We start from the raw sequence: 54,238 nt of genomic DNA, 5'->3' as shown, positions 1-54,238 counted from the left end.
GGCGAGCTCGGTCACGTCAGGCTCCTGTGACATCGGGTCGTGACGACCACTGAATGAAACGATTCAGGACGCGAAGCTATGGGCCCCCCGAAGGGGTGTCAACCCCTCCGGCCAAGACGCTTTCCCGTGACCCTTGCGTGACCTTGCGGCATCGAAACTTTTTCGACCGGAACCCATTGACGTGACATGCGCGACCCGCCTAACGTCCCGGCAACCCAGTTGAAACCTTTCACGACGCCGGGAGGGCCGACCCGCCGGCGTCGTCGAGGAGCCCTCATGACCCACCCGTCCACCACGGGTCCGGCCCCGGTTCTCGCGCTGAAGGACGTCTCCAAGTCCTTCGGCGCGGTCCGCGCACTGCGGGACGTCTCCCTGGAGCTGTTCCCCGGGGAGGTGCACGCACTCGCCGGTGAGAACGGTGCCGGCAAGTCCACCCTCATCAAGACGCTCGCCGGCGTGCACCGCCCGGACGCCGGCCAGGTGCTGCTCGACGGTGCGCCCGTCGCCTTCCACGGACCCGGCGACGCCCGCGACGCCGGCATCGCCGTGATCTACCAGGAGCCCACGCTCTTCCCCGACCTGTCGATCGCCGAGAACATCTACATGGGCCGCCAGCCGCGCCGCGCCCTCGGCCGGATCGACCACAAGGCCACCCACAACGCGACCGCCGCCCTCATGAAGCGCCTCGGGGTCGAACTCGACCCCGACCGGCCGGCCCGCGGACTGTCCATCGCCGACCAGCAGATCGTGGAGATCGCCAAGGCCCTCTCCTTCGACGCTCGGGTCCTGATCATGGACGAGCCGACGGCCGCCCTCACCGGCAGCGAGGTCGCCCGCCTCTTCGGCGTCGTGCGCACCCTGCGCGACCAGGGCGCAGCCGTGCTGTTCATCTCCCACCGGCTGGAGGAGATCTTCGAGATCTGCCGGCGGGTCACCACCCTGCGCGACGGCGCCTGGATCGCCAGCGAGCCGCTGGAGGGCATGACCGAGGACGACCTCGTGCGCCGCATGGTCGGCCGCGAACTCGACGAGCTCTACCCCAAGCAGGACGTGAAGCCCGGCGAGGTCGCCCTGAGCGTGCGCCGGCTGACCCGCGAGGGAGTGTTCACCGACGTCTCCTTCGAGGTCCGGCACGGCGAGATCGTCGGCCTGGCCGGACTCGTCGGCGCCGGGCGCACCGAGGTCGCCCGGGCGGTCTTCGGCATCGACCGCTGGGACGCCGGAGAGGTGTCGGTCCAGGGCAAGGCACTGGTCAACGGCGCGCCCTCCACCGCCATGGCCGCCGGTCTCGCCCTGGTCCCCGAGGACCGCCGCGCCCAAGGCCTGGTGATGGACATGTCCATCGAGCGGAACATCGGCCTCACCGGGCTGCGGACGACCGTCAGGGCCGGTCTCGTGGACCGCGGCGCCGAGCGCAGCCGCTCCCTCGACTGGGCCGTCAGGCTCCAGGTCAAGTACGCCCGGATCGCCGACACGGTCAACACGCTCTCCGGCGGCAACCAGCAGAAGGTCGTGCTCGCCAAGTGGCTGGCCACCGGCCCGAAGGTGCTCATCGTCGACGAGCCGACGCGGGGCATCGACGTCGGCACCAAGGCCGAGGTGCACCGGCTGCTGTCACAGCTGGCCGCCGACGGCGTGGCCGTCCTGATGATCTCCTCCGACCTGCCCGAGATCCTCGGCATGGCGGACCGCGTGCTGGTGATGCACGAGGGCCGCCTCACCGCCGAGATCCCCCGCTCCGACGCCACCGAGGAAACCGTGATGGCCGCAGCCACCGGGAGGGCCGCCGCATGACGGTCGTCACCCCGCAAGAGGCCCCCGTGGCCGACGTGCCCAAGTCGAGCGGCACCCGGCTGGTCGACCGCGTCTTCAAGATGCGCGAACTCGCCATCCTGCTCGTCTTCCTGGCGATGATCGGCGTCACCCAGGCCGGCAACAGCGAGTTCCTGTCCGAGCAGGGCATCAAGGACCTGCTGCTGAACGCGACGATCCTGGTCCTGGTCGCCACCGGCCAGTCCCTGGTCGTCATCACCCGCAACGTCGACCTGTCCGTCGGATCCACGCTCGGCATCAGCGCGTTCGCCGCCGGCACGTATCTCCAGGGCGGCGGCGATTCCGTCGTGGCGATCGCGCTGGCCGTGTTGCTCGGCCTCGGCTTCGGACTGCTCAACGGACTGCTCGTCAGCCTCGGTCAGGTGCCCGCGCTCGTCGTCACCCTGGGCACGCTGTACATCATCCGCGGCGTCGACTCCATCTGGGTCGGCTCCCGCCAGATCACGGCGGCCGATCTGCCCGGCGGATTCGTCGACTTCGGCTCCGGCGGCATCGCGGCGGTGCCGTACCTGGCACTGATCGCGCTCGCGGTGCTCATCGCCACCGCCTCCTACCTCAAGCACTTCGCCGGCGGCCGCGAGCTGTACGCGCTCGGCTCCAACCCGGAGGCCGCCCGCCTCGCCGGCATCCCCGTCCGGACACGGATCCTCGCCGCGTACACCTTCTGCGGCGCCCTCGCCGGGCTCGCCGGCGCGATGTACCTCGCCCGGTTCGGCAACGTCGACTCCGGCACCGGCACCGGCTACGAACTGACCGTCGTCAGCGCGGTCGTGGTCGGTGGCGTCGTCTTCACCGGCGGCTCCGGCAGCGTCTACGGCGCGGCCCTCGGGGCGCTGCTGCTGACCTCCATCAACAGCGTGCTGCCCGCACTCGGCGTCAGCTCCGTCTGGGTGCTCGCGATCAACGGCATCCTGCTCATCCTCGCGATCGCGGTCGACCGGGTCGTCGCGCTGCGCGTGGCCTCCGCCCTGAAGAAGAGGAACGCCCGCCATGGCTGACATCTCCCCGAGCCGAGCGGTCCGCTGGTCCGGCCTGAAGAGGTGGGATTCCGCCGTCGGCGCCCTGCTCGTCGTGGTCCTGCTGTTCTCCTTCGGATTCGTCGACGGGTTCGGCAACGCGCTCAACCTGTCGTTCCTCATCGGCAACACGCTGCCGATCGCACTGATCGCCCTGCCGATGACCCTGCTGGTCGTCTCCGGCGAGATCGACCTGTCGGTCGCCTCCACCGCGGGGCTGTCCGGCGCGGTCATGGGCGCCCTGTGGAACCAGGGCATGACCATCGAGACGATCATCCCGGTCTGCCTGCTGCTGGGTGTCGTGTGCGGGCTGGTCAACGGCCTGCTGGTGACCAGACTGGGGCTGCCGTCCCTCGCCGTCACCATCGGCACCCTCGCCGCCTACCGGGGCATCGCGCAGATCGTGCTCGGCTCCGACGCGGTGACCGATTTCCCGACCCAGTACCTGGACTTCGCGGCCGGGCGCATCGGCGACACCTTCATCCCCTACGCCCTGCTGCCGTTCCTCGTCCTGCTCGCCATCGCCGTGGTCTCCCTGCACGCCACGCCGTTCGGGCGGTCGCTGTTCGCGATCGGCGCGAGCCAGGAGGCCGCCCGTTTCGCCGGCATCCGGGTCAAGCGGCAGAAGGTGATCCTGTTCACGCTGACCGGTCTGATGGCCTCACTGACCGGCATCTTCTGGGCCCTGCACTACGCCAGCGCCCGTTACGACAACGCCACCGGCCTCGAACTGTCCGTCGTGGCCGCCGTTCTGCTCGGCGGCATCGACTTCGACGGCGGCAAGGGCACGCTGGGCGGCGCGATCGCCGGGGTGTTCCTCCTCGGCGCGCTCCAGAACGTGATGAGCCTCCAGGACGTATCCGCCCAGTCCCAGATCGTCGTCACCGGCGTCCTGCTCGTCCTGTCGGTGCTCGGCCCCCGGGTCGTACGGCAGATCTCCACGGCGAGGGCGGGCCGCAGAGCCGCCTCGACTCCCACCTCGTAACCCAGCCCTCCTCATAAAGGATCATCGACATGCGCAAGTCCACCCTCCGCCGCTCCTGCGCGGCCCTCGCCACCGCCACCTCACTCGCGCTCGCGCTCACCGCCTGCGGCGGCACCACCAAGAAGGACGTCGCGAACGAGGGCGCCTCGGCCGCCACCGCCGGCAAGGCCGACCCGAACGCCGCCACCAAGAAGGGGCTCACGGTCGGGTTCCTGCCCAAGCAGGTCAACAACCCGTACTTCACCAGCGCCGACAAGGGCGGCGAGAAGGCGCTGAAGGAGCTCGGCTCCCGCTACAAGGAGGTCGGGCCCTCCAGCGCGACCGACACCGCCGGGCAGGTCTCCTACGTCAACACGCTCACCCAGCAGCAGGTCGACGCGATGGCCGTGTCCGCGCAGGACCCGGGCGCCCTGTGCACGGCGCTCAAGCAGGCCATGAAGAACGACATCAAGGTCGTCACCTACGACTCCGACACCACGCCCGACTGCCGCAACGCCTTCGTCTCGCAGGCCTCCGCCGAGGACCTGGGCCGTACCGAGGTGCAGCTGCTCGCCAAGCAGATCGGCTACAAGGGCGAGATCGCGATCCTGTCCGCCGCGCAGACCGCGACGAACCAGAACACCTGGATCGACTTCATGAAGGACGAGCTCAAGAAGCCCGAGTACAAGAACATGAAGCTGGTGAAGACGGCGTACGGCAACGACGACGCCCAGCAGTCCTTCCAGCAGACCCAGGGCCTGCTCCAGGAGTACCCGGACCTGAAGGGGATCATCTCGCCGACCACCGTCGGCATCAAGGCCGCGGCCCAGTACCTGTCGGGCTCCAAGTACAAGGGCAAGGTCAAGCTGACCGGCCTCGGCACCCCCAACGACATGCGCAAGTACGTCAAGAACGGCACCGTCGAGGCGTTCGAGCTGTGGGACCCGGCGAAGCTCGGCGAGCTGGCCGCCCGCACCGCCGTCGCCCTGTCCTCCGGGCAGATCACCGGCAAGGAGGGCGAGACCTTCAAGGCCGGCTCCATGGGCGAGTACACCATCGGCAAGGACGGGGTGATCAGCCTCGGCAAGCCGACCGTGTTCGACGCCAAGAACATCGACCAGTTCGACTTCTAGTTCAGGAGCGGTACTTCATGCAGCGCGTCTGTTTCCTGCTCAAGGTCCGCCAGGACCGGCTCGCCGAGTACCGCGAACGCCATGCCGCCGTGTGGCCGGAGATGCTCGAAGCGCTCTCGGCCACCGGCTGGCACAACTACTCGCTCTTCCTGCGCGAGGACGGACTGCTCGTCGGCTACCTCGAGACCGAGGACTTCGCGGCCGCCCAGGCCGCCATGGAAGCCACCGACGTCAACGCCCGCTGGCAGACGGAGATGGCGCCGTTCTTCGAGTCGCTGGACGGCGCCCGGCCCGACGAGGCCATGAAACCGCTCACCGAAGTTTTCCACCTTGCGTGAATCCACCCTGTTAGGTCTTGCCCGACAAAGGAGTCCACCCGAGATGAAGAGACGTACGCTGCTGGCCGGAGCGGTCCTCAGTGCCGTGGCGGGTCCCGCCCTCGGCTCCGGCATCGCCCGGGCCGCCGACCCCGGCCCGTCCGTCACCCGGACCGGCACCACCACGCTCGACAGCCAGGCCATCTTCTTCGTGTCCTACGACGGGCTGGTCAACAACAACGCGTTCCAGAAGAACGGCCTGCTGACCTACAAGGGCTACCAGTACGCCGTCTGGTACACCGCCGACCGCAACGCCGTCGTCGGCCGCCGCGCCCTCGGCGCGAGCACCTGGTCCACCGTGAAGGTCGGTCACACCCTTCGCTACAACGACTCGCACAACGTCATCTCCATGGGCGTCTCCAAGGTCGACGGCCGGCTGCACCTCAACATGGACTCCCACAGCGACGGCTTCACCTACGTCAAGTCCGTCGCCGGGCTCATGGACAACCCCGCGGGCCTGAGCTGGACCGCGAGCCGCTTCGGCGCGCCCCAGTCCACACTGGACGGTCTGGCGCTCACCTCGCAGTTCACCTACCCGCAGTTCGTCTCCACGCCTGAGGGCAGGCTCCAGCTGAGCTACCGCGTCGCCGTCTCCGGCAACGGCCGCAACGCCCTCGCCGAGTACGACGGCACCAAGTGGACCAACCTCGGCGAATGGTCCGCCTCCACCGGCACGTACACCAGCGAGCACGGTTCCTCGACGGCCCGCAACATGTACCTGCACGGCATCGACTACGACCGCAACGGCCGGCTGCACTCCTTCTTCACCTGGCGCGAGCAGAACGGCGCCGTCATGTGCAGCAGCGGCGGCATCACCAACCACGACACCGGCTACGTCTACTCCGACGACCGGGGCCGTACCTGGCGCAACAACGCCGGCGCCGTCGTGGGTGTCACCGGAGGCTCCGACAAGGTGTCCGTGACCGACGCGGGCCTGGTGGTCGACCCGCTCAACCCGGACCACTCCCTGATGAACCAGGAGAGCCAGTTCACCGACTCCGCGGGGCGGCCGCACGCGATCATCTCCTACGTCCCGGGCCGTTTCGGCCAGTGCACCACGAACTACGTGGCCAACCGCACCGCCAACGGCCGTGCCTTCCACGTCCGCAAGAACGCCTCGGGCACCTGGCAGAAGACCGAGATACCGGTCCCGTTGAACTCCAGCCAGCGCACCAAGCTGATCCTGGACAAGTACGACAACGCGTATGCGATCTTCCCCTTCGGCCGGATCGCCGCCGCCTCCGCCGCCTCCGGATACACCGACTGGAAGATCCTGTTCGACGGCAGCGGCCTCAACGCCTTCGGCGAGGTCGTCATCGACGAGACGCGGGTCGCGCAGGACGGGGTGCTGTCCGTCATGTACCAGGAGAAGTCCAGCGGTACGACGCCCTCGGCGCTGCACGTGACCGACTTCCGTCTGCCCGCCTGACCGCATCCGGTTCCCGGGGCGGCGTGCCGGTAGTGTGAAGCCGCCCCGGCCGCCGCCCCCCTCGTCTCCCTCTGGAGGTCCCTGCTCGATGGCCCAGTCGGTGGGTATCAAGGACGTCGCCCGCGTCGCCGGAGTCTCCGTCGGCACGGTCTCGAACGTGATCAACCGCCCGGACACGGTCGCGACCGAGACCCGGGCCCGGGTGCTGTCCGCGATAGACCGGCTCGGCTACGTCCGCAGCGAGTCGGCGCGCCAGCTGCGCGCCGGCCGCAGCCGCATCATGGGGCTGCTCGTCCTCGACATGGGCAACCCCTTCTTCGTCGACGTGGCGCGCGGGGCCGAGCGCGCCGCCCGCGAGGCCGGACTCGGCGTGATGGTCTGCAACAGCGCCCAGAGCCCGGGCGAGGAGGCCGAGTACCTGTCGCTCTTCGCCGAGCAGCGGGTGCGCGGCGTGCTGCTCACCCCCGCCGACGCGACCGGCCGCAACATCGAGGCGTTCCGCCGGCACGGCATCCCGTTCGTCCTGGTCGACCGGGTCGCCGAGGGCACCACCGAGTGCTCGGTCTCCGTCGACGACGTGGCGGGCGGCGCCCTCGCGGTACGCCACCTCGTCGACGCCGGGCACCGTTCCCTCGCCTACGTCAGCGGCCCGCCCGGCCTGAACCAGGTTCGTGACCGGCGCACCGGCGCCCTCGACGCGCTCGCCGAGGCCGGGCTCGGCCCCGACGCGCTGCGCGAACTGCCCACCGAGCGGCTGGACGTCGCCGCGGGCCGCGACGCCGGGGCCCGGCTGCTCGGCCTCTCCGACCGGCCCACCGCCGTGTTCTGCGCCAACGACCTGCTCGCCCTCGGCGTCCTGCAGGCCATGTACGCGGCCGGTGTCGGCGTCCCCGACGACCTGGCCATCGTCGGCTACGACGACATCGAGTTCGCGGCCGCCGCCGCCGTCCCCCTCACCTCGGTACGACAGCCCGCGGTCACGATGGGCGCCATGGCCGCCGACCTGCTCCTGGAGGAGACGGAGGAGGAGGGTGCGGCGCGGCCGCACGAGCACCGGCGGGTCGTCCTCCAGCCCGAGCTGGTGGTGCGCCGCTCCAGTCTGTCCGCGCGCTGAGCCTGAACCGCCGTTCAGCGGGATTTCATGATCCGAAGGACCTCCCCCCGCACGTTCACTGTGATGAACTGGGACGCGGCCAGTAAATCCTTCCGTCCCGGGAGCCCTGTTGTCCCTCAGCTACCGCCAGCCCGGAGTCGTCCTCACCGACCGCCGCTTCACCGTCCCCCTGGACCACGACCGGCCCGAGGGCGAGACGATCGAGCTGTACGCCCGCGAGGTCGTCGCGAGCGGCAAGACGCACCAGGACCTGCCGTGGCTGCTCTACCTCCAGGGCGGCCCCGGATTCGGCGCGGACCGGTCCGTCGGCCGGCCGGGCTGGCTGGGCAGGGCCCTGAAGGAGTACCGCGTGCTGCTCCTCGACCAGCGCGGCACCGGCCACAGCACGCCCGCCAACCGGCAGACGCTCCCGCTGCGCGGCGGCCCCGCCGAGCAGGCCGGCTACCTCACGCACTTTCGCGCCGACGCGATCGTCCGCGACTGCGAGGTCATCCGCGCGCAGGTCACGGGCGGCAAGCCCTGGACCGTCCTCGGGCAGAGCTTCGGCGGCTTCTGCGTCACCAGCTACCTCTCCCTCGCGCCCGAGGGCCTGGCCACCGCCGTGATCACCGGCGGTCTGCCCTCCCTCGACGCCCACGCCGACGACGTCTACCGGGCCGCCTTCCCGCGCATCGAACGCAAGGTCGCCGCCCACTACGCCCGTTACCCGCAGGACGCCGAGCGTGCCCGCCGCATCGCCGACCACCTGCTGACACACAACGTGGTCCTGCCGAGCGGCTACCGGCTGACCGTCGAGGCCTTCCAGTCCCTCGGCATCGTCCTCGGGACCGGAGACGGCACCCACCGACTGCACTACCTCCTGGAGAACGCCTTCGTCCGCACCCCGCAGGGCTTCACGCTCTCCGACGCGTTCCAGGAGCAGGTCCAGGCCATGCTCTCCTACGCCCGGCACCCCCTGTACGCCCTGATCCACGAGTCGATCTACGGCCAGGACGCCCGGCCCACCGCCTGGTCGGCCGAGCGGGTCCGCGCCGAGTTCCCGCAGTTCGACGCCGCCAAGGCGCTCGCGGGCGACGAGTCGCTGCTCTTCACCGGAGAATCGATTCATCCCTGGATGTTCGAGTGCGACCCGGCCCTTCGCCCGCTGCGCGAGACCGCCGACCTGCTCGCCGCCCGCACCGACTGGACGCCCCTGTACGACCCCGCCCGCCTCGCCGCCAACACCGTGCCGGTGGTGGCGGCCGTCTACCACGACGACATGTACGTCGACACGGCCCACTCCCTGCGCACCGCCCGCGCGATCCGGGGCCTGCGCACCTGGATCACCGACGAGTTCGAGCACGACGGCGTGCGCACCGGCGGCCCCCGCGTCCTCGACCGGCTGCTCGCGCTGGTCCGGGGTGAGGAGTGATACCGCGCCGGAGCCGTGGTGATGTCGGCGGCGCGGACTAGTCTGCGGACATGACGACCACTCAACTCCAGCCCATGCCCGGTGACTGGCGGCGTGCCCTCGCGGTCGTGGCCCACCCGGACGACCTCGAGTACGGCTGCTCGGCGGCGATCGCGGCCTGGACCGACGAGGGCCGCGAGGTCGCCTACGTGCTCGCGACCCGGGGTGAGGCGGGCATCGACACGCTGGAGCCCGAGCGGTGCGGGCCGCTGCGCGAGCGGGAGCAGCGGGCCAGCGCGGCGGTGGTCGGGGTGTCGGAGGTGGAGTTCCTCGACCACAAGGACGGCGTCATCGAGTACGGCACCGCGCTGCGCCGTGACATCGCCGCCGCGATCCGCCGGCACAGGCCCGAGCTGGTCATCACCCTCAACCACCGCGACACCTGGGGCGGCGTCGCCTGGAACACCCCGGACCACGTGGCCGTGGGCCGGGCCACCCTCGACGCGGCCGGTGACGCCGGCAACCGGTGGATCTTCCCCGAGCTCGTCGAGCAGGGCCTCGACCCGTGGGACGGAGTGCGCTGGGTGGCCGTCGCCGGTTCCGGCACCCCCACCCACGCCGTCGACGCGACGCCCGGGATGGAACGGGCGGTGCGCTCCCTGCTCGAACACCGTACCTATATCGAGGTGTTGACCAGCGAGGACCCGGAGACGTACGTGCGAGGCTTTCTGACGCGGCACGCCGAGGCGACGGGGGAGCGGTTCGGGGGCCGTCCGGCGGTGGCGTTCGAACTCTTCGGCAGATGATCGGCGCTCGACCGGCGGACCACGGGGGAGACCATGACGGGCAGCGTGGAACTGGCCGGCCGGTTCGAGGAACACCGGGGACATCTCAAGGCGGTGGCCTACCGCATGCTCGGATCGCTCTCCGAGGCGGAGGACGCCGTCCAGGAGGCCTGGCTGAGGCTCGGCCGCACCGACGCGGACGGCATCCGGAACCTCGGAGGCTGGCTGACCACGGTGACCGGCCGGGTCTGCCTGGACCTGCTGCGCTCGCGCGCCGCCCGCCGTGAGGAGCCGATGGGCGATGCCTTCGTACCGGACCCGGTGCTACGACCCCTGGCGCAGGTCGTCGACCCGGCGGAGGAGGTGCTCCAGACCGAATCCGTGGGCCTGGCCCTGCTCGTCGTGCTGGAGAACCTGGCGCCCGACGAGCGGCTCGCGTTCGTGCTGCACGACATGTTCGCCGTGCCGTTCGACGACATCGCGCCGATCGTGGAGCGCAGCCCGGCCGCCACACGTCAGCTGGCGAGCCGCGCCAGGCGCCGTGTGCGGGGCGCCACCCCCTCGTCCGAGCCCGACCTCGGCCGGCAGAAGGAGGTGCTCGACGCCTTCCTCGCCGCCTCGCGCGCCGGGGACTTCGAGGCGTTGCTGGCCGTCCTGCACCCGGATGTGCTGCTGCGGGCCGACTCGGGCGCACTCGTGCGGGGTGCGGCCGCCTCCAAGCTGATCCAGGGCGCCAAGGCGGTGGCGGAGCAGGCGCTCATGTTCGCCCCCTACACGCAGTCCGCGAGGCTGGTGCTGGTCAACGGCTCGGTCGGGATGGTCGACGCGGTCGGCGGCCGAGTGCGGTCGGTCATGGGCGTCACCATCGAGGGCGGCCGCATCACCGGCATGTACATCCTGGCCGACCCCGAGCGGCTGGAGCGGCTGGGCGCCCCCGGGGTCGCGGGATGAGCGGGCCTCATCGATGACGGGTCGTTTCGTATGCTGAACGGCATGCGAGATCATCAGGCCGGGCAGGCGGAGTTGCGCGGCGACTGCGAGCAGTGCTTCGGGCTGTGCTGTGTGGCCCTGCCCTTCGCCGCCTCGGCCGACTTCGCGGTCGACAAGGCCGCCGGCACGCCCTGCCGCAACCTCCGGGACGACCACCGCTGCGGTATCCACGCGAAGCTGCGGCGGAAGGGGTTCTCCGGCTGCACGGTCTACGACTGCTTCGGCGCCGGGCAGCGGGTCTCGCAGATCACTTTCGGCGGCCGGGACTGGCGCTCCGGACCGCCGGAGCGGGCCCGTCGCATGTTCGAGGTGTTCCCGGTCGTCCGGCACCTGCACGAGCTGCTGTGGTACCTGACCGAGGCACTCGCCCTCCCTGCGGCCCGTCCCCTCCACGCCGGACTGCGCGAGGCGCTGGCGAAGACCGAGGAGCTCGCCTCCGGGACCCCGGAGGAGCTCGCCGGGCTGGACGTGGCGGCCCACCGCCAGGACGTCAACGTGCTGCTGCTGAGGACGAGCGAGCTGGCCCGGGCCGGCACCGAGGGCCGCAGGAAGGACCGTCGGGGCGCGGACCTCGTCGGTGCCCGTCTCAAGGGCGCCGACCTGCGCGGCGCCAGCCTGCGCGGCGCCTGTCTCATCGCCGCCGATCTCACCGGCGCGGACCTGCGGGGCGCCGACCTGATCGGTGCCGACCTGCGCGACGCGGACCTGGCGGACGCCGACCTGACCGGGGCGTTCTTCCTCACCCAGCCGCAGCTGAACGCGGCCCGGGGCAGTGCCGGGACCAGGCTGCCCGGCTCGGTCACCCGCCCCGGGCACTGGATGCCGCGATCCTGAGGCCGGCTCCCGCACCGGGGTGCGGCGCTCCGGGCGCAGTCGCAGGCCCTCCGGCGTCAGCGTCAGCCGTTCCGCACCAGCAGTGGGCGGCCGGTCGGGCGGCAGCTCGTAGCGGCGCGGCAGCAGCCCGAGCACCAGCGTGGCCTCGTGCAGCGCGACCTGGCGCCCGATGCACGAGCCCGAGCATCAGCGTGGCCTCGTGCAGCGCGACGTGGCGCCCGATGCACGCCCGCGCGCCCGTCCCGAACGGCGCGAAGGGGCGCGGGACACGGCTCGAAGGTGTGCGGGCGACGGACCGCGCCCGAGAGGTGGTTGGCGTGCGCCTGGATCTTCGGTAGGTTAGGTGAGGCTTACCTAAGGAGGTCTGGGATGGGTGACGACAGCCACAGCTGGACGGCGGCTCCCGCCGCCGCGGAACGGGCACGCTCGGTGCTCGCCGCCGCGTGGTCCTGCTCGGTGACCGCGGAGGGCACGCGGGAGGAGCTGGTCGGCGCGCACACGGTGGAGGAGGACGGCCGGGTGCTCATGGCGGTGTCCGAGGACAGCGCCCTGCTCGCGGCCGCGATCTGCGCGCCCCGCGGCGAGCCGTCAGCGGTGCTGGAGTTCGCCGATGTCGCGCCCGTCCCCGTACGCAACCGGATCCGCGCCCGGCTGTGGCTCGCCGGCTGGTTCGCCGTCGAGGGGGAGAGGCTCGCCTTCACGCCCACGCGCGTGGTGCTGCGGCAGCCGTCCGGCTCCGTGGTCGTGGATCTCGCCGACTTCGCCGCCGCCGCTCCCGACCCCCTCGCCACGGCCGAGGCCCGGCTGCTGACCCACCTGGCCGACTGCCACGCCGACGCCGTCGAGCGCCTCACCCGGCTCGTCGACTCCGAGAGCCTGTACGGCGCGGTCCGTGTCCAGCCGCTCGCCCTCGACCGGCACGCACTGACGCTGCGCATCGAACGCGCCCGCGCCCACGGCGACGTACGCCTGGTGTTCCACGCGCCCGCCGACGACGTCGCACAGCTCACCGAGCGGATGCACATCCTGCTTTCCCAGGCCGGCGCCGCGTCCTGCCCGCGGGCCCTACAGCGGCAGCGCACAGACGGCGACGGGTGAGGTGAACGATTCGCGCGCGCGCCGCAGTTCGCCGTTCGCCTCGTCCACGTGGAAGACGGTGACGGTGGAAGACTTCTGGTTCGCCGCGAACAGCAGCGTGCCCTCCGGTGAGAAGGCGATCTGGCGTGGGAAGTCCCCGCCCACCGGCACCGTGTCGAGCAGCCTGAGCCGGGCGCCGTCCGCCTCGACGGCGTAGCGGGTGAGGCTGTCGTGGCCGCGGTTGGCGAGGTAGGCGTACCGGCCGTTCGCGGTCACCAGCAGCTGCGCCGGGTAGTTCGTCCCCGGACCCGTGCCCGTGGACTGCGCCTCACCGACGGTCACCCGGCCGGAGGCCCGGTCGTACGAGCAGACCGCCACCGTGTTGTCCGCCTCGTTGGCGAGATAGGCGTATCGGCCGCCCGGGTGGAACGTGAGGTGGCGCGGTCCGGCGCCCGGCCGGGTCTGCGCCTGCGCGACCTCGGTGAGCGTGCCGGCCTTCTCGTCCAGCCGGTACGTGTAGACGGTGTCCGTGCCCAGATCGACGGCGAGAACATGGCGCCCGTCCGGGCTCGTGACGCACTGGTGGGCGTGCGGGCCCTCCTGGCCGGGGCCGGGCGGCGGGCTGGAGTGCCGGACGAGGGCGGTGCGCTCGCCGAGCGCGCCCGAGGCCTCGATGGGGTGCACGGCCACACTGCCCGAGCCGTAGTTCGCGCTGAGCAGCCAGCGCCCGCCCGGGTGCACCGACAGATGGCAGGGCGCCGCGCCACCGGTGCTCCGCCTGCCCAGGACCTTCCGGTCGGACAACCGGACGGCGGTCACGGCACCGTCGTCCCGCTCGTCGACCGCGTACAGGGTGCTGCGGTCCGGATGCATCGCGAGGTACGACGGGTCGCCGACGCCGGTGATCGTGCCGGCGGCGGTGATCCGCCCAGTCGCCGGGTCATAGGTGGCCAGGCCGATACCCTTGCCGCCCCCCTCGACGGAGGTGTAGGTGCCGAGGTGGAGCGGGCGGGGCCCGGAGGGGCGCCGGGCCCAGCGTGACGGACTCGCACTCGCCTCGGGCGCGGTGGTCGGAGTGGTCGCGGGCGCGGGCGCGTTGTCGCAGGACGGCAGCGCCGCCGCGGCGGCCCCGCCCGCCAGTGCGCCGACGAACCGGCGCCTGCTCCAGCCACCACTGTCCATGTCGCCCCTCAGATCGTCGCTCGTCCCCGTTGTGACAGCCACCTTGACGTTTCCCGGCCGTCGGGTGCAACAACGGCATCCGGTATCGCGCGAAGCGCGAAGGGGGCCGGTTACCAGTTCCCGTCCTCGACGGGCTTGCCCGGGGCGTCCCCCAGCCGCTGCGTCTGGCCCGGCGTGGGCGGCTGCCAGGGGTCGTGGTCGTCACCGAGCCAGTCGCCGACCGGCTTCACGGACCCGAGCGTGTCCGTGGGGGCGAGGTCTTCCCCGTCCTCGTCGTAGTAGTCGAACCAGGGCAGACCCGCGCGGGTGTACGCGGCCCGGTCCACCGGCGACGGCGGCGCGGCCTCACCGGTGATCCGGCGCCACTCCGGCGGCGTCACCAGGTGCACGAACACCCGCCCGTCCGGCCGCTTTGACCAGTGCGAGAGCGGCCGGTCGTCCTGGTAGACCTCCTGCCGCATGGAGCCGCCGACGCCGAGCCCCATCGCCACGGCCGCGCGCGGCGGACCAGCCGGGGCGGCACCGGCGGCGGGCGCCGGGACCGCTCCGGGCGAGGGCGGCGCCGCCATAGGCATCGGGGCGCCGAAGGCGCCGGAGGCGGGCGGCGCCGCCATGGGCATCGCGGCGCCGTAACCGCTGGGCGGCGGCATCGCCCGCTGCCGCTCCGCCCGCTGCCGCTCCTCCTCACGCCACCGCGTCAGCTCACGGTCGTTCAGCGCGAAAGACTGCAACTGGACGCCGCCCCACACCTCCTCGCCCGTGACCTGCCCCTCCACGGTGGCGCCCAGGCCGAGCGGGACGGCCACGAACTGCCGGACCGTGCCCGTGCCGGAGTTGATGCCGTCCAGCCAGGGCTGGCGGGGGAGCACCACGTAGTTCTGCGGGCCGCGCGCCAGGCGGTCGCTCCAGGGGCGGCCCGAGACCGCGCACACCTTGCCGACGCCGACCTGGAGGGCGGCCGGTTGCGAGGTCCCCGCGAAGCTCAGCCACATCGCCTCGCGCAGAAACACCGGGAGCATCACACCGCCGCGTGCCCGCCACGGCTCGGGCACCCTGTCCGCGTAGTCCGCGACACGCCGCACCGGGAACTCGCCCAGGCCCGGCGGCAGCGGGTGGGTGCCCGTCTCCGGCAGACGCAGGGTGCGGATGAACCGGACCGCCACCCCGCCCGGCAGCCGCAGTGTGTTCCCGTCGATCCGCACGGTCGTGTCGGCCATCGGCCCGCTCCTCGCATCAGGTGCCGGCCCCCTGCCGGCGCTTTCCCTCGAGGGTCCTTTCCCCGTGCCCGTCCGGGTCGCGTGGTCTGGCACCGCACCTCGCCGCGTTGCCAAAACGCCCGCCCGGCTCCGCCGCGCAGGCGCTCCGGTGCCTTGCGATGCACGGCACCGGAGCACGCGACCCGATCGGACGTTCATGGTGAAGGGGCCCCTCAGCGAGAACGCCCGCCGAACCCCGCGCGGTTCCGCCACAGCTGTTCCGTGACGCCCAGCCGCTCCCGCAGTCGCGTCAGCCGTGGCATCCGCGCGCGTTGTTCACCCGATACACGGTCCAGTTCCTCGAACAGGCGCCGCGTGCGGTGCTCGGTGTCGAGCTCGTCGAGGATGCGGTTGACCTCCGTCAGGACGGCGCCCGGAAGCTGCCAGTGCCGCGGGTCGCGCTCGGCCTCCTCGCGCAGCAGCAGGGCCAGTTTGTCGCGGGTGCCCGCCGCCGTGCGCAGCTCCGCGGCGAGGCGTTCCTCGGCCGACTCGGCGCTCGCGCTGAGGTGGGTGGTGACGAGCACCGCGAAGCTCACGACGGCGTCGGCGATCTCGGACAGCAGCTGTTCCAGGGCGGCGCCCGTCTCGGCCTCGAACAGCGGCGCCGGTTCGCGCTCCTTCGCGAGGTCGGTGAGGGAGCGGGCGAGCACGCGCAGGACGACCGTGCAGATCTCCAGCGTGTCCAGGCCGGTGCGCATCACGACCCGGTGCAGCACGCTGTCCTGCACCCGCGGGTTGAGCCGCAGACTGTCCTCGGCCTGCGTGAGGGCCGCGTCCACCTCGACGATGTCGTGATCCAGGCGGCGCGCCTCGTGCAGCTGCTTCTCCGCGCGGTGCACGGGCGTGCCGCCGGCCGCCTCCTCGCCCATGCGCAGCATCAGCTGCCGCAGCCGGCGTGCCAGGCCCTCGATCGACTCGCCCGCCTCCTCCACCCACACCGGCGGGGCCAGCAGCAGATTGCAGGCGAGTCCGACGACGGCGCCGATCAGCGTCTCCACCACCCGGGCCCAGGCGGTGTCCCCGACGGTGGTGACGCCGAGGACGAGCATCGCGCTGATCGCGACCTCGGGTACGTACTCCTCCACCCGGACCAGGCGTCCCACGGCCAGCGAGGCCACGAGGAGCAGTGCCAGGCTCCACCAGGTCAGGCCCACCAGCAGGCTGAAGGCGATCGCGACGAGGACGCCGGTCACCACGGCGTTCACCCGCCGGAAGCCGTTGGTGATCGTGGCGTACAGCGTCACCTGCACGACCAGCAGCGCCGTCAGGGGAGCGGTGAGAGGTGCCGGCTCGGGGCTCAGCCGCAGGGCGATGACGTACGCGATCGTCGCCGCGATCGCGGACCGCAGCGTCTGGACGACCACGGGATCACGACGTTTTCTCACGATCCGCCCGGCGTGCGCCGTCCACTCACGTACCTTTCGCATCCTCTGGCTGTTCCCCTTCCCCGGCGTGACGAACGCATCCATGATCACATCCATGACGGACGCTCACGAAGGACGTTGACGTGGGGGGAACCAGGGGCGAGGCGAGGGCGGTCGGGCGGACACCTCGTCTCAGGCGGACACCTTGTCGAGGAAGGCGGCCAGATGGCCCGTGGTCCGCTCGATCTGTTCCTCCAGGGTGAGGCTCTCCTCGAACCGGGCCCCGGTCTCCGGTGTCTTCTTCCCGCGCACGTACAGGGAACAGGCGAGGTCGGTGCACATGTACGCGCCGACGGAGTTGCCCTCGCGCCCGGCCGCCCCCGCCTTGCGCGCGGTCATCAGCGCGACCCCGCCGCGCGGGTGCGTCGTCAGGCACAGCGAGCACATGCTGCGGTGCAGGAACCCGCGCTGCGCGGCCTGGAATCGCATCGCGACCCCCACGAGCCGCCCTTCCCGCTCGGTGACCAGGTAGCTCCGATCCGGTGCTCCCGGATCCCGCCACCCGAGGAAGTCGAGGTCGTCCCACGGGCGGTCGCCGAGGTCCCGGGGCACGGCGAGACGCTTGGCCTCTCCCTTGGAGCAGTTGACGAAGGAGGTGCGGATGTCCTGCTCGCTGAGTGGCTTCACGGGATGCTCCCGGGGTGGTCGTCGAAAAACCTAGGGCTCCTAGGTTTTGTGGGCCAGGTCAGGGTAGGCAGCCGCGCCGGAACGCGGCCACCGGATTTTCGTCAGGCATCCTCGGCGGGGACACCCGGCGGCCAGACCCTGGCCCTGAGGACCCCGAACGCATACGCGCGGGCCGCGAGTTCCGTCCGTTGGACGCACTCCAGCGGGAGGACAGACGGCGCAGAGAGTAGGTCACAACGTCAGCGGTGAGACCGGTCTCGCGGGCCGCCCGGGCCGTTGTGGCGCCGGCGGCCAGGAGGGCCAGGATGCGGGCCTCCATCGATGTCACCCGGGCCTGCTCGGTGGGTGCGGCGGGGGAGGGGGAAAGCTCGGTGTCCACCCGGAGCATCACCAGCAGGGCCGGGTTCTCCCGCACCGTGTCGCTGATCGGATCCGCCGTCAGTTCGCCGTGGCGCTCGGTGCCGCAGGGTGCCCGCCAGTGCACCGCGACCTGATAGCGCGAGGGGTGGCGCGGACGCAGGGCCTGGGCGATGCGTTCGACCTGCGTGGCCTGCCGGGGACGGAACAGGTCCAACGTCAAGGAGACCCGCACCCTCAAGCCCCAAAGCTTCACCCTCGCCCTCACTGCGCGCGCACGCCCGCCGACCGTGTCCACACCCCGCTGCCCGGGGTCGCCCCGGTCCGGGACGCCCGATCGGCCGAGCCGCAGGCCCTGCCCGCCCGTGTCCGGCCCGGCACCGCCGCCCTTTTCCCACATGGCGGCAACTACGGCACCTGCCGTGACTTCGCCGGCCGGCTCGCCGACGAGGCCGCCGTCATCGGCTGCGACACCGAGGCGGCACCCCTCGACGCCTACGCGGGGGGGCCTGCCCACCGACCGGCCCATGGTCATCACAGCGGCCTCCTACAACGGCCGCCCCACCGACGACGCCACCGCCCTCACCACCCGGCGGGCCCCGCTGAGCGGACCTCCCGTCAGGTCACATCGTGAAAATGGCGCACCGCACTTCAGGAACGGACACCGCGCTGAGGTTTCGCCGATCACCGCGGAGGTACTCGCGTGGCGCCCGGACCACAGAAGGGAGCGCGCCGTGACCGACCACCGCCTCGAAGGACCCGGCGAGAACGGTGAGCCCATTCCGCGGGACATGCCCGACCAGCAGGCCGACGAAGGCGAGGACCCGTGGGAGGTCGCCCCGCGCTTCACGGGCACCGGCAAGGACGACCGTCGCGAGAGCGACGACGAAACCGACGAGCCCGCCGGTGACGTCCCCGACACTGACGAAGCGGGGACGGGCCGGCAGGGAGCACCGCACTCGGGAACGGTCCATCCCGAGCACCCGGTACCGGACGAGCCCTCCGCCTAGGAGGGCATCCCACCGAGGGCCGCAGCCGACTGTGGGGGTCGGCTGCGGCCCTCGCGCACGTCCAGAGGCCCGAGACGCTCACGGACCACCCGGATCAGCCCACCTTGCGCCCCCGCAGCGGTTCCGTGCGCGCCCCGGCGCCCTCCCGGAGGCCCCGCAGGAACTCCTCCAGCACCTCCGGCGCCGTGTGCTCCGGTCGCCAGCCGAGCTCCGTACGCGCGCGCGTCGAGTCCATCAGCGGCAGCCGCAGCACCGCGTCGAACAGGTGCGGGGAGGCGGGCAGGAGATGCAGCCCCCAGGCTGCGGCGATCGCAGAGCGGGCCGCGGTGCGCGGCAGCCGTACCGGGCGGGCGTCGAACATCTCGCTCAGCAGCCGCGCGTCGACCGGCGGGTCGGCCGCCAGGTTGAAGGCGCCCCGGACATCGGAGCGCAGGGCCAGCCGGTACGCGTTCGCCGCGTCGTCCGTGTGCAGCGCCTGCACCCTCAGCCCCGGGATGTCGGGCAGGAAGGGCAGCAGCTCCGGGCGGGCCAGCGGGCCGGGCAGGAAGCGGCCGCCGAAGATGCGGCGCTGCTCGCTCGCCGACGCCCGCTGGAAGAGGAAGGCGGGTCGCATCCGCACCACCCGCGTCCCCGGACGGTCGCGCTCGAACGTGTCCAGCGCCCGCTCCAGATACGCCTTCTCCCGGCAGTACGCCGCGTCCGGCCAGCCGTGCGTCGGCCAGGACTCGTCCACCGTCTCGTCCTTCGGGCCGGGCGAGTACGCACCGACCGACGAGGCGTGCACCAGCGTCGGCACTCCGGCCGCCGCCACCGCTTCGAAGACCCGCATGCTGCCCAGCACGTTGGTGCGCCAGGTCGCCGCCGGGTCGTGCGTCGGCTGGAACGCCCAGGCCAGATGGACCACCGCGTCGGCGTCCGTGAACCGTTCCACCAGACCGGGCCGCTCGGAGGACAGATCGACGGCGGCCCAGTCCGTCTTCGGGGGCGACCAGTCGGGGATACGCCGGGCCAGGCCCAGCACGGAGGCGACCGCCGGGTCCTCCGAGAGGAGGCGCACCACGCTGGTGCCCACATTGCCGGTGGCGCCCGTGACGACGACCCTCATGCCTGTTCCGCTGCTCACCTTGCACTCCTCTCGGCCGCGTTCCACGAGAGGTGCCGAGTACCCGAGCGGAGCCCGGATTGCACGTGGGCAGGGAGAAGCCCCGGCCGGACGGGGGAATCACGGCCGGGGCGGCTGAGGGGCGGGTCCTGTCCGGACCCGCGCCTTGTTCAACGGGCAACCACCTGTGGGTGTTCCGCGTTCACGGCGCCCGCCCGGTGAGGTGCGTCACCGTGCCCGGTCGTCCGGGACGGTCTCGGCCCAGAGGTTCTCCGCCTGGAGGAGCAGCGTGCCCAGGACGGCGGTGGGGGCGGCTCCTTCCCCCGCGTGACGGCGCAGCTTGTCCTGAAGTTCCTCGTGCAGCTCCCGCATCGCCTCCTCGGCCTCCTCGTCCGGCCGGGCCGTCACGCCACCGTCGAGCAGTCCGTCGGCCTGAGCGCGCAGGGCGTCCCCGATCAGCTCCAGCAGCCGCGCGTACGAGCGCAGAGCAGGCCCCTCGGGCGGGGCGGGCGACCGGTTGTCGTCCACGGACACCGCGAGGGCCCGGGTGAGCGTGGTGACGTGCCCGGTGACCCGGCCGAGCCGCTCGTCCTCCTCCTCCGCGGGCAGGACACCCTCGTCCGGGACGCGGTGCAGGGCGCGCAGCGGCGCGTAGGTCAGGCGCAGGCTCTCCTGACTCCACCGGCGTGCCGAGTGCAGCGCCCTCAGCCGGTGGTCCAGCCGGGCCGAGGCCCTGACCCAGCCGTAGGCGGTCTGCCCGTCCCACTCGCCCTCGCGCAGATCGGCGGCGACGGTGTGCAGGACGTCCCCCGACTCCCGGGCCAGCGCCGCCAGGTTCTCCCGCACGTCCCGCAGGTGGATCGGGGGCATAACGAGCGCGTTGACGGCGACGCCGATGACCGCGCCGATCGCGGCCTGACCCACCCGGTGCCCGACGGCGGACAGGCTCACCATGCCCGAGGAGAGGGTGAACAGCGCCGTGGTCGCCGCGTAGATGCCCTGGTCGCCGAAACGGGGCCAGTTCGCCAGCAGCATCAGCACCGGTACTGACAGGGCGAGCGCGCCCGTCGTGTCGTCGGTGATGGCCTGCGCCCCCGAGGCGACCAGGGCGCCGACGCAGATCGCCCCGAACTGCCGCGCGCCCTGCACCAGGGAGCTGAAGACGGTGGCCTGCACCAGCACCAGCGCCACCCAGGGCGCCATCAGCGCCAGCGGGTCGCCCATCCAGACGCCCCCCACCAACCATGCCAGCACCGCCGCCCCGGCCGCCTTCAGCGACTGGACGACCAGATCCCGCTCCCGGCCGGGCCCGCGCCACGCCGCTCGCAGGGCGTTGAGAGCACCCAGCGTGTCGCGCCGCACGGCGTCCACCGGCCGCACGGAGCGCGCTCCCTGCTCCAGGCTGCGCATCCGCCCCCGGGCCGTCGGTGCTCCCCGAGGCCGCTTACCCGATGCCGCCCCCGTCTCCTCGTCCTTGTCCTTCCGCCCGCGCAAGGCTCCCGCCGCTCGCCGTACCGCACTCGTCACACGCGTCATGCGCTGCGGGTATCCGCGCGACCGGGGGTTTCACGTGGCCTCATGACAGCGGGCTGTCGCCGAGGGCCGACAGCAGGTGCGCGGGGTCGGCGTAGATCGCGTCCGCGCCTGACTCCTCCAGATCGGCGCGCGGGACACCGCCGCACAGGACGCCCACACAGCGCACCCCGGCCCCGCTGCCCGCGCGCATGTCCCACACGGTGTCACCGACGAACACCGCCCGCTCCGCCGGCACCCCGGCCAGCTCCAAAGCGTGCTCGACCGGCTCGGGGGCGGGCTTGCCCTCGTCGACGTCGTCGGCGCTGGCCGTGGCGGTGATGGCCTCGTCCGCGTCGATCGCCCGGCGCAGCGCGCTCAGCTCCGCGCCGCCCGCCGAGGTGGCCAGCACCACCGTCCAGCCGTCCCGGTGCAGCCGCCGCAGCAGCTGTCCGGCCTGCGGAAGCGCGGGCAACCGGTCGAAGTACTGCCCGTACAGGGCCTTGTGCCCGGCGCTGATGTCGGCGTCCTGGTCCGTGTCCCGGTCGTCACCCAGCAGATGGGCGATCAGATCGGTCGACGGCAGGCCCACGGCCCGGTGAACGGCGTGCATCGGAACCTGGTGGCCCGCCTGCCGGAAGGCCTCCCACCAGCTGACGACATGCAGATGATTGGTGTCGACCAGCGTGCCGTCGACGTCGAACACGGCCGCTCGTCCCGCGCTTCCCATGAGTGCAGTCCCTTCCTCTCCGGCCGCGCGGGTACCACGTCAGGCGCCCGCCACGCCCGACGGCACCCGCCGCTCTCGCGTCCAGGCCAGAAGTTCGTCGAGGGACCACGTGGTCACCACCCGCTCGGGCGGCACCCCGCACTCCTCCGCCCGCGCGCACCCGTTGATCTGCCAGTCCAGCTGCCCCGGCGCGTGCGCGTCGGTGTCGACGGAGAACAGCACACCGGCGTCCACCGCCCGGCGCAACAGCCGCCGGGGCGGGTCGAGCCGCTCCGGCCTGCTGTTGATCTCCAGGGCCGTGCCCGTCTCCGCGAGCGCCGCGAACACCTCGTCCGCGTCGAACTCCGACTCCGGCCGTCCCCGGCCGGTCACCAGCCGCCCCGTGCAGTGCCCGAGCACGTCCGAGTGCGGATCGCGTACGGCGGCCACCATCCGCCGGGTCATCGACCGGGCCTCCATGCGCAGCTTGGAGTGCACCGACACCACCACCACGTCGAGCCGGTCCAGCAGCTCCGGCTCCTGGTCGAGCGAGCCGTCCTCGAGGATGTCGCACTCGATGCCGGTCAGCAGCCGGAACGGCGCCCAGGTCTCGTTCAGCTCCGCCACCACGTCCAGCTGCTCCCGCAGCCGTTCGGGCGACAGGCCGCGCGCCACCGTCAGCCGGGGCGAATGGTCGGTCAGCACCGCCCACTCGTGGCCCAGCTCCGCGGCAACCCGCCCCATCTCCTCGATGGGGCTGCCGCCGTCCGACCAGTCGGAGTGCAGATGGCAGTCCCCGCGCAGCAGCGCCCGCAGCGTCTCCCCGCCCCGCACGGCGGGTCGCTCCCGCGTCTCGCCCTCCAGCTTCGACAGGTAGCCGGGCACCTGGCCGGCCAGCGCCTCCCGCACCACCTGCGCGGTCTTGGGACCGACCCCCTTGAGCCTCTCCAGCGAGCCGTCAGCGGCCCGCCGGCGCACCTCGTCCTCGCCGAGGTCCTTCAGCACGCGGGCCGCCGTACGGAAGGCGCGCACGCGGTAGGTCGGTGCCAGCGACCGCTCCAGCAGGAAGGCGATCCGGTCCAGTGCCTCGACGGGGTCCATCGCCACCTCCACCTCAAGGGTTCCCCAGCGCCCGGCGGGCCGCACGACGGCGTGCGCGGTTTGCCCCGGATCCCTCCGGGTACTGCGATGCCCCGTCCCGCCCTGTCGACGAGGAGGCTCGTCATGTCCGTCCCCAGCGCGTCACCCAGCAAGGTCGCCGTGATCACCGGCGCCGATTCCGGCATCGGCCGGGCCACCGCCGTACGCCTGGCGCAGGCGGGCATGGACATCGGGATCACCTACCACAGCGACCGCAAGGGCGCGCACGAGACGGCCGACGAGGTGCGCTCGCACGGGCGGCGCGCCGAGGTCGCCCGGATGGACCTCACCCGGCTGCCCGACGCCGCCGACACCGTCGACGAGTTGTGCGAGCGGCTCGGCCGGATCGACGTGCTGGTCAACAACGCCGGCACCGGCACCATGACGCCCTTCCTCGACCTGGAGCTGTCCGATGTGCGTGAGGTCCTGGACGTCGACCTCGTCGGGCCGTTCCTCTGCGGGCAGAAGGCGGCCCGGCACATGATCGGGCACGGCGAGGGGGGCCGGATCATCAACGTCACGTCCGTCCACGAGCACCAGCCGCGGGTGGGCGCCGCGCCCTACTGCGCCGCCAAAGGCGGTCTCGGGCTGCTCACCCAGGTCATGGCTCTCGAACTCGCCGAGCACCGCATCACCGTCAACGCCGTCGCGCCCGGCGAGATCTCCACGCCCATGACCGGCCAGGAGGACACCGATCCGCACACCGAGAGCCGCCCGGGCATCCCGCTCGGCCGGCCCGGTGACGCCCGCGAGGTCGCCGCCGTCATCGCCTTCCTCGCCGGCCCGGACGCCTCCTACGTCACCGGCGCCTCCTGGAGCGTCGACGGCGGCATGCTCCGGATGGGCCCGCAGGCCGGGTCCCACCTGACCGGCCACGACTGGCGCCGTCCCTGAGCGGGCCGGCCGGGCCGCTCACGCCCTGAACCCGCGTCGGCGCCGGTTGCGTTCTACGCTCGATGCATGACCGAAAGCGCGAGCCCGTACATGTCCCACCCGCGGATCATGGTGCTCGGGGTGCAGCCGGGCACACCGCCGTTCCGGATCGTGCAGATCGACGGCCAGGTCGTCGGGGAGGCCCGGGCCGTCACCGACGTGCTGACCGCCGCGGCCGCGTTCGGCATCACCGTGCACGACATGGACGATCCGGACGTGGTCCGCTGGGTGGGCGGAGACAAGTTCACCTGGACGGTGCACTAGGGCCTGTCGGCGGTGCCCCGGACCTTGCCGGTGGACGGTTCCCTGTCCGCCCGGTCCGGGCGCGGCTTGCGCGCGTGGACGGCCCTGCTGAGGCGGCGCCCCAGGAGCAGGTAACCGATGAGCGCGCCCGTCGTGTTGAGGATGACGTCGTCGATGTCGAAGGCGCGTCCGATGACCAGGGCGCCTTGCGCGAACTCCACGAGGAGCATCACGACCGCGGTCAGGAGCAGCACGCGCAGGATGCCCCGGGTGCGGGGAGCGACCACCGGCACGAGGACGCCGAAGGGAATGCCGAGCAGGATGTTGCCGCCGATCTGTTTGACGGCGTCCCGCAGCTCTGGCTGGTCGAGATAGGCCTTCAGGGAACTGCCCGGCTGGAGATTGCTGTGGGTCAGCGCCTCCGAGGCGGGGGAGGGTTGCAGGGTCAGCCGGGCCAGCACCACGGCGAAGGCGACCATGAACAGGAACGCGCACAGTGTCGCCAGCAGCCGGACGGGCCACGGGAGCGGGCGTCGCTCGCTCCCTGACCCGGTGGTCCGGGGACGTGAGGCTGCACTGGCCATGGGGGTCCTCCAGTCTTCAACTGCGCTGCGTGCCAGGGGGTTACCCCCGGGCGGGCCGACGATGCCGTGTGGGGGGTCGTTCTCGGCCACGGTCCCCGGCGATCGCGCCGGGGACCGTTTCCCCACCCTCGGTTGCCCCGTGTCCGGCTGGGCACTCCGGGCCGGGAGCCGACGTGCGCCGCCCCGTTCGGATGCCGGTCAGCTCCCGTACGAGACCCGCACCTCCTTGAAGCCCAGGGAACGCAGCAGGCCTTCGAGCATGCCGGTGGTGTTCGACTCGGCGCGCGCGGTCAGCTCGCTCTCCTTCGCCGCGTCGCCGATGTGCCGCACCGCGAGCTTCTGCACGGCCTGTTCGCCGTTGGGGTTGTCCGAGAAGAGGTCGCCGAGGCGGTCGAAGAGACCGCGCTGCTTGGAGACCGCGTACGAGCGGTCGGGGTCGAGGGCGGGCTTGCCCAGTCGGGCGTGGGGCAGCCGGAGCGTGGCGGACGTGCGGTCGCCGTTGACCTTCACGTCGTTCTCGCCGACCTCGCCCAGGTCGACATAGGCGTCGACGGTGCCCGCGCCGACGTACAGGGTGCGGGTGCCGCGGATCGCGTCGGGCAGGAGCTTGGCGTCCTTCTCCAGGTCCACGACGACCTGGAAGTTGCCGGAGGCCGCGTCGTAACGGCTGATGTCCTGGATGGACTTCAGCAGCGCGGGGCCCGACCGGTCCTGCGTCTCGGTGCCGAACAGGTCCTTCAGGCCCGGGAGCACACTGAGTCGGAGCCCGGCGAAGAACACGACGAGCACCAGCACGAGCGCGGCCACCACCTTCGCCCAGCCGGGCATGCGCCCGGGGAGGCGCTTGACGGGAGTCGTCATGCGACGGCCCTCCTTCCTACTGTCCGGATGCCCGCCACAGCCCGGGCCAGACCGCCGAGTTGAGGACCGGGTGGCTATGCGGAAGCGCGCAGGGCGCACTCCTCACGGGCGGGACGTCGCCTCCGGCTGTTCCAGCGCCGCGTCCAGCGTCGGCTGCGGAGGCAGCACCCGGGACAGTCCGCTGATCCGCAGAACACGCAGGGTCAGCGGATGGGAACAGACCAGGAGCACGTACCCCCGCCGGTCGAGCACCCGCTTGCGGGCCCGGTACAGCAGCCGCAGACCGGAGCAGTCGAAGAACTCGATCCCGCTCAGGTCGATCACGACACGGGCGGCGGGGCGGTCCGTCTCCCGGTCCAGGTGCGGGGCGATCTCCGCGGCCGCGGCGAGATCGATCTCACCGCGGAACTCCAGCACCGTGTGCCCCCGTTCCCGGTGGACGCGCAGATGCCGGGTGAGCGGTGCAGGTTCCTGCCGCACGACGAGATCGCCTCCAGCCTGCTCCGTGCGTGGGGAGGGGCCCCGGCTCAACGCCGTTCCCCGCCCTGCAAGTTACCCTCCATCGAGTGAATTTGAGCATGTTCGATTGACATATGTCTTTGATTTGTGGCCGAGTTGGCCGGTGTTCGCGCCGGGGAGTGCGCGGGGGCGTTCCAGGGGCGCGCTCAGGGGCCGGCGCGGGGTTACGACAGCGCGTGCCAGGCTCTGATGAGCGCCTGGCGGAACTGCTCCGTCTGGTGCGCCGTGAGGTCGCGTACCATCCGCTCCTCCAGCTCCCGGACCGGTCCGGCGTACCGGGCGAGCAGCTCACGGCCGGAGTCGGTGAGCAGGATCAGCAGCTCCCGGCGATTACGGGGGTTGCGCTCCCGGCGTACCAGCCCGCGGCCCTCCAGGGAGCGGACCAGGTCCGCGATGGACTGGGCGGTGACGAAGGAGTCGCGCGCCAGCTGGGCGGCGGACAGCCCGTCGTGGCGTTCCAGCACGGTGAGGGCCGTGTACTGAAGAGCGGTGATCCCGGACGGTCTGACCAGCTCGTCCAGATGCGAGCGCACGACGAGCTCCACCTGCTTGACCATGTAGAGCAGGGAAGGAGGCGCCTTGGTCACCGGTGAGTCGAGCATGGGGGCAGGCTAGACCATTGACAGGAAACCTGTCTGTAAAGAGACTGCGCACAAACAGGAATCCTGTTTGTTGAAATCTTGGCGACGACGCTGAGGAGTGGCGATGACCACCTTCGAGGGGACACCCGGTCAACTGTTCATCGGGGGCCGATGGCGCGAGGCCGCCGACGGGGCGCGCACCGGGGTGGTCGACCCGTCCCGGGGCGCGGTCGTCACCACCGTGGCCGAGGCGGGCTCCGCCGACGTCGACGCGGCCGTACGCGCCGCCCGAGAGGCCTTCGACGACGGCGCCTGGTCCGGTCTGAGCGGCCGCGAGCGCGGCCGGGTGCTGCACCGCGTCGCCCAGCTGATCCGGGAGAACGCCGACGAGCTCGCCGCGCTGGAGAGCCTGGACGTCGGCAAACCGATCACGCTGTGCGGCGCGGTCGACGTCACCAACGCGGCCAACGACTACGAGTACTACGCCCATCTCGCCCAGAGCCAGGACGGCGCCCTGCGCGACCTCCCCATGAACGCCCTCGCCTACACCAAGCGCGAGCCCCTCGGTGTGGTCGCCGCGATCACCCCGTTCAACTTTCCGCTGATCCTGGCCGGTTCGAAGATCGCCCCGGCGCTGGCGGCCGGCAACACGGTCGTCCACAAGCCCGCCGACGAGACGCCGCTCAGCGCCCTGTACATGGCCCGGCTGCTCCAGGAGGCGGGCGTCCCGGACGGTGTGGTCAACGTCGTGACCGGCAGTGGCCCGGTGGCGGGCGAGGCACTGCTGCGGCACCGCGGCGTCGACAAGGTCGCCTTCACCGGCTCCACCGCGATCGGCCGCCACGTGGCGAGCGTCGCCGGAGAGGCGCTCAAGCCCGTCACCATGGAGCTCGGCGGGAACGCCGCGCACCTCGTCTTCGAGGACGCCGACCTGGAGAAGGCCGTCGGCGCGGTCATCAAGGGCTTCGTCTTCAACACCGGTCAGTTCTGCATGGGCGGTCCCCGTTTGCTGGTGGCCCGCTCGGTGTACCCCACCCTGCTCGGCATCCTCGCCGAGGCCGTGCCCGGGGTGCCGGTCGGCGATCCGCGCGACCCGGCCACGGTCATCGGCCCGATGGCGGCCGAAAAGCACCTGAAGAAGGTCGAGGAGTACGTCGCCCTGGCCCGCAAGGAGGGCGCCCGCGTCGTCTGCGGCGGTGAACGGCTCGACCTCGACGGCGGCTACTACTACAAGCCCACCGTCATCGCCGACCTCGCCAACGACTCCCGCGTCATCCAGGAGGAAATCTTCGGCCCGGTCCTCACCGTGCAGCCCTTCGACGACGAGGACGAGGCCGTCGCCCTCGCCAACTCCACGCCGTACGGCCTGGCCTCGGGCGTCCAGACCAGCCACCTCGCCCGCGCCCACCGGGTCGCCGACCGGCTCCAGGCGGGCATCGTCTGGGTCAACGACTGGGCGATGCTCGACCCGGCGGTGCCCTTCGGCGGGGTGAAGGACTCCGGCTACGGCCGCGAGTACGGGCCCGAGGCGCTCGCCGGTTACACCAAGGTCAAGTCCGTCGTCGTCTCGCTCGACTGAGCACCCTCCAGGAGTCATCGCGATGCCCACCACCACCCGTGCCGCGGTCGTCGAGTCCGGCGGCGCGCCCTTCACCCTCTCCGACGTCGTCCTCGACGAGCCCGGCCCGCACGAGGCGCTGGTCCGTATGGTCGCCACCGGCCTGTGCCACACCGACCTCGGGGTGGCGAGCGGCGGACTGCCCTTCCCGCTGCCCGGGGTCCTCGGCCACGAGGGCGCCGGTGTCGTCGAGGCCGTCGGTCCGGCCGTCACCGGTGTCGCGCCGGGCGACCACGTCCTGCTCTCCTTCACCTCCTGCGGCGACTGCCGCAACTGCCGCGGCGGGCACCCCGCGTACTGCGCGACCTGGCTGCCGCTGAACCTGATCGGCGGCAGCCGGGCCGACGGGACGAGCACCATCAGCCGGGGCGGCCAGGCCCTGGGCGGCCACTTCTTCGGCCAGTCCTCCTTCGCCGAGCGGGCCCTGGCCGACGAGCGCAGCCTCGTCAAGGTCGACCCGGACATGCCGCTGGAGTCGATCGCCCCGCTGGGCTGCGGTGTGCAGACCGGTGTGGGGGCCGTGTGGAACGTTCTGAAGCCGGAGACCGGCGGCACGGTGGTCGTCCTGGGCGCCGGAGCGGTCGGCCTGTCCGCCGTGATGGCGGCGGCCCTCACCCCGGCCACCAGGATCGTCGCCGTCGACCGGGTCGCCGAACGCCTTTCCCTCGCCGAGGAACTCGGTGCCACCCACACCGTCGACACCAGCGGCACGGACCTCGCCCCGGCCCTCGCCGACATCACCGGCGGGCAGGGCGCGGACGGGGTCGTGGAGACCACCGGCAACGTCGGCGTTCTGCGCCAGGGCGTCGACGCGCTCGCGGCCCGCGGCACCCTGGTCGTCGTCGGCGCCCCGCCGTTCGGCACGGAGGTCGCCTTGGACGTCAACGGCCTGCTCGGCGGCAAACGGATCGTCGGTCTCACCCTGGGTGACAGCGAGACCCGGACCATGATCCCGGCCCTGGTCGGCCTGGTGAAGGACGGACGGCTCCCGCTGCACCGCCTGATCAGCACCTACCCCTTCGGGGACATCGACCGGGCGGTCCAGGACATGAGGTCGGGCAAGACCATCAAGCCGGTCCTGACGTTCTGACACCGCCGCAGCCGCCGACCCCGGGGAGGCCGGAGCCATGGCCCTCGTCGGCGACCGGGGCGGGCACGAACGTCGCGCCGACCCGCCACCGGGGAAGTGGCGGCCCGGGACGACTCGGGTGCACCGGGAACCGCTCGGCGCCAAGGCACGACGACCTCCCCGCCAAGCCGACTGCCGGTCGCCTTCGATCTTCCGCGCCCTCGGGGCAGACCGTCCTGGTGCCTGCCGGCCGGCGCCTGTCCGGGGCCCCGGGGGTGGGCGCGTAGCCCTTGGGCAGCGCGTGCGCCGTGGAGGTTCGGTCGGGGCACTCGTGCCCGCAGGGCGCCCCCGGGTTCGGGCTTGGTCGCCGGCCTGCCGGTTCGCTTCCGGTTCTTGCGTGCTTGTTTGGTGGAGCCGTGTCTGTCGGCCGGCCGGCGCCTGTCCGGGGCCCCGGGGGTGGGCGCGTAGCCCTTGGGCAGCGCGTCCGCCGTGGAGGTTCGGTCGGGGCACTCGTGCCCGCAGGGCGCCCCGGGGTGTTCCGGCCTGGTCGCCGGCCTGCCGGTTCGCTTCCGGTTCTTGCGTGCTTGTTTGGTGGAGCCGTGTCTGTCGGCCGGCCGGCGCCCTGTCCGGAGCCGGGATGGGCGCGTAGCCCTCCGGCAGCGCGAGCGCCGTGGAGGTGTCCCGGCTGCCCGCGCCGGCCGGTCGGGGCACTCGTGCCCGCAGGGCGCCCCGGGGTGTTCGGGCTCGCCTGCGGGCCGGGGGTGTGGTCAGTCGTTCAGCAGTACCAGCTTGCCCGTGGTGCGGCCGGTGTCGCCGAGGGCGTGTGCCTCGGCCGCGTCGGCCAGCGGGAAGGTTCCGGCGATCGTGGCGCGCAGCTTCCCCGCCGCGACCAGTTCCGCCACGGCCGCCATGCCGCTGCGGTCGGCGTCCACCAGCATGCGCAGCGCCCGCACACCGAGCCGCTCGGCCTCCTCGTAGAGGTCGTCCGGGCCGCCCGGGAGGATCGAGACCAGCACACCGCCGTGGCGCAGCACCCGCAGCGAGCGCAGGGAGGTGTCGCCGCCGATCGTGTCCAGGACGACATCGACGTCCTTCACGGCCTCGGTGACGTCCGTCTCCCGGTAGTCCACCGTCTCGTCCACACCGATCCCGCGCAGGAAGTCGTGCTTGCCCGCGCTCGCCGTGCCGATCACGTACGCGCCGCGGGCCTTGGCGATCTGAACCGCCACATGCCCGACTCCGCCGGCCGCCGCGTGGATCAGCACCCGCTGCCCGGGCCGGAGGTCCGCGTGCTCGGTCAGGGCCTGCCAGGCGGTGAGGGAGACCAGGGGGAGCGCGCCCGCCTGGGTGTGGTCGATGCCGGCCGGCTTGCGGACGAGGGAGCGGACCGGAGCGATGACGTACGCGGCGTGCGAGCCGTGCCCGTACGGATACGGCAGCATGCCGAAGACCTCGTCACCGGGCGCGAAGGCCACGACGCCGATGCCGACCGCCTCCACCACCCCGGAGACGTCCCAGCCGAGGACGAAGGGCGGCTCACCCAGGAAGCCCCCGGTCGCGCGGTGCTTCCAGTCGGTCGGGTTGACCCCGGCGGCCCGCACCCGGACCAGTACCTCGTTGGGCTTCGGTGCCGGACACTCGATCTCCACTTCCTTCAGGACCTCGGGACCGCCGAGGACGTCCTGGCTGATGGCTCGCATCGTGTTCCGTGTGCTCATGGTCAACCAGCGTGCCGGGCCGCACATCCTCCGCCAATGGCAAGATTGCCATCCTTCGATAGAATCGTGCCATGCGACGTGAACTCGTGGTGGTCTTGGCCCTGGACGGTGTGTACCCCTTCGAGCTGGGCATTCCGAGCCGGATCCTGGGTGCGGCCGACGGAAGGTACGAGGTTCTCACCTGCTCGGCCGACGGCCGTCCGGTGCGCACCGAAGCGGACTTCGGCATCACCGTGGAGCACGGCCCCGAGGTCCTGGCCACGGCCGGCACGGTGGTCATCGCGCCCGTCGCGCCCTCCCACCTGACCGAAGGGGTGTCCGGTGAGGTCCTCGCCGCGCTCGCGCGCATCCGCCCCGGCACCCGCATCGTCTCCATCTGCACCGGCGCCTTCGTCCTCGCCGCCGCGGGGCTCCTCGACGGGCGCCGGGCGACCACCCACTGGCAGGTCGCCGACCACTTCCGGCGCATGTTCCCGCATGTCGATCTCGACCCGGACGTGCTGTTCGTCGACGACCACCCCTTCCTCACCTCCGCCGGGGCCGCGTCCGGCGTGGACATCTGCCTGCACCTCGTCCGCAAGGACCACGGCAGCCACCTGGCCAACACCGTCGCGCGCCGTTGCGTCGTCCCGCCCTTCAGGGACGGCGGCCAGGCCCAGTACATCGAGCAGCCCGTCCCCGAGCAGGGCGCCGCGAGCACCGCCGCCACCCGCGCCTGGGCCCTGGAGCGTCTCGGCGAACCGCTCACTCTGGCCGATCTCTCTGGTCACGCCCGGATGAGCCGGCGCACCTTCGCCCGCCGCTTCCACGACGAGGTGGGTCTCAGCCCCGGCCGCTGGCTGATCCAGCAGCGCCTCGCCCGGGCCCGGCATCTGCTGGAGTCCAGCGACCTGACGGTCGATCAGATCGCGGGCCGGGTCGGCTTCGCGACCGGAACCTCCCTGCGTCAGCATCTGAACGCGGCGATCGGGGTCTCCCCGCAGGCCTACCGCCGCACCTTCCAGGCCGCTCGCTGACGGCGGGGGTGCCCGTGTGACCTGGCCTGCGCCCAATTCCACTGGCAGCAAAGACATTTGTCGACCTGTTGCCTTCCTTCGGAGCGTGACGGAACCCTCACGCCCGGCGGGCGGGCGCGGTTGATCCTTCCGGGCTCAAACCCGATAAGGTTCCCATCGGCGCTGCGAGTTGACGCGATCGCGTCCGGTCGACACGCAGTGCGTACTCATGAGTGCGGTCCACACCCCCCCTGTTGATTCGTGTTGCTTCGAAGGATGCAGATGGAACTCGCCACTCCGCCACCGGCGGCGCGGGCACCTGTCGCCTGGTACAGCTGGTGGTTGTTGCCGCTGGGACTGGGAGGCGGGACCGTTGCCGCCACGTTCATGAGCTCGGAGCGACTAACCGCGGCCGTCGCCGGAGTCGCGGCGACGGCGGCCGGTGCCGTGTGCGTACGCCTGCTGCTGCGCACCCGGGCGCAACTGCACCGGACGGAGGGCTCCTTCCGCACCACGCAGGCCGAGCACAACCAGCAGTGGCAGCAGCATGTGGCGGCCATGGAACGCAAGTTCGCCGCCGAGCGCGCCGCCCTGGAGTCCCAGCTGGGCGAGCAGAACGCCACGTACGAGCGGCGCCTGGCGGACCAGAGCGCCACGTACGAGACGCAGCTCGCCGACCGGTCCCGGGCCTATGAGGAACGGCTGACCGAGCAGGCCACGTCCTACGAGGCCCAGCTCGCCGACCAGGCCGCCGTCTGGCAGGAGCAGCTCTCCCACCAGCTCGCCGCGGTCGCCCGGCTCGCCGACGAGCAGCTGCCCGACGCGATGGAGAAGCTGCGTGCCGGCGACGCCATCGACGACCTGCTGCCCACGGTCAACCAGTGCGCCAAGGTCAGTTCGGAGCTCCAGGCCGAACTGCGCAAGCTGCTGCGCACCTCCCTGATCGGCCTGGAGGCGGAATTCGACCGCTCCACCTCCGCCGAGCAGGCGGTGATCAGCATCGGCAACCGCATCCACGTCCTGACCAGCAAGCTCCGCGGCCGTCTGCACGAGATGCAGGGCGAGCACGGCCGCCTGCCGGCCGTCGCCCGGGGCCTGATGGAGCTCGACCAGGAGCTCGGCCCCGCCGACTCCCTCGCCGCGAGCATCGGTGTGCTCGGCGGCTCGGACCGGCCCGGCCGGCAGTGGCAGGAACCGCAGCGGCTGCTGAGCGTGGTGCGCGGCGGCATCGGCCGCATCAAGGACTTCCACCGGGTCCAGGTGCGCCACCTGCCCGAACTCGGCGTCGACGGCGGTCTCGTGGACCACCTCACGCTGATCCTGGCCCACCTCCTGGACAACGCGGCCCGCTACTCGCCGCCCACCGAGCCGGTGCTCATCTCCGGCAAGGAGGTGCCCAACGGGGTCGGTATCGAGATCCAGGACTCCGGCAAGGGCCTGAGCGAGGAGAAGAAGCGCGAGGCCGAGCACGCCCTCGCGGGCACCGCGCCCGGCGCGGGCCTCGGCGGCATCACCGAGGACGCCAACATCGGTCTCCGGGTCGTCGGCGCCCTCGCCCGCCGCTACGGCATCCGCGTCACCTTCGCGGACTCGCCGTGGCTCGGCACCTCCGTGGTGATCGTGGTCCCGCACAAGTACTTCAGCCCCCTGCCCACGGCCGCGACCGCCCCGGCCGCGCCCGCCCCGGAGATCCGCACCGCCACGGCCGCCCCGGCCCGCGAGAGGGTCATCGCGCCGGCCCCACCGGCCGCGCAGGCCGAGACCGGGGAGACCACACCCGGCGGGCTGCCCCGGCGCCGCAGCAAGCGGAACGAGGCGGAGGCGGCCAAGCAGGCCGAGCGGATCGAGCGGGGAACGGTCGCCGCCGTCCCGCCGGACGCGTCCTTCTCAGGACTCGCCGCCTTCGCCACCGCCGGACGCGACGCGGCGGAGGCCTTCCCGGCGGCCGACGACCGCGACACCGTCGCCGGCCGCGAGTACACCGAGCACCGCACCGAAGAGAGCGATCAGTCCTCATGACGCAACAAGGAACAGACGTGAGCTGGGCGCTCCGCGATCTCGTCGAGAGCATCCAGGAGATCCGTTTCGCCCTGGTGGCCTCCAGCGACGGCAAGGCCATCACCTCCTACGGGGCCGAAGACCCCGACGACGTCGACCGCTTCGCCGCCGTGGTGGCCGGCCTGCAGGCCCTGGCCCAGCCGGTCGCCGAGCAGTTCCCCAAGTACGCCGGGCAACTGCGGCTCGCGATGATCGAGGTGGACGGCGGGCACCTCTTCGTCGTGCGCGCGGGTGTGGAGACGTACCTCGGTGTCCTCGCCCGGGAAGGCCTCGACCAGGGCCTGCTCGGACACCAGATGAGGGATCTGGCCCGCAGGATGGGTGAGCTCCTCGGTACCACTCCGCGCCAGGAGGAGCACTCTGGATGAGTGCTCCCCGCAGGCCGTCGGACCCGTCCGGTCTCGAGCGCTACTACGTCCTCACCGGAGGGCGCAGCGGACCGGGCGGTTCGGCGTCGAGCCTCGACGTGGCGACCCTGGTGGTCGCCCGCGCCGCCCCCTTACCGGGCATGCAGCACGAGCACGAGGAGATACTCCGCCGCTGCCGCGACCCGCTGTCGGTCGCCGAACTCGGCGCTCACCTCGGGCTCCCCTTCAACATTCTCGCGGTGCTGCTGTCCGACCTGCTGGACGCAGGTCGCGTCGAAGCCCGTAACCCCATCCCGGCACACGAAGCCGGCCGCGGGCCCGACCTCGCGCTCCTTGAGGAGGTACTCAGTGGACTTGAAAGGCTTTGACCAACCCGGAGGCTCGGCCGGGGACACCCGCTCGGTGAAGGTGATGATCGCCGGCGGGTTCGGCACCGGGAAGACCACCATGGTCCGGTCGGTCAGCGACATCAAGCCGCTCACCACCGAGGAGACCCTCACCCAGGCCAGTGTCGACGTCGACGATCTCATCGGCGTCGCCGACAAGACGCAGACCACCGTCAGCCTGGACTTCGGCAAGATCGGCATCAACGAGAGCCTGGTGCTGTACCTGTTCGGCACGCCCGGGCAGGAGCGCTTCTGGTTCCTGTGGAACGGGCTGTTCAAGGGGGCGCTCGGCGCGATCGTCCTGGTGGACACCCGCCGCCTGGAGTCCAGCTTCCGGGCGATCGAGGAGATGGAGCGGCAGGAAGTCCCCTTCGTCGTGGCGCTGAACGTCTTCCCCGACTCCCGGAACTATCCCGTCGAGGAGATCAGGGACGCCCTGGACATCCCCGAGAACACCCCGGTGGTGGCCTTCGACGCCCGCGACCGGGCCTCCAGCCGGGATGTCCTCGTCGCCCTGATCCACCATCTGAAGGAACGCTCGGCCGTGGCCCTGGAGCCCCGATGAACGACTCGACCGAAGCCGGCCTCCAGGCCATGCGCGGCTGCCCCGTCGCCCACCACGGGGCCGACCCGGCCCGGCTGTACGGCCCGGACGCCGCGACCGACCCGGCGGGCATCTACGAGCGGCTGCGCAAGGAGCACGGTTCGGTCGCGCCGGTCCTGCTCGAAGGGGACGTGCCCGCGTGGCTGGTCCTGGGCTACCGCGACAACCGGCGGGTGCTCGACAACCCCCGCCAGTTCAGCCGGGACGCGAGGATCTGGCGGGACTGGGCCGAAGGGCGCGTCGAGGAGACCTCGCCGCTCATCCCGATGATCGGCTGGCGGCCGGACTGCGTGTCCCAGGACGGCGAACCGCACCGCAGGCTGCGTGCGGCCGTCACCGACGGGCTTCAGGCGGCGGCGGCCCGCGGCATCCGGCGCCACGCGACCCGCCTCGCGAACAAGCAGATCGACGCGTTCGCGGACACCGGCCGGGCCGACCTCGTCTCGGACTACGCCGAGTACCTGCCGATGCTCGTGCTCTCGCGCATCCTCGGGCTCCCCGAGGCGGAGGGGCGCGACCTGGTCGAGTCCTGTGCCCACGTCCTCAAGGGCGGTGAGGACGCCCTCGCGCACAACGAGCGCATCATGGTGATCCTCGGCGAACTGGCCGAGCGCAAGCGCGCCGAGCCCGGCGGCGACTTCACCACCGCCCTGCTGGGGCACGCGGCCGATCTCGACGAGGACGAGGTGGTCAGCCATCTGCGTCTGGTGCTGATCGCCGCGCACACCACGACCAGCAACCTGCTGGCCCGGGTGCTCCAGATGATCCTCACCGACACCGCCCGGCTGTCCGGACTGATCAGCGGCCAGCTGAACATCTCCGCCGTGGTGGAGGAGGTCATGTGGAACAGCCCGCCGCTGGCGGTGCTGCCGGGCCGGTTCGCCGCGAGCGACCTGGAGCTCGGCGGCCACCAGATCCAGGAGGGCGACCTGCTGGTGCTGGGCCTCGCGGCGGGCAACACCGACCCCGAGGTCCGTCCGGACACGGGTGTCTCGGTCCAGGGCAACCAGGCGCACCTGGCGTTCAGTTCGGGTCCGCACGAGTGCCCGGGGCAGAGCATCGGCCAGTCCATCATCGAGATCGCGGTGGACGTCCTGCTGCACCGCCTGCCGGGCCTGACCCTGGCCGTGCCTCCGGAGGAGCTGACCTCGACCGCCTCCACGTGGGAGTCGCGCCTGGACAGCCTGCCGGTCCAGTTCGCCGTATAGGGCTGCCACGTGATGCCCGGCCGGACGTCCGGCCGGGCATCGTCGGGTCATACGGTCAGCAGGTCGTCGACCGGGCCGTGTCCGGCCGGTTCGGCCGTGGCCACCGCGCCCTCCTTCGCCGCCGCGTAGCGGCCGGTCGTCAGGGCCCACTCGTAGTTGCCGTTGATCCAGTGCTGGATGGCCTCCACTCCCATCCGCACCCGGTCCCGCTCCGCGTCGTCGAGCCGTAGTTCGTCGCACATCCGGGGGATGTTCTCCTGGAGTTCGAGGTACTCGTCGAGACAGCCGATCGTCATCCGGTACGCCTCGTCGACGGCTTCCTGCCAGGAGCAGCCCCGTTCCCGGCGCAGCACGGCGATGAGGTTGTGGCCGTCGCCACGGCGTTTCTCCCGCTCGAAGGAGTGGATGTCGTTCATGAATCCGATGGTGTCCGCCGCCAGATCGCGCATCCGCTCCATCACCGGATGCGCCATCGCCTGAGCCGGCACCTCGAAACCGCGGCTGCGCTCACCCGCGTCGATGCTGTGGTGGATGCCGACCGTACGGCGGCGGAAGGCCGTGTACTCGTCGAGCGTGAGCGTTCCCTCCAGGCCCCGGGCGGCCAGGTCGACCTCCTCGCAGTGCGCGACGAGGAACCTCCCCCAGGAGGCGGCGAACCGGGTCTGCCATGTCAGGGACATGCCATGCGAAAGCCGGTTCCACACCTCGGTCCAGGCGAGGGATATCGGACAGACCACCCGGGGTGGACTGCCCGCCGGGCGCAGGGGAGTGGCGATCAGCTCCCGGGCGACCTCCGCTATGCGGTCGGCCCGGTCCGGCCGGCCGGCGTCGAACTGGTCGTCGAAGAGGAAGGCGAGGGAGAACCAGTTCATCAGGACGACCATGTCCTCGGCCGACGCGTGCGGATAGGTCCGGGCGGCGGCCAGGGGCAGATCCCATGACTTGTACTCCTCGAACCCCTCCCGGCTGCGGACCAGGCGCAGGTCCCACACCCAGCGCAGATGCCGCGCCCGGGCGAACTCCAGATGCTCACTGACGGGTGTGTCGAAGGGGAGGTCGAACCGGACGTCCTGAGGCATGTGCTTCCTTTCGGGAGACGGACCGCAGAGCCCCCCACCCCTGCGAGCGGGCGGTGCCATGACCGGCCGCACACTCGAACTCGGCTTCGTGCTGCGAACGTTGAACCGAAAAGCGGTACGAGACTGCCCACGGCGCGAATCGGCCATTCCGTGACATGGCCGTGATCTCGGTTACTGTGAAAAGCGCTTGGGCTGCGTACACTCCCTCGTCCCTCGCCGGGCACGGCCTGTCCGCCGAGCCTCCGACGCCCGGGGACGCCACACCGGTCCGAGTCCGTTCGACGACTCGCCAGGAGGCCACCGCGATGACGTCCGCACCCGTTCGCAGCGCCGAGCAGCGCAAGAAGGACACCCTGCACCGCCTGGACCACGACGTGGACGCCTGGGTCGCCACGGCGGACGCAGCGACGGGGACGCCGTACCTCGTCCCGCTGTCCTTCCTCTGGAACGGCTCCTACCTGCTCTTCGCCACACCCGCGTCCAGCACCACCGGACGGAACCTGGCCGCGTCCGGCCGGGCCCGGGTGGGCATCGGGCCGACCCGTGACGTCGTCCTCGTCGAGGGCACCGTAAGGACGGTGCAGCCCGGCGAACTGACCGAGCAGGACGCCGAACTCTTCGCCGTCAAGACCGGGTCCGACCCCCGTCGGCTCGCCACGCCGTACCTGTACTTCCGGGTCGTGCCGCGGCGGATCCAGGCCTGGCGGGAGGCCGATGAGCTCGACGGCCGCGAACTCATGCGTGACGGACGGTGGTTGAAGACCGACTGAATCGGCCGGTGCGGGATATCAGCAAGGTACGGGTCCGCGGGGCACGACCGCCTTGCGACCGGAATCCTGCGGAGGAGACATGGCACTGGTGAAAGCGGGGGTCCTCGTGCTCGACTGCGCCGAGCCCGAGAAGCTCGCCGTGTTCTACAAGGAACTGCTGGAGGGGGAGGAGTCGGACGCCACCGCCAACCGGGTGGAGATCAAGACCGCCGACGGCTTCCGGGTCGCACTGCGCCGGGACGTCAACGCCACTCCGCCCAGCTGGCCACGCCCCGAGAACTCCCTCCAGGCCCATCTGGAGTTCGTGGTCGACGACCTCGACGCGGTCGAACGCCGCGTCATCAGCCTCGGGGGCCGCCCCCTGGAGGCCAAGGAGCCCTCGGGCCCGCTGGAGGAGCGCGGCTACGCCGACCCGGCAGGTCACTCGTTCATCCTGCGCCGCACCGCGCCGACGGCACCCAAGCAGGGCTGAACGCGCAGTCACCCGGGGCAGCGAGGCCCGGCGGCCGAGCAGCCGTGGGTCCGCGCCTCGGGGGCGCCCTCCACGCACACGATCGGGGCGGACGGCCGGGCGCACAGGACGGCCCCGCCCGGCGAAGGCCGGGCGGGGCCGTCGCGGTGTCAGTCCCGGCCGCCCTTCTCACCGGCCGGCCACGTGCCGGTCGAACGCTCGATGGCCTTGGCGCCCGCGCGGTCCACGGCGCTGCGCACCACCGCGAAGATGGCGCCCTGGATGGCGGCGGCCAGGAGCACTTCGCCCCAGCCGCGGTCCTTGTCCAGCGCGTCGGGCGCGTCCTCCTCGTGCCGGATCGCCATCCACGTCTTGCGGAAGGCCAGCCCGGCGAGCCAGCCGCCCGACCAGCCGAGCACGAACCCGAGAGGCTGGTACGCGAGGGACATCTTCTTCTTCGCCACGAGAACTCCTTGATCGCTGAGGGGAATGGAAGGGGTCAGGGGGTGTGCGCCGCCGGGATCCGCTCCTCGGCGCGGACCGGCCCGGGCGGTGTGCCGTCACCGAACGGCCGACCGCCCAGCTCCTCACGCCGGTGCGGGGTCAGCCAGCCGGACAGGTCCGGGCCCAGCGGCACGATGCCGGTCGGGTTGATGCCCTTGTGCACCTGGTAGTAGTGACGCTTGATGTGGTCGAAGTCGACGGTGTCGCCGAATCCCGGCGTCTGGTACAGGTCGCGGACGTACGCCCACAGCACCTGGTTCTCCGTCAGCTTCCAGCGGTTGCACTTGAAGTGGCCGTGGTAGACGGCGTCGAAACGGACCAGCGTGGTGAACAGCCGGATGTCCGCCTCGGTGATGGTGTCGCCGACGAGGTACCGCTGCCGTTCCAGCCGGGTCGCGAGCTGCTCCAGCCGCCGGAACACACCCGCGCAGGCGGCCTCGTACTCCTCCTGCCTGGTGGCGAAACCGGCCCGGTAGACGCCGTTGTTGACGTCCTCGTAGACGTCCGCCATCACTTCGTCGATCTCGTCGCGCAGCGCGTCCGGGTACAGGTCGGGCGCGCCGTCCCGGTGCAGGGCCGTCCACTCGGTCGCGAGGTCGAGGGTGAGCTGCTGGTAGTCGTTGGTCACCAGCTGCCCGCTGGGCACGTCCACGATCGCCGGCACGCTGACACCGCCGGGGTAGTCGCTCTCGCGGCGGTCGTAGGCCTCGCCGAGATAGCGGATGCCGAGGATCGGGTCGCGGCCGTCCTCGTCCAGCGTGAAGCGCCAGCTGCGGTCGTCCTGGATCGGGTCGGCGACGGCCAGGGACAGGGCGTCCTCCAGGCCGAGCAGCCGCCGGGAGACCAGCGACCGGCTCGCCCACGGGCAGGCCCGGCTGACGACCAGACGGTAGCGGCCGGCCTCCACCGGCCAGCCGTCTTGGCCGTCGGCGGTGATGCGGTCCGCGAAATGCGCCTTGGAGCGTTTGAACGCCCTCCTTCCATAGCCGGTGTTGCCGTCGTCGCCGTCGTCGCGACTCATGGGGGTGACCTCCTTGCCGTACGTGGACCCTGGTGAACGCGTTCCCCGTTTTCCGCGGACGGCACGGTGTGAGCACCGCCGACCGGGGCAATCGGCGGAGGTGAGTGATGAGGGAAGTGATCGCAGGACACGCGTCACCGTGCTGGTGGCGCTCGCGGCCAATCTGGTGATCGCGGTGGCCAAGGCCATCGGCGGCCTGGCAGCAGGGTCACCGGCTCTGCTGTCCGAGGCGGCCCACTCGGTGGCCGACAGTCTGAACGAGGTGTTCCTGCTCGCCGCGCTGCGCCGCAGCCGACGCCCCGCCGATCGGCGTCATCCCTTCGGCTACGGCAAGGAGCGCTTCTTCTGGTCGCTCCTCGCGGCCGTCGGGATCTTCGTGATGGGCGGCTGCTTCTCCTTCTTCCAGGGTTTCGAGGCCCTGACGAGTGGTGCGCAGGAGGAACTCGGCGGCTATGCCGCCGGTCTGATCGTCCTCGGGATCGCCCTCCTCGCGGAGGGCGGTTCGCTGGTGCGGGCGCTGTACCAGGTGCGCAGGCAGGGGGGCGCGGGTGCGGGGATGCGCGATCCGGCCCTGCGGACGGTCGTCGCCGAGGACGGCACCGCGGTGCTCGGCGTCACCCTGGCCATCGTGGGCATGGCGCTGCACATGGTCACCGGCCAGGTGGTGTGGGAGGCGTCGGCCTCCCTCGCGATCGGCGCTCTGCTGGTCTACGTGGCCTTCCGGCTGGGCCGTGAAGCCCGCGACCAGCTGATCGGCGAGGCTGCCGACCCGGAGTCGAGCGGGCGGATCGAGGCGCTGCTGCGGGCCCAGCCGGAGATCGACAGTGTGGAGGCGCTGTTCACGATGAAGACCGGCCTCGACACGGCCCTGGTGGCCGCCCGCGTCGACCTGGTGCCCGGCCTGGACAGCGAGCGCGTGGAGGAGGTCGCCGTGCGCATCAAGCGGTCCATCGCCCATACGGTGCCCGAGGCGGACCAGATATTCCTCGACGTGACCGACCGGCCCGCCCGCGAGGCAGCGGAAAGCCCCGCCGCGACGGGGGAACGCGGCGGGGCCTGAGTCTCGCGTGCCCCGTCGATGCCGGTTCACACAGCCGGGGAGAATGATTTTTCCGCCGGCTGTGCCGCACCGGGCAGCCGGCCCCGCATCAGCCGGTCTCGGACGGCTCCAGGACGAACACCGGGATGTCCCGGTCCGTCTTCTTCTGGTAGTCGGCGTACGCCGGGTAGGCCGCGACGGCCCGCTCCCACCACGCTGCCTTCTCCTCGCCCGTGACCTCACGGGCGGTCATGTCCCGCTTCACCGGCCCGTCCTGGAGCTCCACGTGCGGGTCGGCCCGCAGGTTGAAGTACCAGACGGGGTGCTTCGGCGATCCGCCGAGGGAGGCCACCGCGGCGTAACGCCCCTCGTGCTCCACGCGCATCACCGGCGTCTTGCGCAGTTTGCCGCTCCTGGCGCCCCGTGAGGTCAGGATGACGACCGGCATCTTCGAGCCCCGCAGTGTCGTCCCCTCCGTACCGCCGGAGCTCTCGTACAGCTCCACCTGCTCGCGCACCCACTGCGTCGGGCTGGGTTCGTACTCGCCTTCGAGAGGCATGGCATCCGTCCCATCGTCGCTTCCGCGGCTCATTGCCACCTGTCTTCAACACCCGTACGGCCGGGAATCATCCGTGCCCCCGTGGATCCGGCCGGAAACGATCCTCACCAGGGCGCGAGCGCCATCCGCGCGGCCAGAGCGGTCATCACCGCGCTCGCCACCAGTGCCGTCGCCAGCCGGCCCCGATGGCCGGTCAGCACGCGGCCCAGCAGGGCCCCGCTCCCGGCGAGCAGCACCTGCCAGCTCGCGGAGGCGGCGAAGGCGGCCAGCACGAACACGCCCTGTTCCAGCGGACCGGCGGGGCCCGTGGCCTGGGAACCGAGCACCAGGGCCGCGAAGTAGATGACCGTGGTGGGGTTCAGCAGGGTGATGCCCAGCAGGCCCAGACAGGCGCGGGCGGGGCTCGGGGGAGCGGGGGCGGTCCGGGTCACGAGCCGGTGGCCGCGGTACTCGCGCAGCGCGGTGACCGCGCCCCATGCCGCCAGGGCGAGCAGCACCAGCACGCAGACCCACCGCAGCGGCCCGAGCGCCGGCCGCAGCGCGGACGCCAGGGCCGTGCCGCCGACGGTGGCGGCGAGGGCGTAGAGCCCGTCGGCGGTGGCGACGCCGAGCGCGGCGCAGACACCGGTGCGCAGTGAGGTGCGGGCGGTGAGGGACACGAGATAGGTCCCGACGGCCCCCACGGGGACGGCGATGCCGTACCCGGCGAGCAGCCCCGCGACGAGCGCGGCGGTCATGATCGCGGCGGCGTCGGTCCTCCCCGGCGGCCGGACCGCTGCTGTCGGCGCGCGGCGCAAGCGGCGGCGGACAGCGGAGGCAGGACGGTGAACGTAGGCATGGCTGGATCCTGAGGCCCGCACCGCTGCACCACAACCGGTTTTCGAATCGGCGTCGCCGCACCCGTACCGGGCCGGCACGCCGATCCCGCAACGGGGGTCACGGCACCGGACGGTTCGAACGGGAGACGGCACTCCCCGGCCATGTTGGCGCCGCGACCGATCTGGCCGAACTTCGCGTCGCCTTATAGATGCCTGGGGCATCTACTGAAGATCGGCACGACGCACTTCTCGTCTGCGAGGTCTTCATGACGGACACGACCGCACCCGTCCCCTTCCCTCAGAGCCGGACCTGCCCCTACCACCCGCCCGCCGCCTACGACGCACTGCGCGCCGAGCGCCCCCTGACCCGGATCACCCTCTTCGACGGCAGTGAGGCCTGGCTGGTCAGCGGGCACGCCACCGCCCGCGCTCTGCTGGCCGACCCGCGGCTTTCGTCCAACCGCGACAGGCCCGGCTTCCCCGCCCCCACGAAGCGTTTCGCCGGGATCCGCAACCGCAGAACCGCCCTGCTGGGCGTCGACGACCCCGAGCACCGTGCCCAGCGGCGGATGGTCGTCGGGGACTTCACCCTCAAGCGGGCCGTCGAACTCCGGCCACGTATCCAGCAGATCGTGGACGAACGGCTCGACGCGATGATCGCCGAGGGCCCGCCCGCGGACCTGGTGAGCGCCTTCGCGCTGCCGGTGCCGTCCATGGTGATCTGCGCCCTGCTCGGCGTCCCGTACGCCGACCACGACTTCTTCGAGGCCCAGTCGCGGCGGCTGCTGCGCGGCCCGGCGACCGCCGACGTCCTCGACGCCCGGGACCGGCTGGAGGCGTACTTCGGCGAGCTGATCGACCTTAAGCGGAAGGACCCCGGCACCGGCCTGCTCGACGATCTGGTCCATCGGCAGTTGCGTGAGGGCGACCTGGACCGCGAGGGCCTGATCGCCATGGCCCTCATCCTGTTGGTCGCGGGCCACGAGACGACGGCCAACATGATGTCGCTCGGCACCTTCACGCTGCTCCAGCACCCTGAACGGCTCGCCGAACTGCGTGCGGACCCGCGGCTGCTGCCGGCCGCGGTCGAGGAGCTGATGCGGATGCTGTCGATCGTGGACGGCATGCTGCGCGTGGCCGTCGAAGACATCGAGGTGGCCGGGGCGACCATCCGCGAGGGCGAGGGTGTGGTCTTCGCGACCTCCGTCATCAACCGTGACGAGACGGTCTTCCCGGAGCCGGACACGCTCGACTGGAGCCGCCCGGCCCGTCACCACGTCGCGTTCGGCTTCGGCATCCACCAGTGTCTCGGCCAGAACCTCGCCCGTGCCGAGCTGGAGATCACCCTGCACAGCCTCTTCGACCGGCTGCCCACCCTGTGCCTGGCCGCCCCGGCCGAGGAGATCCCCTTCAAGCCGGGCGACACGATCCAGGGGATGCTCCGACTTCCCGTGGCCTGGTAGGAGGTTTCCGCACATGCGCATCGGCATCGACAAGGACCTCTGCATCGGCGCGGGACAGTGCGCCCTGACCGCCCCGGACGTGTTCACCCAGGACGACGACGGCTACAGCACACTGCTGCCGGGCGGGGAGGACGGCGGCAGCCCGTTGCTGCGGGAGGCGGCCCGCGCCTGCCCGGTCAGCGCCATCACCGTGACCTGAGGCCGGAACTCACCCGGCGTCCAGGAGCCGCCGGGCCGCCTCGCGCGCCTCGGCCGCGGGCTCGGCGCTCCTGGTGACGCCCGCCGTGACCATGGCACCCTCGGCCAGCAGGAACAGCTGCCCGGCCGGCGCGCCGGGCAGCCCCGCATCCGCCACGAGCGAGCCGAGGTACTCCCGGAACGCCCGCTTGTGAGCGCGTACCCGGGCGGCCACGCGCGCCGACGTGGCGCCCAGCTCGCCGTACGCGTTGAGCCAGGCACAGCCGCGGAAGTCCGGCTCGCCGAACCACTCGCCGAGCCAGTCGAAGACGGCCAGGATCCGCTCCCGGGGCTCCTCGTGCCGCTCGACGTAGGCGGCCAGCTGCCCGCGCCAGCGCGCGTCGCGCCGCTCCAGGTACGCCTCCACGAGTTGTTCCTTCGCCGGGAACAGCTGGTAGAGCCGCTTGAGCGAGACCCCGGAGGCGCCGCGCACGTCGTCCATGCCGACCGAGTGCACACCCCGTCCGTAGAACAGTTCCTCGGCGGCGTCCAGCACCCGCTCCCGGGCCACTGCGCTGTCCATGGACTGACCTTTCTTGACGCGAGAACGAGCGTTCTCCTACGGTAGCAGCCACCTGGAGAACGCTGGTTCTCCCTTGCTGTCCGGGAGGAACCATGACCGACCGCCCGCCGTTGCCGCCCTTCACCCGCGAGAGTGCCGCACTGAAGGTCCAGGCCGCCGAGGACGCCTGGAACACCCGTGACCCGCACAGGGTCTCCCTCGCCTACGCGCCGGACTCCCTCTGGCGCAACCGCGACACCTTCGTCACCGGCCGCGCCGAGATCGTCGGCTTCCTGACCCGCAAGTGGGAACGCGAGCAGGAGTACGCCCTGCGCAAGGACCTGTGGGCCTTCGACGGCAACCGCATCGCCGTCCGCTTCCAGTACGAGTGCCGCGACACCCACGGGCAGTGGTGGCGCTCCTACGGCAACGAGCTGTGGGAGTTCGACGAGCACGGCCTGATGACCCGCCGGGAGGCGAGCATCGACGACGTGCCGATCGAGGAGAGCGAGCGGCGCATCCACGGTCCCCGGCCGGAGGCGGAACGCGCAGACACGTTCCCCCTCCGGTGAACCCGGGGGAGTCGCTAGGGTTTCCGGGATGACCGAACAGGCCGCCGCCCCGAAGCCCTTCCTCTACGTCGTCGTCTGCGCCGCCGGCATCGCCACCGACGTCAGCGAACTGATCGCCGCCGCGCAGGAACGGGACTGGGAGGTGGGCGTCATCGCGACCCCCGTCGCCATGAACGGCTTCTTCGACACCGCCGCCGTCGAGGCGCAGACCGGCCGCCCCATCCGCTCCGCCTGGCGTACCCCCGGCGCGCCGCGCCCCTTCCCGGCGCCCGACGCCATGGTGGTCGCGCCCGCCACCTTCAACACCGTCAACAAGTGGGCGGCCGGCATCGCCGACACCCTCGCCCTGGGAACCCTGTGCGAGGTCGCGGGCCTCGGCGTGCCGATCGCCGTCCTGCCGTGCGTGGCCGACACCCTGGCCGCCCACCCCGCCTACCGGGACAGCCTCGAACGGCTTGGCGGGATGGGCGTGCGGTTCGGCGAGCCGTACACGGGAGAGCCGGGGGAGGGCGGCGGGCGGCCGGAGTTCGGGTGGGAACGGGCCCTGGACCTGGTCGCACGCGGCTGACGGTCGGACGCCCTCGCCCCGGCCCCACCCGGGGACAGCGGCGATGACGGCCTGTCAGCGGCTTGACCGGCCTCGTCTTCGAGCACACACGAACACGTACGCTCGCCGTGAAACCCTCCCGAAGGCAGGAGCAGCAACGATGCAGTACGTGAAGCTCGGTTCGACGGGCCTGGACGTCTCGCGGATCTGTCTGGGGTGCATGACCTACGGTCTGCCCGACCGCGGTACGCACGAGTGGACCCTCGACGAGGAGGCCTCGCGCCCGTTGATCCGGCAGGCGGTCGAAGCGGGGATCAACTTCTTCGACACGGCGAACGTCTACTCCGACGGCACCAGCGAGGAGATCGTCGGCCGGGCCCTGCGCGACTTCGCACGCCGCGACGAGATCGTCCTCGCCACCAAGGTGCACGGCCGGATGCGGCCCGGGCCGAACGGCGGCGGACTGTCCCGCAAGGCGATCATGACCGAGCTCGACCGGAGTCTGACGCGCCTCGGCACCGACTACGTCGACCTCTACCAGATCCACCGTTTCGACCCGCACACCCCCGTCGAGGAGACGATGGAGGCCCTGCACGACGCCGTCAAGGCGGGCAAGGTCCGCTACATCGGGGCGAGTTCCATGTACGCGTGGCAGTTCTCCAAGGCCCAGTACACCGCGCGGCTGAACGGCTGGACGCGTTTCGTCTCCATGCAGAACCACTACAACCTGATCTACCGCGAGGAGGAGCGTGAGATGCTCCCCCTCTGCGCCGACCAGGGGGTGGGCGTCCTGCCCTGGAGCCCGCTCGCCCGCGGCCGGCTCACCCGGGACTGGGACACCACGACCGAGCGCAGCGCCACCGACGCCTTCGGCGGCAGCCTCTACCAGGAGGGCGACCGCACCATCGTCGAGGCCGTCACCCGCATCGCCGGGGAGCGAGGCGTCCCCCGCGCGCAGATCGCCCTCGCCTGGCTGCTCCACCAGCCCACGGTGACGTCCCCGATCGTCGGGGCGTCCAAGCCGGGGCATCTGGAGGACGCGGTGGCCGCCGTGGAGATCCGGTTGAGCGACAAGGAGCTGGAGGAGCTGCAGAACCCGTACGGCCCCCATCCCATCGCCGGGCACTGAGCGGGGTCCTCGGAGATCAGTGCGGTCCCTGCGGCGCGAACTCCGTTCCGCAGGGACCCGCCCCCTCGCTCTCCGCCAGTTCCACCCTCGCGCCACTCATCGCCAGCGTCCGGTAGAACCGCCCGATCCGCTCCGCCGACCGCCCCACGTAGTGCCCGATGAAGGACCGCCGGAACCGCTCGGCCGCCCGGTTCGGCTGCGACCCGTGCACCAGGTGGCCGTTGAAGAAGAGGACGTCCCCCGGCGCCATGTCCACCGGCACCGGCGCCAGCCCCGCGGGCGGCGCAACGTACTCCCGGGCGAAGGACACCTCCGAGTCGGCGAGCTCCGGGCAGAACAGGTCCATCAGATGCGTGCCGGGCACGACCTCCAGACCGCCGTTCTCCCGGTCGATCACATCGCAGGCCACCCACGCCGCCACGCACGTGCCCGGCTCCACCCGCAGATAGAAGTTGTCCTGGTGCAGCGCCTGCCCCCGGGCCCCCGGCGGCTTGAAGTAAAACATGCTCTGTGCGGCCAGCACCTCCTCCCCGAGAAGCGCCTCGAGGACCGTCCGCAGCCGGGCGTCCAGCAGGACCGCACGCGCGAGGTCGTTGATCTCGTGCGGGTGCATCACGCGGGGCCACACGTGCAGCGGGTCGGCGCCCGGCGTGTCCTCCGCACGCGGCTCGAAATGTCCGGGGACCGGGCCGGCCGCCCGCAGAGCCGCGAACTCGCCGCACAGCCGATCGATCTCGTCATCCCCGAAGAGTCCGCGCACCACCGTGAAACCATCCTCCTCGAAACCCTCCCGGTACCACCGGAGGCCGGCGGGGTCCAGGAGGGAAGCGCCGGCGGCGCCGTTGCCCGTGACTGTCATGAACACACTCCTCGGTCCGGTGTCCTCGGTCCGCAACGCTAGGCCGCCCGGCCGTCGAGGAGGATGCCCGTGCGTGCTGACCGATTGCCCGACACTGCTGAGCCGAGGAACGCCACCTACCCCGGGGCCCCCGCTCCGCCCCCCGGGGTGGTCGTGCTCGGACACTTCGACCAGCCGACGGGCTACGGCGTCAGCCGGCCGCACGGCTCCCCGAGCTGGCTCTTCACCTGGACCACCGGGGGCCGGGGGTACCTGTGGCAGGGCGGTGTGCGGACCTCGGCCGGGGCGGGGGACCTGGTCGTGCTCGCCCCGGGCGTCCCGCACGGCTACGAGGTCGAGGCCCGGGCCCGGAACTGGCGGTTCTGGTGGGCGCACTGCCAGGCCCGCCCGTCCTGGGCCGCGTGGCTGCGTCCGTACGACGCCGGCGACGGGGTGTACGTGGTCACCTCCGCTCCGGACGGGGTGCACGACCGCGTCGGGACGACGTTCCGGCGGATGCACGCCGACGCCCGCTGGACCGGCACCGGGGCACCGCCCGACCCGGCGTCACCGTACGGGCAGGTCGCCGTATCGCACGGCAGCGCGGCCCGCGAACTGGCCCTGAGCGCCCTGGAGGAGGTCGTCCTCCTCACCACCGCCGGCGCCCGGCCGGCGGCGCCCCGCCCGGGACTCGACGCACGGATCCGCCGCGCCCAGGGGCTGATCGACGCCGACCCGGGCGCCCCGCACACCGTCCGCTCGCTCGCCCAAGAGGTCGCTCTGTCGCCGTCCCGCTTCGCCCACCTGTTCAGCCGGCAGCTCGGCCGGTCACCCATGCGTGCCCTGCGCGAGGCGCGGCTGCGCCATGCCGCCCGGCTGCTGGAGAACACCGATCTGCCCGTGGAACGCGTCGGCGCGGCCTCGGGTTTCGTCAGCCCCTCCCACTTCAACCGCGCCTTTCGCGAACGCTACGGTGCACCGCCCGGGGCGTACCGCCAGACGCACGGCGGTCCGCCCGGCTAGCACCGCTATTGGTTCCGCGGGAGGTGCCGAAAGGGTGGCGTGGAAAGGCGGCCGACGGCGTGAGCTGCTGTGCGGCGCATGTCCCAATGGTTTCCGGCCGGCTTCCGGAAACGGACAAATGTGAGCCGCTAAAAGGGAGCGGACGGCACGGAAATGCCTTTCTCTCGCCTGATTGACACCTTGTCAAAAGGCGCTGGCCTCGCCCGCAATGCATGAAACCGTGAGATCACTTGTTCCCTGTCCCTGACCTGTGCAAAGGTGTGCCGTGTCGGCGTGTCCCCACATGCCTTTCTTCGTATGCGCGAGGCCGCCGGGCCGGCATACCCCTTGGTACGGACTTTTTTTCCGCAGGTCCTTGAGAGGAATGCAGCCGTGACAGACGCAGGCTCGTCGTATTCTCCGGCCCCGGCCCGCGGGTTCGGTGCGACGGACGAGCAACTGAGCGCGGAGCTCAGGAAGTGGACCGGGGCGACGCCCGCGCTCCAGCCCGTCGGCGAACTGCTGGACCGGCACTGGGAGGCGGCCTTCGCCTACGCCCGGCTGTGCACCGACGGGCCCCGCTCGGCGGGAATTCTCACGACGGCCGCGTTCACCCGGCTCTTCGGCGAGACCCTCCGCCAGAACGGCCCGACCTCCGCCTGGCGGCCCCATCTGCTCGTCACCGTACGGCGTATCGCGGCCGAGTGGGCCGCCGACCACCGGCACGACATGCTCCACCCGGAGCTGCTCTCCGGTACCGGCGAGAGGGAGCGGCCCACCGCCCGTCTGCTGCCGCCGCAACACCGGCGTCTGCTGTCCGGCGCGTTCCAGCGGCTGCCCCAGTCCGCCCGCTGCCTGCTGTGGCATGTCGAGGTCGAGGCCGAACCGCTCACCGCCCCGGCCGGGTTGCTCGGCCTGGACGAGGAGGGCGCGCGTGTCGAACTGGGCCGGGCCCGGGACCGGCTGCGTGAGGAGTGCCTCCAGCTGCATCGCGAACTCGCGCCCGACGAGGAGTGCCGGCGCTATCTGCGCCTGCTCGACGTGACGTACCGTCGCGGCGGTCTCGGCATCGACCCCGATCTACGCGCGCATATCGAGGGCTGCGGGCACTGCAGCGCCACCGCGGACCAGCTCGACCAGTTCAACCACGCCCTGGGTGTCGCCCTGGCGGAGGCGGTACTGGGCTGGGGCGGCCGGGATTACGCGGAGAGCCGCGCGGGCGAGGCGGGGGAGGGCGCCGGCGGTGGGCCTGCCGTGAAGCGGGGACGGCCCGGGGAAACGGCCGGTGCGGCCCCGGCCGTCGCGGCACGCGACCTGTTCCCGGATCCGGTGGCTCTGGCACGCGAGGTCTTTCCGGACCCGGCCGGCGTGACGCACGAGATCATCCCGCCCCCGGCCGGAAGGGCGCGTGAGGCGTTCCCGGACGCGGTGGGCGCGGCGCCCGAGGCCTTCCCGGGACCTTCGGAGCGGGCGCACGGGGCGTTCCCCCATTCGGTGGGCCAGGCACACGAGGCCTTCCCGGATGCTTCGGCGCGGGCCCACGGGGTGTTCCCGGATGCGGCCGGCGTGGCGCGCGAGGCCTTCCCCGACCCTTCCGGGCAGCAGGCACGTGGGGGCTTCCCCGACCCTTCCGCAACGGCGGGCGGGGTCTTCCCGGATCCGGCTCGTGCGGCGGGTGGGGCTTTCCCCGATCAGGCCGGAGAGGGGCGTGACGGCTTCCCGGACCCGGTCGCCCTCGCCGGCGCGGTCGGGGAGTCGTTCACCGATCCGGGCGGCCCGGCGGCCGTGCCGCCGCCCCCCGCGGGCGCCGGCGGCGCGGACCCGGCCGCGGACAGGGGCCACGTTCCGGTCCCGGCCCCCGCGGGTGTCTTTGAACCGCCCCCCACCGCGCCGCCCGGCCCCCGGCGCGAAGGCCCTCGGACCGCCGCCCGGAGATCCGCCCACAAGGCGGCCCGCCGGGCCGCCCGACGGCGCAACCTCACCGCGGGCATCCTGACCGCCGGCGGCCTCGTCGTCCTGCCGCTGGTGCTGTGGTCCACCGGCAACTCCGGCGACGGCGCTCCGACGGGCGCGGACCGGCCCGCCGGGGAGGCACCCGACTCCGACACGGACGCGTCGGCCAGCGACCCGTCCCGGGCCGGGTCTGGCGACACCGGGAAGGGGGTCCTGCGCGGCCGGCTGCACAACGTCGCCTCGGACCTGTGCGTGGGCATCGACGGCAAGAAGGCCGTCGCGGGCGGGGAGGCCGAGCTCACGGCGTGCTCCGCCGACTCCACCCAGCAGTGGACGTACGAGACCGACGGTTCGCTGCGCAACGGCGCCGCCCCCGACCTGTGCCTGGACTCGCAGCTCGGCTACTCGGTGCGGCTGGCCCCCTGCACGGGCGCCTCCCGGCCCGACCCGAAGAACCTCCGCTACGACTTCACCCTGCAGGGCGCCCTGGTGCCCCGCTGGGACCAGGACCTCGCCCTGGCCCCGGCGGCGACCGACGGCTCGGGAGCCCTCGTCGTCAAGACCCGGGCGGACGACGACGCGCAGCGCTGGGTCATCGACACCTCCAAGGCCGAGCTCCAGATGGAGGCCGTCAACTGGAACGCCGCCGCTCCGGCGCCGCGCTCCACGCCCACGCCGACCCCTACTCCGTCGAAGGCGCCCGGGCCGACACCGGCCCCGTCCGCGACCTCCCCGGCTCCGCAGCCGGCGCCGAGCACTCCGGCCGCCACCGACTCGCCCTGCTACCGCTACGGCTACTACTGCGACGCCGACGGTCACTACGGCAACCCGGACCACGGCCACCCCCGCTACGGCTACGGCTACGGCGGCTATGGATACGGCTACGGCGGAGGCGGCCGCCGCTGACCGGGTGCGCGCTCAGGAGCCGACGACGCTCAGGGACAGCCACAGCGCCACCACGGCCGGTACCAGCGCCGCCGGTACGGCGAGCAGCCCGAGCCGCGTGAACTCCCCGAGTCCGACCCGGTGCCCGTGCTGCTGCACGATCCGCCGCCACAGCAGGGTCGCCAGCGATCCGGCGTAGGTCAGGTTCGGGCCGATGTTCACACCGAGCAGTACCGCCAGCACGGCCCCCGGGCCGGATCCGGCGGTCAGGGGCAGCAGCACCAGCACCGCGGGCAGGTTGTTGATGAGGTTGGCCAGGACGGCGGCCAGCGCCGCCACGCCCAGCAGTGTGAGCAGTCCCGATCCGCCGGGCAGCACGCGCCGGAGGGCGTCGGCGAGCCCGTGGTCGACGACCGCGCGTACGACGACACCGAGCGCGAGCACGAACGCCAGGAACGCCGGGGCCGCGGAGCGCACCACCGTCAGCGGGGTGGCGCGGCGCCGCACCAGCGCCCGCCCTGCCAGCACCAGGGCACCGGCCAGCGCGGCCCATGCGGGCGCCATGCCGACGACGGAGGCCACCACGAACCCGGCGAGCGTGCAGCCGACGGTGACGAGGGCGAACAGCGGGAGCGGCTCGGGAGGCCCCGTGGGCTCGGGGGAGGGGAGAGACGCCGCCAGTTCCTCGTCGAAGAACCGCCGGAACACCAGGTACTCCGCGGCGATCGCGACCAGCCAGGGCAGCGCCATCAGCGCCGCGAAGCGGGTGAAACTCAGCCCGCTCGCCGTGAAAGCCAGCAGATTCGTCAGGTTGGAGACCGGCAGCAGCAGCGAGGCGGTGTTCGACAGATGGGCGCAGGCGTACAGGTGCGGCCGGGCCCGGACACCCATGCGGGTGGCGGTGGCGAGCACCACCGGTGTCAGCAGGACGACCGTGGCGTCCAGACTGAGCACGGCCGTGATGACGGACGCCAGGGCGAACACCGCGGTCAGCAACCGTTCGGGGCGCCCCGCCGCCCAGCGGGCCATCCACGCCCCGCACGCCGTGAACAGTCCTTCGACATCGCAGAAGTGGGCGAGCACCAGCACGGCCGCGAGAAAGCCGACCACGGGCCCCAGCCGCTGGATCTCCTCCCAGGCGTGATCCGGTGAGATCACTCCGACGACGACGGCGAGCCCGGCGGCGGGTACCGCCAGCACGGCCTCGGGCAGCCCTTTGGGCCGGGCGACGGCCCAGATGAGCACGGCGGCCAGCAGCGCCACGGACAGGACTTCGGCGAGCGGGGTGTTCAGGGCGGGTCCTCCGGGCGTGATCAGGTCGTGCCCGCCCATGAAACCAGGCGACGGTAAGAGACCCTCGGCGGCCCCGCGGTCCTGGCCGGAGCGGGGCGCCGCCCCGCCGCGGACGGCGTCGACACCCCGCCCCGGCGCGGGCCGCACGGTCGCCGACTCCGGTCAGGCGCTCAGATCTCGTCGTCGAGCAGGGCCAGCTCCGCCCAGATCGTCTTGCCCTCGGCGGTGTGCCTGCTGCCCCAGCGCTGGGTGAGCTGGGCGACCAGGAGCAGCCCGCGGCCGCCCTCGTCCCAGGTCTTGGCCCGGCGCAGGTGTGGCGCCGTGTGGTTGGTGTCGGACACCTCGCAGATCAGCGTGGACGCGTCGTGGATCAGCCGCAGCCGGATGGGCGGGGCGCCGTAGCGGATGGCGTTGGTGACCAGCTCGCTCACCACCAGCTCGGCGGTGAATGTGGCATCCAGCAGCCCCCAGCGTTCGAGCTGGTCGACGACCTGCTTGCGGATCGGGGCCACCAGCGCCGGGTCGGCGGGGATGTCCCAGGTCGCGACCTGCGCGGACGGCAGGCCACGG

General features: G+C 72.1%; 56 protein-coding genes and 3 pseudogenes (2 of these 59 running past the window's edge). 34 read left to right on the top strand and 25 right to left on the bottom strand.

Translation table 11 applies throughout. From position 1 onward, the window contains the following. Positions 1–15 carry the beginning of an L-rhamnose isomerase gene (gene rhaI / locus ACIQHQ_RS19940; RefSeq protein ID WP_402613216.1) on the bottom strand. Its footprint begins 1,146 nt before the window's first position, so the window shows 15 of its 1,161 coding nt (coding positions 1–15); it begins with the start codon at positions 13–15; its stop codon lies off the left edge, out of view. Positions 16–276: 261 nt separating this feature from the next. On the opposite strand from rhaI, the gene ACIQHQ_RS19935 reads away from it, so the two are divergent. The 11 genes from ACIQHQ_RS19935 to ACIQHQ_RS19885 all read left to right on the top strand — a co-directional run bounded on the left by ACIQHQ_RS19935 (position 277) and on the right by ACIQHQ_RS19885 (position 11,865). Beyond that, positions 277–1,794, top strand: coding sequence for a sugar ABC transporter ATP-binding protein (locus tag ACIQHQ_RS19935; RefSeq protein WP_402613215.1), 1,518 nt, complete (start codon positions 277–279; stop codon positions 1,792–1,794). Next, positions 1,791–2,831 (top strand): ABC transporter permease, encoded by a 1,041-nt coding sequence (locus ACIQHQ_RS19930; protein ID WP_402613214.1) that lies wholly within the window; start codon positions 1,791–1,793, stop codon positions 2,829–2,831. The genes ACIQHQ_RS19935 and ACIQHQ_RS19930 overlap by 4 nt, the downstream gene beginning before the upstream one ends. After that, the gene (locus ACIQHQ_RS19925) at positions 2,824–3,834 is read left to right on the top strand and encodes an ABC transporter permease (RefSeq protein ID WP_402613213.1); all 1,011 of its coding nucleotides are present in this window, start codon (positions 2,824–2,826) and stop codon (positions 3,832–3,834) included. Before ACIQHQ_RS19930 ends, ACIQHQ_RS19925 begins: the two co-directional genes overlap by 8 nt. A 29-nt stretch (positions 3,835–3,863) precedes the next feature. Then, the gene (rhaS, locus tag ACIQHQ_RS19920; protein ID WP_402613212.1) at positions 3,864–4,946 is read left to right on the top strand and encodes a rhamnose ABC transporter substrate-binding protein; all 1,083 of its coding nucleotides are present in this window, start codon (positions 3,864–3,866) and stop codon (positions 4,944–4,946) included. A 17-nt stretch (positions 4,947–4,963) separates the two neighbouring features. Beyond that, on the top strand, positions 4,964–5,284 hold the full coding sequence (locus ACIQHQ_RS19915) for an L-rhamnose mutarotase (RefSeq protein ID WP_402613211.1): 321 nt from the start codon (positions 4,964–4,966) through the stop codon (positions 5,282–5,284). A gap of 43 nt (positions 5,285–5,327) precedes the next feature. Next, positions 5,328–6,752, top strand: a complete 1,425-nt coding sequence (locus ACIQHQ_RS19910; protein WP_402613210.1) for a BNR repeat-containing protein — start codon at positions 5,328–5,330, stop codon at positions 6,750–6,752. 88 nt (positions 6,753–6,840) lie between these two features. Further along, positions 6,841–7,866, top strand: coding sequence for a LacI family DNA-binding transcriptional regulator (locus tag ACIQHQ_RS19905; protein ID WP_402613209.1), 1,026 nt, complete (start codon positions 6,841–6,843; stop codon positions 7,864–7,866). A 109-nt stretch (positions 7,867–7,975) separates the two neighbouring features. Then, the gene (locus ACIQHQ_RS19900) at positions 7,976–9,277 is read left to right on the top strand and encodes an alpha/beta fold hydrolase (RefSeq protein WP_402613208.1); all 1,302 of its coding nucleotides are present in this window, start codon (positions 7,976–7,978) and stop codon (positions 9,275–9,277) included. A gap of 50 nt (positions 9,278–9,327) precedes the next feature. Next, positions 9,328–10,062: a PIG-L deacetylase family protein gene (locus ACIQHQ_RS19895; RefSeq protein WP_402613207.1), complete on the top strand. Its 735-nt coding sequence runs from the start codon at positions 9,328–9,330 to the stop codon at positions 10,060–10,062. Positions 10,063–10,095: 33 nt separating this feature from the next. Continuing rightward, positions 10,096–10,992 (top strand): RNA polymerase sigma factor SigJ, encoded by an 897-nt coding sequence (gene sigJ / locus ACIQHQ_RS19890; RefSeq protein WP_402613206.1) that lies wholly within the window; start codon positions 10,096–10,098, stop codon positions 10,990–10,992. A 30-nt stretch (positions 10,993–11,022) separates the two neighbouring features. Beyond that, the gene (locus tag ACIQHQ_RS19885) at positions 11,023–11,865 is read left to right on the top strand and encodes a pentapeptide repeat-containing protein (protein WP_402613205.1); all 843 of its coding nucleotides are present in this window, start codon (positions 11,023–11,025) and stop codon (positions 11,863–11,865) included. On the opposite strand, the pseudogene ACIQHQ_RS19880 reads toward ACIQHQ_RS19885, so the two are convergent. Beyond that, positions 11,830–12,154, bottom strand: a pseudogene (locus tag ACIQHQ_RS19880) (cytochrome P450); the annotation flags it as partial. The gene ACIQHQ_RS19885 and the pseudogene ACIQHQ_RS19880 sit on opposite strands and share 36 nt — an antisense overlap. Before the next feature lie 80 nt (positions 12,155–12,234). Between ACIQHQ_RS19880 and ACIQHQ_RS19875 the strand changes: the two are divergent. Beyond that, positions 12,235–12,963 (top strand): DUF2470 domain-containing protein, encoded by a 729-nt coding sequence (locus tag ACIQHQ_RS19875; RefSeq protein ID WP_402613204.1) that lies wholly within the window; start codon positions 12,235–12,237, stop codon positions 12,961–12,963. On the opposite strand, the gene ACIQHQ_RS19870 is transcribed toward ACIQHQ_RS19875, so the two are convergent. The 5 genes and pseudogenes from ACIQHQ_RS19870 to ACIQHQ_RS19850 form a co-directional block, all read right to left on the bottom strand. Beyond that, the gene (locus ACIQHQ_RS19870; protein WP_402613467.1) at positions 12,931–14,124 is read right to left on the bottom strand and encodes a lactonase family protein; all 1,194 of its coding nucleotides are present in this window, start codon (positions 14,122–14,124) and stop codon (positions 12,931–12,933) included. The two genes, ACIQHQ_RS19875 and ACIQHQ_RS19870, sit on opposite strands and share 33 nt — an antisense overlap. 110 nt (positions 14,125–14,234) lie before the next feature. Then, a complete protein-coding gene (locus ACIQHQ_RS19865; protein ID WP_402613203.1) occupies positions 14,235–15,341 on the bottom strand; it encodes a hypothetical protein in 1,107 nt (368 codons plus the stop codon). Positions 15,342–15,553: 212 nt separating this feature from the next. Next, the gene (locus ACIQHQ_RS19860; protein WP_402613202.1) at positions 15,554–16,807 is read right to left on the bottom strand and encodes an aromatic acid exporter family protein; all 1,254 of its coding nucleotides are present in this window, start codon (positions 16,805–16,807) and stop codon (positions 15,554–15,556) included. A 129-nt stretch (positions 16,808–16,936) separates the two neighbouring features. Continuing rightward, a complete protein-coding gene (locus tag ACIQHQ_RS19855) occupies positions 16,937–17,431 on the bottom strand; it encodes an FBP domain-containing protein (RefSeq protein ID WP_402613201.1) in 495 nt (164 codons plus the stop codon). A 101-nt stretch (positions 17,432–17,532) separates the two neighbouring features. Beyond that, positions 17,533–18,008 (bottom strand): annotated as a pseudogene (locus ACIQHQ_RS19850) (diguanylate cyclase); the annotation flags it as partial. On the opposite strand from ACIQHQ_RS19850, the pseudogene ACIQHQ_RS19845 reads away from it, so the two are divergent. Next, positions 17,998–18,378 (top strand): annotated as a pseudogene (locus ACIQHQ_RS19845) (reductase); the annotation flags it as partial. The pseudogenes ACIQHQ_RS19850 and ACIQHQ_RS19845 sit on opposite strands and share 11 nt — an antisense overlap. Before the next feature lie 144 nt (positions 18,379–18,522). Next, positions 18,523–18,798, top strand: a complete 276-nt coding sequence (locus ACIQHQ_RS19840) for a hypothetical protein (RefSeq protein ID WP_402613465.1) — start codon at positions 18,523–18,525, stop codon at positions 18,796–18,798. A 94-nt stretch (positions 18,799–18,892) separates the two neighbouring features. On the opposite strand, the gene ACIQHQ_RS19835 is transcribed toward ACIQHQ_RS19840, so the two are convergent. From ACIQHQ_RS19835 to ACIQHQ_RS19820, 4 genes are all read right to left on the bottom strand, one after another. Beyond that, on the bottom strand, positions 18,893–19,921 hold the full coding sequence (locus ACIQHQ_RS19835; protein WP_402613200.1) for an SDR family oxidoreductase: 1,029 nt from the start codon (positions 19,919–19,921) through the stop codon (positions 18,893–18,895). 207 nt (positions 19,922–20,128) lie between these two features. Continuing rightward, a complete protein-coding gene (locus ACIQHQ_RS19830; protein WP_402613463.1) occupies positions 20,129–21,310 on the bottom strand; it encodes an aromatic acid exporter family protein in 1,182 nt (393 codons plus the stop codon). Positions 21,311–21,476: 166 nt separating this feature from the next. Then, positions 21,477–22,142: an HAD family hydrolase gene (locus ACIQHQ_RS19825; protein ID WP_402613199.1), complete on the bottom strand. Its 666-nt coding sequence runs from the start codon at positions 22,140–22,142 to the stop codon at positions 21,477–21,479. Between the two features lie 39 nt (positions 22,143–22,181). Then, entirely contained in the window at positions 22,182–23,222 is a 1,041-nt protein-coding gene (locus tag ACIQHQ_RS19820) for a PHP domain-containing protein (RefSeq protein ID WP_402613198.1), read from the bottom strand. Between the two features lie 123 nt (positions 23,223–23,345). Between ACIQHQ_RS19820 and ACIQHQ_RS19815 the strand changes: the two genes are divergently transcribed. Both ACIQHQ_RS19815 and ACIQHQ_RS19810 read left to right on the top strand, forming a co-directional pair. Next, on the top strand, positions 23,346–24,155 hold the full coding sequence (locus ACIQHQ_RS19815; protein ID WP_402613197.1) for an SDR family oxidoreductase: 810 nt from the start codon (positions 23,346–23,348) through the stop codon (positions 24,153–24,155). A 66-nt stretch (positions 24,156–24,221) separates the two neighbouring features. Further along, entirely contained in the window at positions 24,222–24,458 is a 237-nt protein-coding gene (locus tag ACIQHQ_RS19810; protein ID WP_392357577.1) for a hypothetical protein, read from the top strand. Here the strand turns inward: ACIQHQ_RS19810 and ACIQHQ_RS19805 are convergent. The 4 genes from ACIQHQ_RS19805 to ACIQHQ_RS19790 all read right to left on the bottom strand — a co-directional run bounded on the left by ACIQHQ_RS19805 (position 24,455) and on the right by ACIQHQ_RS19790 (position 27,003). Then, complete coding sequence (locus ACIQHQ_RS19805; RefSeq protein ID WP_402613196.1) at positions 24,455–25,021, bottom strand: VanZ family protein; 567 nt, start codon at positions 25,019–25,021, stop codon at positions 24,455–24,457. The two genes, ACIQHQ_RS19810 and ACIQHQ_RS19805, sit on opposite strands and share 4 nt — an antisense overlap. A 198-nt stretch (positions 25,022–25,219) precedes the next feature. After that, a complete protein-coding gene (locus tag ACIQHQ_RS19800) occupies positions 25,220–25,882 on the bottom strand; it encodes a DUF4230 domain-containing protein (RefSeq protein ID WP_402613195.1) in 663 nt (220 codons plus the stop codon). A 102-nt stretch (positions 25,883–25,984) separates the two neighbouring features. After that, positions 25,985–26,362 carry an anti-sigma factor antagonist gene (locus ACIQHQ_RS19795; RefSeq protein ID WP_402613194.1) on the bottom strand — a complete coding sequence of 126 codons (378 nt, stop codon included), beginning with the start codon at positions 26,360–26,362 and terminating at the stop codon, positions 25,985–25,987. Between the two features lie 203 nt (positions 26,363–26,565). Continuing rightward, on the bottom strand, positions 26,566–27,003 hold the full coding sequence (locus tag ACIQHQ_RS19790) for a MarR family winged helix-turn-helix transcriptional regulator (RefSeq protein ID WP_402613193.1): 438 nt from the start codon (positions 27,001–27,003) through the stop codon (positions 26,566–26,568). 103 nt (positions 27,004–27,106) lie between these two features. Here ACIQHQ_RS19790 and ACIQHQ_RS19785 point away from each other — a divergent pair, with 103 nt between their 5' ends. After that, positions 27,107–28,561: an aldehyde dehydrogenase family protein gene (locus ACIQHQ_RS19785; protein WP_402613192.1), complete on the top strand. Its 1,455-nt coding sequence runs from the start codon at positions 27,107–27,109 to the stop codon at positions 28,559–28,561. 22 nt (positions 28,562–28,583) lie between these two features. After that, positions 28,584–29,690 carry an NAD(P)-dependent alcohol dehydrogenase gene (locus ACIQHQ_RS19780; protein ID WP_402613191.1) on the top strand — a complete coding sequence of 369 codons (1,107 nt, stop codon included), beginning with the start codon at positions 28,584–28,586 and terminating at the stop codon, positions 29,688–29,690. 746 nt (positions 29,691–30,436) lie between these two features. Here the strand turns inward: ACIQHQ_RS19780 and ACIQHQ_RS19775 are convergent. After that, positions 30,437–31,387, bottom strand: a complete 951-nt coding sequence (locus ACIQHQ_RS19775) for an NADP-dependent oxidoreductase (RefSeq protein WP_402613190.1) — start codon at positions 31,385–31,387, stop codon at positions 30,437–30,439. Between the two features lie 71 nt (positions 31,388–31,458). On the opposite strand from ACIQHQ_RS19775, the gene ACIQHQ_RS19770 reads away from it, so the two are divergent. The 6 genes from ACIQHQ_RS19770 (at position 31,459) to ACIQHQ_RS19745 (ending at position 37,006) form a co-directional block, all read left to right on the top strand. After that, a complete protein-coding gene (locus ACIQHQ_RS19770; protein WP_402613189.1) occupies positions 31,459–32,403 on the top strand; it encodes a GlxA family transcriptional regulator in 945 nt (314 codons plus the stop codon). Between the two features lie 261 nt (positions 32,404–32,664). Next, a complete protein-coding gene (locus tag ACIQHQ_RS19765; protein WP_402613188.1) occupies positions 32,665–34,401 on the top strand; it encodes a sensor histidine kinase in 1,737 nt (578 codons plus the stop codon). Next, positions 34,398–34,808, top strand: a complete 411-nt coding sequence (locus tag ACIQHQ_RS19760; RefSeq protein WP_283972747.1) for a roadblock/LC7 domain-containing protein — start codon at positions 34,398–34,400, stop codon at positions 34,806–34,808. The genes ACIQHQ_RS19765 and ACIQHQ_RS19760 overlap by 4 nt, the downstream gene beginning before the upstream one ends. Then, positions 34,805–35,176, top strand: a complete 372-nt coding sequence (locus ACIQHQ_RS19755; protein WP_104784390.1) for a DUF742 domain-containing protein — start codon at positions 34,805–34,807, stop codon at positions 35,174–35,176. The genes ACIQHQ_RS19760 and ACIQHQ_RS19755 overlap by 4 nt, the downstream gene beginning before the upstream one ends. Further along, a complete protein-coding gene (locus ACIQHQ_RS19750; RefSeq protein WP_402613187.1) occupies positions 35,157–35,759 on the top strand; it encodes a GTP-binding protein in 603 nt (200 codons plus the stop codon). Before ACIQHQ_RS19755 ends, ACIQHQ_RS19750 begins: the two co-directional genes overlap by 20 nt. Beyond that, a complete protein-coding gene (locus ACIQHQ_RS19745) occupies positions 35,756–37,006 on the top strand; it encodes a cytochrome P450 (protein ID WP_402613186.1) in 1,251 nt (416 codons plus the stop codon). The genes ACIQHQ_RS19750 and ACIQHQ_RS19745 overlap by 4 nt, the downstream gene beginning before the upstream one ends. Before the next feature lie 47 nt (positions 37,007–37,053). Here the strand turns inward: ACIQHQ_RS19745 and ACIQHQ_RS19740 are convergent, their stop codons facing one another. After that, complete coding sequence (locus tag ACIQHQ_RS19740) at positions 37,054–38,085, bottom strand: 7-epi-alpha-eudesmol synthase (RefSeq protein WP_402613185.1); 1,032 nt, start codon at positions 38,083–38,085, stop codon at positions 37,054–37,056. 305 nt (positions 38,086–38,390) lie between these two features. On the opposite strand from ACIQHQ_RS19740, the gene ACIQHQ_RS19735 reads away from it, so the two are divergent. Next, positions 38,391–38,855 carry a pyridoxamine 5'-phosphate oxidase family protein gene (locus tag ACIQHQ_RS19735; RefSeq protein WP_402613184.1) on the top strand — a complete coding sequence of 155 codons (465 nt, stop codon included), beginning with the start codon at positions 38,391–38,393 and terminating at the stop codon, positions 38,853–38,855. A gap of 79 nt (positions 38,856–38,934) precedes the next feature. Beyond that, on the top strand, positions 38,935–39,327 hold the full coding sequence (locus ACIQHQ_RS19730) for a VOC family protein (protein ID WP_390977837.1): 393 nt from the start codon (positions 38,935–38,937) through the stop codon (positions 39,325–39,327). 149 nt (positions 39,328–39,476) lie between these two features. Here the strand turns inward: ACIQHQ_RS19730 and ACIQHQ_RS19725 are convergent, their stop codons facing one another. Next, positions 39,477–39,755 (bottom strand): DUF4235 domain-containing protein, encoded by a 279-nt coding sequence (locus ACIQHQ_RS19725; protein ID WP_282572787.1) that lies wholly within the window; start codon positions 39,753–39,755, stop codon positions 39,477–39,479. Positions 39,756–39,805: 50 nt separating this feature from the next. Next, entirely contained in the window at positions 39,806–40,831 is a 1,026-nt protein-coding gene (locus ACIQHQ_RS19720) for a glutathione S-transferase family protein (RefSeq protein WP_402613183.1), read from the bottom strand. Positions 40,832–40,970: 139 nt separating this feature from the next. Between ACIQHQ_RS19720 and ACIQHQ_RS19715 the strand changes: the two genes are divergently transcribed. Beyond that, the gene (locus tag ACIQHQ_RS19715; RefSeq protein ID WP_402613461.1) at positions 40,971–41,891 is read left to right on the top strand and encodes a cation diffusion facilitator family transporter; all 921 of its coding nucleotides are present in this window, start codon (positions 40,971–40,973) and stop codon (positions 41,889–41,891) included. Positions 41,892–41,979: 88 nt separating this feature from the next. Here ACIQHQ_RS19715 and ACIQHQ_RS19710 read toward each other — a convergent pair whose 3' ends face one another. Then, complete coding sequence (locus ACIQHQ_RS19710; RefSeq protein ID WP_402613182.1) at positions 41,980–42,429, bottom strand: nitroreductase family deazaflavin-dependent oxidoreductase; 450 nt, start codon at positions 42,427–42,429, stop codon at positions 41,980–41,982. Positions 42,430–42,533: 104 nt separating this feature from the next. After that, the gene (locus tag ACIQHQ_RS19705; protein WP_402613181.1) at positions 42,534–43,166 is read right to left on the bottom strand and encodes a LysE/ArgO family amino acid transporter; all 633 of its coding nucleotides are present in this window, start codon (positions 43,164–43,166) and stop codon (positions 42,534–42,536) included. A 347-nt stretch (positions 43,167–43,513) separates the two neighbouring features. Here ACIQHQ_RS19705 and ACIQHQ_RS19700 point away from each other — a divergent pair, with 347 nt between their 5' ends. Together ACIQHQ_RS19700 and ACIQHQ_RS19695 are read left to right on the top strand one after the other, a co-directional pair. Then, entirely contained in the window at positions 43,514–44,710 is a 1,197-nt protein-coding gene (locus ACIQHQ_RS19700; RefSeq protein ID WP_402613180.1) for a cytochrome P450, read from the top strand. A gap of 13 nt (positions 44,711–44,723) precedes the next feature. Further along, the gene (locus ACIQHQ_RS19695; protein WP_402613179.1) at positions 44,724–44,909 is read left to right on the top strand and encodes a ferredoxin; all 186 of its coding nucleotides are present in this window, start codon (positions 44,724–44,726) and stop codon (positions 44,907–44,909) included. Between the two features lie 9 nt (positions 44,910–44,918). Here the strand turns inward: ACIQHQ_RS19695 and ACIQHQ_RS19690 are convergent, their stop codons facing one another. Further along, on the bottom strand, positions 44,919–45,470 hold the full coding sequence (locus ACIQHQ_RS19690) for a TetR/AcrR family transcriptional regulator (RefSeq protein ID WP_402613178.1): 552 nt from the start codon (positions 45,468–45,470) through the stop codon (positions 44,919–44,921). A gap of 92 nt (positions 45,471–45,562) precedes the next feature. Between ACIQHQ_RS19690 and ACIQHQ_RS19685 the strand changes: the two genes are divergently transcribed. The 3 genes from ACIQHQ_RS19685 to ACIQHQ_RS19675 all read left to right on the top strand — a co-directional run bounded on the left by ACIQHQ_RS19685 (position 45,563) and on the right by ACIQHQ_RS19675 (position 47,697). Continuing rightward, on the top strand, positions 45,563–46,021 hold the full coding sequence (locus tag ACIQHQ_RS19685) for a nuclear transport factor 2 family protein (protein ID WP_402613177.1): 459 nt from the start codon (positions 45,563–45,565) through the stop codon (positions 46,019–46,021). A gap of 28 nt (positions 46,022–46,049) precedes the next feature. Next, on the top strand, positions 46,050–46,589 hold the full coding sequence (locus tag ACIQHQ_RS19680; protein WP_402613176.1) for a flavoprotein: 540 nt from the start codon (positions 46,050–46,052) through the stop codon (positions 46,587–46,589). Positions 46,590–46,728: 139 nt separating this feature from the next. After that, a complete protein-coding gene (locus tag ACIQHQ_RS19675) occupies positions 46,729–47,697 on the top strand; it encodes an aldo/keto reductase (RefSeq protein WP_402613175.1) in 969 nt (322 codons plus the stop codon). 16 nt (positions 47,698–47,713) lie between these two features. On the opposite strand, the gene ACIQHQ_RS19670 is transcribed toward ACIQHQ_RS19675, so the two are convergent. Further along, on the bottom strand, positions 47,714–48,556 hold the full coding sequence (locus ACIQHQ_RS19670; RefSeq protein WP_402613174.1) for a phytanoyl-CoA dioxygenase family protein: 843 nt from the start codon (positions 48,554–48,556) through the stop codon (positions 47,714–47,716). Positions 48,557–48,619: 63 nt separating this feature from the next. Between ACIQHQ_RS19670 and ACIQHQ_RS19665 the strand changes: the two genes are divergently transcribed. Beyond that, positions 48,620–49,558 (top strand): helix-turn-helix domain-containing protein, encoded by a 939-nt coding sequence (locus tag ACIQHQ_RS19665; protein WP_402613173.1) that lies wholly within the window; start codon positions 48,620–48,622, stop codon positions 49,556–49,558. Between the two features lie 372 nt (positions 49,559–49,930). Continuing rightward, positions 49,931–52,396, top strand: a complete 2,466-nt coding sequence (locus ACIQHQ_RS19660; RefSeq protein WP_402613172.1) for a ricin-type beta-trefoil lectin domain protein — start codon at positions 49,931–49,933, stop codon at positions 52,394–52,396. A gap of 12 nt (positions 52,397–52,408) precedes the next feature. On the opposite strand, the gene ACIQHQ_RS19655 is transcribed toward ACIQHQ_RS19660, so the two are convergent. Next, positions 52,409–53,707, bottom strand: coding sequence for an arsenic transporter (locus ACIQHQ_RS19655; protein WP_402613171.1), 1,299 nt, complete (start codon positions 53,705–53,707; stop codon positions 52,409–52,411). A 131-nt stretch (positions 53,708–53,838) separates the two neighbouring features. Then, positions 53,839–54,238, bottom strand: the final stretch of a protein-coding gene (locus ACIQHQ_RS19650; protein ID WP_402613170.1) for a SpoIIE family protein phosphatase. The gene runs 1,988 nt beyond the window's last position; only the last 400 of its 2,388 coding nucleotides appear in the window; its start codon lies off the right edge, out of view; its stop codon occupies positions 53,839–53,841.

This window comes from Streptomyces sp. NPDC092370 (genome assembly GCF_044755265.1).
Lineage (GTDB): Bacteria > Actinomycetota > Actinomycetes > Streptomycetales > Streptomycetaceae > Streptomyces.
The sequence above is the reverse complement of the archived record's forward strand: the minus strand, read 5'-3'. Positions and strand labels throughout refer to the sequence as shown.

Excerpts from the sequence above, each read along its gene's own strand:
- ACIQHQ_RS19760 (WP_283972747.1), top strand. The coding sequence starts at position 34,398 with ATGACGCAACAAGGAACAGACGTGAGCTGGGCGCTCCGCGATCTCGTC.
- ACIQHQ_RS19775 (WP_402613190.1), bottom strand. The coding sequence starts at position 31,387 with ATGAGCACACGGAACACGATGCGAGCCATCAGCCAGGACGTCCTCGGC.
- ACIQHQ_RS19740 (WP_402613185.1), bottom strand. The coding sequence starts at position 38,085 with ATGCCTCAGGACGTCCGGTTCGACCTCCCCTTCGACACACCCGTCAGT.
- ACIQHQ_RS19875 (WP_402613204.1), top strand. The coding sequence starts at position 12,235 with ATGGGTGACGACAGCCACAGCTGGACGGCGGCTCCCGCCGCCGCGGAA.
- ACIQHQ_RS19765 (WP_402613188.1), top strand. The coding sequence starts at position 32,665 with ATGGAACTCGCCACTCCGCCACCGGCGGCGCGGGCACCTGTCGCCTGG.
- ACIQHQ_RS19810 (WP_392357577.1), top strand. The coding sequence starts at position 24,222 with ATGACCGAAAGCGCGAGCCCGTACATGTCCCACCCGCGGATCATGGTG.
- ACIQHQ_RS19915 (WP_402613211.1), top strand. The coding sequence starts at position 4,964 with ATGCAGCGCGTCTGTTTCCTGCTCAAGGTCCGCCAGGACCGGCTCGCC.
- ACIQHQ_RS19670 (WP_402613174.1), bottom strand. The coding sequence starts at position 48,556 with ATGACAGTCACGGGCAACGGCGCCGCCGGCGCTTCCCTCCTGGACCCC.
- ACIQHQ_RS19935 (WP_402613215.1), top strand. The coding sequence starts at position 277 with ATGACCCACCCGTCCACCACGGGTCCGGCCCCGGTTCTCGCGCTGAAG.
- ACIQHQ_RS19895 (WP_402613207.1), top strand. The coding sequence starts at position 9,328 with ATGACGACCACTCAACTCCAGCCCATGCCCGGTGACTGGCGGCGTGCC.
- ACIQHQ_RS19885 (WP_402613205.1), top strand. The coding sequence starts at position 11,023 with ATGCTGAACGGCATGCGAGATCATCAGGCCGGGCAGGCGGAGTTGCGC.
- ACIQHQ_RS19685 (WP_402613177.1), top strand. The coding sequence starts at position 45,563 with ATGACCGACCGCCCGCCGTTGCCGCCCTTCACCCGCGAGAGTGCCGCA.
- ACIQHQ_RS19705 (WP_402613181.1), bottom strand. The coding sequence starts at position 43,166 with ATGACCGCCGCGCTCGTCGCGGGGCTGCTCGCCGGGTACGGCATCGCC.
- ACIQHQ_RS19665 (WP_402613173.1), top strand. The coding sequence starts at position 48,620 with ATGCCCGTGCGTGCTGACCGATTGCCCGACACTGCTGAGCCGAGGAAC.
- ACIQHQ_RS19700 (WP_402613180.1), top strand. The coding sequence starts at position 43,514 with ATGACGGACACGACCGCACCCGTCCCCTTCCCTCAGAGCCGGACCTGC.
- ACIQHQ_RS19675 (WP_402613175.1), top strand. The coding sequence starts at position 46,729 with ATGCAGTACGTGAAGCTCGGTTCGACGGGCCTGGACGTCTCGCGGATC.
- ACIQHQ_RS19680 (WP_402613176.1), top strand. The coding sequence starts at position 46,050 with ATGACCGAACAGGCCGCCGCCCCGAAGCCCTTCCTCTACGTCGTCGTC.
- ACIQHQ_RS19930 (WP_402613214.1), top strand. The coding sequence starts at position 1,791 with ATGACGGTCGTCACCCCGCAAGAGGCCCCCGTGGCCGACGTGCCCAAG.
- ACIQHQ_RS19830 (WP_402613463.1), bottom strand. The coding sequence starts at position 21,310 with ATGCGCAGCCTGGAGCAGGGAGCGCGCTCCGTGCGGCCGGTGGACGCC.
- ACIQHQ_RS19735 (WP_402613184.1), top strand. The coding sequence starts at position 38,391 with ATGACGTCCGCACCCGTTCGCAGCGCCGAGCAGCGCAAGAAGGACACC.
- ACIQHQ_RS19710 (WP_402613182.1), bottom strand. The coding sequence starts at position 42,429 with ATGCCTCTCGAAGGCGAGTACGAACCCAGCCCGACGCAGTGGGTGCGC.
- ACIQHQ_RS19825 (WP_402613199.1), bottom strand. The coding sequence starts at position 22,142 with ATGGGAAGCGCGGGACGAGCGGCCGTGTTCGACGTCGACGGCACGCTG.
- ACIQHQ_RS19695 (WP_402613179.1), top strand. The coding sequence starts at position 44,724 with ATGCGCATCGGCATCGACAAGGACCTCTGCATCGGCGCGGGACAGTGC.
- ACIQHQ_RS19790 (WP_402613193.1), bottom strand. The coding sequence starts at position 27,003 with ATGCTCGACTCACCGGTGACCAAGGCGCCTCCTTCCCTGCTCTACATG.
- ACIQHQ_RS19755 (WP_104784390.1), top strand. The coding sequence starts at position 34,805 with ATGAGTGCTCCCCGCAGGCCGTCGGACCCGTCCGGTCTCGAGCGCTAC.
- ACIQHQ_RS19805 (WP_402613196.1), bottom strand. The coding sequence starts at position 25,021 with ATGGCCAGTGCAGCCTCACGTCCCCGGACCACCGGGTCAGGGAGCGAG.
- ACIQHQ_RS19730 (WP_390977837.1), top strand. The coding sequence starts at position 38,935 with ATGGCACTGGTGAAAGCGGGGGTCCTCGTGCTCGACTGCGCCGAGCCC.
- ACIQHQ_RS19720 (WP_402613183.1), bottom strand. The coding sequence starts at position 40,831 with ATGAGTCGCGACGACGGCGACGACGGCAACACCGGCTATGGAAGGAGG.
- ACIQHQ_RS19745 (WP_402613186.1), top strand. The coding sequence starts at position 35,756 with ATGAACGACTCGACCGAAGCCGGCCTCCAGGCCATGCGCGGCTGCCCC.
- ACIQHQ_RS19925 (WP_402613213.1), top strand. The coding sequence starts at position 2,824 with ATGGCTGACATCTCCCCGAGCCGAGCGGTCCGCTGGTCCGGCCTGAAG.
- sigJ (WP_402613206.1), top strand. The coding sequence starts at position 10,096 with ATGACGGGCAGCGTGGAACTGGCCGGCCGGTTCGAGGAACACCGGGGA.
- ACIQHQ_RS19725 (WP_282572787.1), bottom strand. The coding sequence starts at position 39,755 with ATGTCCCTCGCGTACCAGCCTCTCGGGTTCGTGCTCGGCTGGTCGGGC.
- ACIQHQ_RS19905 (WP_402613209.1), top strand. The coding sequence starts at position 6,841 with ATGGCCCAGTCGGTGGGTATCAAGGACGTCGCCCGCGTCGCCGGAGTC.
- ACIQHQ_RS19655 (WP_402613171.1), bottom strand. The coding sequence starts at position 53,707 with ATGGGCGGGCACGACCTGATCACGCCCGGAGGACCCGCCCTGAACACC.
- ACIQHQ_RS19780 (WP_402613191.1), top strand. The coding sequence starts at position 28,584 with ATGCCCACCACCACCCGTGCCGCGGTCGTCGAGTCCGGCGGCGCGCCC.
- ACIQHQ_RS19860 (WP_402613202.1), bottom strand. The coding sequence starts at position 16,807 with ATGCGAAAGGTACGTGAGTGGACGGCGCACGCCGGGCGGATCGTGAGA.
- ACIQHQ_RS19865 (WP_402613203.1), bottom strand. The coding sequence starts at position 15,341 with ATGGCCGACACGACCGTGCGGATCGACGGGAACACACTGCGGCTGCCG.
- ACIQHQ_RS19910 (WP_402613210.1), top strand. The coding sequence starts at position 5,328 with ATGAAGAGACGTACGCTGCTGGCCGGAGCGGTCCTCAGTGCCGTGGCG.
- ACIQHQ_RS19820 (WP_402613198.1), bottom strand. The coding sequence starts at position 23,222 with ATGGACCCCGTCGAGGCACTGGACCGGATCGCCTTCCTGCTGGAGCGG.
- ACIQHQ_RS19815 (WP_402613197.1), top strand. The coding sequence starts at position 23,346 with ATGTCCGTCCCCAGCGCGTCACCCAGCAAGGTCGCCGTGATCACCGGC.
- ACIQHQ_RS19785 (WP_402613192.1), top strand. The coding sequence starts at position 27,107 with ATGACCACCTTCGAGGGGACACCCGGTCAACTGTTCATCGGGGGCCGA.
- ACIQHQ_RS19800 (WP_402613195.1), bottom strand. The coding sequence starts at position 25,882 with ATGACGACTCCCGTCAAGCGCCTCCCCGGGCGCATGCCCGGCTGGGCG.
- ACIQHQ_RS19770 (WP_402613189.1), top strand. The coding sequence starts at position 31,459 with ATGCGACGTGAACTCGTGGTGGTCTTGGCCCTGGACGGTGTGTACCCC.
- rhaS (WP_402613212.1), top strand. The coding sequence starts at position 3,864 with ATGCGCAAGTCCACCCTCCGCCGCTCCTGCGCGGCCCTCGCCACCGCC.
- ACIQHQ_RS19870 (WP_402613467.1), bottom strand. The coding sequence starts at position 14,124 with ATGGACAGTGGTGGCTGGAGCAGGCGCCGGTTCGTCGGCGCACTGGCG.
- ACIQHQ_RS19690 (WP_402613178.1), bottom strand. The coding sequence starts at position 45,470 with ATGGACAGCGCAGTGGCCCGGGAGCGGGTGCTGGACGCCGCCGAGGAA.